The sequence below is a fragment of the Mycobacterium sp. E802 genome (genome assembly GCF_001666875.1).
In the GTDB taxonomy this organism is placed as follows: Bacteria; Actinomycetota; Actinomycetes; order Mycobacteriales; family Mycobacteriaceae; genus Mycobacterium.
The window spans coordinates 1-56,923 of sequence record NZ_LZJD01000105.1 but is presented as its reverse complement, the minus strand read 5'-3'; the positions used below and the strand labels follow the sequence as shown (position 1 = coordinate 56,923).

Annotated in this window: 44 protein-coding genes and 1 pseudogene; 28 read left to right on the top strand and 17 right to left on the bottom strand. The window is 64.1% G+C overall.

The genetic code is table 11. The annotated features are described in order from the left end of the window. From A5699_RS29615 to A5699_RS15700, 7 genes and pseudogenes are all read left to right on the top strand, one after another. Window positions 1-717, top strand: a pseudogene (locus A5699_RS29615) (hypothetical protein); the annotation flags it as partial. 585 nt (window positions 718-1,302) lie between these two features. Further along, window positions 1,303-1,713: an NINE protein gene (locus A5699_RS15725; protein ID WP_067770819.1), complete on the top strand. Its 411-nt coding sequence runs from the start codon at window positions 1,303-1,305 to the stop codon at window positions 1,711-1,713. Next, window positions 1,703-2,113 (top strand): DUF2752 domain-containing protein, encoded by a 411-nt coding sequence (locus A5699_RS15720; protein WP_067770817.1) that lies wholly within the window; start codon window positions 1,703-1,705, stop codon window positions 2,111-2,113. Before A5699_RS15725 ends, A5699_RS15720 begins: the two co-directional genes overlap by 11 nt. An 85-nt stretch (window positions 2,114-2,198) precedes the next feature. Further along, on the top strand, window positions 2,199-6,764 hold the full coding sequence (gene gltB, locus A5699_RS15715; protein WP_067770816.1) for a glutamate synthase large subunit: 4,566 nt from the start codon (window positions 2,199-2,201) through the stop codon (window positions 6,762-6,764). Further along, window positions 6,757-8,259: a glutamate synthase subunit beta gene (locus A5699_RS29200; RefSeq protein ID WP_067770814.1), complete on the top strand. Its 1,503-nt coding sequence runs from the start codon at window positions 6,757-6,759 to the stop codon at window positions 8,257-8,259. Before gltB ends, A5699_RS29200 begins: the two co-directional genes overlap by 8 nt. 27 nt (window positions 8,260-8,286) lie before the next feature. Further along, entirely contained in the window at window positions 8,287-9,705 is a 1,419-nt protein-coding gene (gene pyk / locus A5699_RS29195) for a pyruvate kinase (protein WP_067770813.1), read from the top strand. Between the two features lie 52 nt (window positions 9,706-9,757). Next, on the top strand, window positions 9,758-10,630 hold the full coding sequence (locus A5699_RS15700; RefSeq protein WP_067770812.1) for an acyl-CoA thioesterase II: 873 nt from the start codon (window positions 9,758-9,760) through the stop codon (window positions 10,628-10,630). A 6-nt stretch (window positions 10,631-10,636) separates the two neighbouring features. Here the strand turns inward: A5699_RS15700 and A5699_RS15695 are convergent, their stop codons facing one another. From A5699_RS15695 to A5699_RS15670, 6 genes are all read right to left on the bottom strand, one after another. After that, window positions 10,637-11,191, bottom strand: coding sequence for a DUF4190 domain-containing protein (locus A5699_RS15695; RefSeq protein WP_067770811.1), 555 nt, complete (start codon window positions 11,189-11,191; stop codon window positions 10,637-10,639). Window positions 11,192-11,201: 10 nt separating this feature from the next. Next, window positions 11,202-12,734 carry an ATP-binding cassette domain-containing protein gene (locus A5699_RS15690; RefSeq protein ID WP_067770833.1) on the bottom strand — a complete coding sequence of 511 codons (1,533 nt, stop codon included), beginning with the start codon at window positions 12,732-12,734 and terminating at the stop codon, window positions 11,202-11,204. Further along, window positions 12,721-14,274 carry a thiol reductant ABC exporter subunit CydD gene (cydD, locus tag A5699_RS15685; protein ID WP_067770809.1) on the bottom strand — a complete coding sequence of 518 codons (1,554 nt, stop codon included), beginning with the start codon at window positions 14,272-14,274 and terminating at the stop codon, window positions 12,721-12,723. Before cydD ends, A5699_RS15690 begins: the two co-directional genes overlap by 14 nt. Window positions 14,275-14,324: 50 nt before the next feature. After that, a complete protein-coding gene (gene cydB / locus A5699_RS15680; RefSeq protein ID WP_067770807.1) occupies window positions 14,325-15,365 on the bottom strand; it encodes a cytochrome d ubiquinol oxidase subunit II in 1,041 nt (346 codons plus the stop codon). 15 nt (window positions 15,366-15,380) lie between these two features. Then, window positions 15,381-16,892, bottom strand: a complete 1,512-nt coding sequence (locus tag A5699_RS15675) for a cytochrome ubiquinol oxidase subunit I (protein WP_067770806.1) — start codon at window positions 16,890-16,892, stop codon at window positions 15,381-15,383. A gap of 84 nt (window positions 16,893-16,976) precedes the next feature. Continuing rightward, the gene (locus A5699_RS15670) at window positions 16,977-17,567 is read right to left on the bottom strand and encodes an HdeD family acid-resistance protein (RefSeq protein ID WP_067770804.1); all 591 of its coding nucleotides are present in this window, start codon (window positions 17,565-17,567) and stop codon (window positions 16,977-16,979) included. A gap of 207 nt (window positions 17,568-17,774) precedes the next feature. On the opposite strand from A5699_RS15670, the gene A5699_RS15665 reads away from it, so the two are divergent. The 8 genes from A5699_RS15665 to A5699_RS15630 are packed head-to-tail and all read left to right on the top strand — an operon-like array spanning window position 17,775 to window position 25,369. Continuing rightward, the gene (locus tag A5699_RS15665) at window positions 17,775-18,659 is read left to right on the top strand and encodes an ABC transporter substrate-binding protein (protein WP_067770832.1); all 885 of its coding nucleotides are present in this window, start codon (window positions 17,775-17,777) and stop codon (window positions 18,657-18,659) included. Window positions 18,660-18,666: 7 nt separating this feature from the next. Further along, window positions 18,667-19,569, top strand: coding sequence for an amino acid ABC transporter permease (locus tag A5699_RS15660; RefSeq protein ID WP_067770830.1), 903 nt, complete (start codon window positions 18,667-18,669; stop codon window positions 19,567-19,569). Window positions 19,570-19,583: 14 nt separating this feature from the next. Beyond that, the gene (locus A5699_RS15655; RefSeq protein ID WP_067770827.1) at window positions 19,584-20,336 is read left to right on the top strand and encodes an amino acid ABC transporter ATP-binding protein; all 753 of its coding nucleotides are present in this window, start codon (window positions 19,584-19,586) and stop codon (window positions 20,334-20,336) included. A gap of 10 nt (window positions 20,337-20,346) precedes the next feature. Continuing rightward, the gene (locus A5699_RS15650) at window positions 20,347-21,204 is read left to right on the top strand and encodes a sulfurtransferase (RefSeq protein ID WP_067770802.1); all 858 of its coding nucleotides are present in this window, start codon (window positions 20,347-20,349) and stop codon (window positions 21,202-21,204) included. A 9-nt stretch (window positions 21,205-21,213) separates the two neighbouring features. Then, a complete protein-coding gene (macS, locus tag A5699_RS15645) occupies window positions 21,214-22,371 on the top strand; it encodes a MacS family sensor histidine kinase (RefSeq protein ID WP_067770801.1) in 1,158 nt (385 codons plus the stop codon). Beyond that, the gene (locus A5699_RS15640; RefSeq protein WP_067770800.1) at window positions 22,371-23,024 is read left to right on the top strand and encodes a response regulator transcription factor; all 654 of its coding nucleotides are present in this window, start codon (window positions 22,371-22,373) and stop codon (window positions 23,022-23,024) included. The genes macS and A5699_RS15640 overlap by 1 nt, the downstream gene beginning before the upstream one ends. A gap of 43 nt (window positions 23,025-23,067) precedes the next feature. Then, window positions 23,068-24,855 (top strand): DUF2339 domain-containing protein, encoded by a 1,788-nt coding sequence (locus A5699_RS15635; protein ID WP_067770799.1) that lies wholly within the window; start codon window positions 23,068-23,070, stop codon window positions 24,853-24,855. A gap of 28 nt (window positions 24,856-24,883) precedes the next feature. Further along, the gene (locus tag A5699_RS15630) at window positions 24,884-25,369 is read left to right on the top strand and encodes a Dps family protein (RefSeq protein WP_067770796.1); all 486 of its coding nucleotides are present in this window, start codon (window positions 24,884-24,886) and stop codon (window positions 25,367-25,369) included. Here A5699_RS15630 and A5699_RS15625 read toward each other — a convergent pair. Then, window positions 25,366-26,661: an adenylate/guanylate cyclase domain-containing protein gene (locus tag A5699_RS15625; protein WP_067770825.1), complete on the bottom strand. Its 1,296-nt coding sequence runs from the start codon at window positions 26,659-26,661 to the stop codon at window positions 25,366-25,368. The two genes, A5699_RS15630 and A5699_RS15625, sit on opposite strands and share 4 nt — an antisense overlap. Window positions 26,662-26,867: 206 nt before the next feature. Here A5699_RS15625 and A5699_RS15620 point away from each other — a divergent pair, with 206 nt between their 5' ends. From A5699_RS15620 to A5699_RS15600, 5 genes are all read left to right on the top strand, one after another. Beyond that, window positions 26,868-27,773, top strand: coding sequence for a hypothetical protein (locus A5699_RS15620; protein ID WP_231965731.1), 906 nt, complete (start codon window positions 26,868-26,870; stop codon window positions 27,771-27,773). A 605-nt stretch (window positions 27,774-28,378) separates the two neighbouring features. Further along, the gene (locus tag A5699_RS15615) at window positions 28,379-28,789 is read left to right on the top strand and encodes an MmpS family transport accessory protein (protein WP_082957732.1); all 411 of its coding nucleotides are present in this window, start codon (window positions 28,379-28,381) and stop codon (window positions 28,787-28,789) included. After that, a complete protein-coding gene (locus A5699_RS15610; protein WP_067770788.1) occupies window positions 28,786-31,686 on the top strand; it encodes an RND family transporter in 2,901 nt (966 codons plus the stop codon). Before A5699_RS15615 ends, A5699_RS15610 begins: the two co-directional genes overlap by 4 nt. 5 nt (window positions 31,687-31,691) lie before the next feature. After that, the gene (locus A5699_RS15605) at window positions 31,692-34,523 is read left to right on the top strand and encodes an RND family transporter (protein ID WP_067770786.1); all 2,832 of its coding nucleotides are present in this window, start codon (window positions 31,692-31,694) and stop codon (window positions 34,521-34,523) included. Between the two features lie 90 nt (window positions 34,524-34,613). After that, entirely contained in the window at window positions 34,614-34,952 is a 339-nt protein-coding gene (locus A5699_RS15600) for a hemophore-related protein (protein WP_067770785.1), read from the top strand. Window positions 34,953-35,043: 91 nt separating this feature from the next. Here A5699_RS15600 and A5699_RS15595 read toward each other — a convergent pair whose 3' ends face one another. Next, window positions 35,044-36,393: a hypothetical protein gene (locus A5699_RS15595; protein ID WP_157561286.1), complete on the bottom strand. Its 1,350-nt coding sequence runs from the start codon at window positions 36,391-36,393 to the stop codon at window positions 35,044-35,046. 299 nt (window positions 36,394-36,692) lie between these two features. On the opposite strand from A5699_RS15595, the gene A5699_RS15590 reads away from it, so the two are divergent. Both A5699_RS15590 and A5699_RS15585 read left to right on the top strand, forming a co-directional pair. Then, a complete protein-coding gene (locus A5699_RS15590) occupies window positions 36,693-37,478 on the top strand; it encodes a class I SAM-dependent methyltransferase (RefSeq protein WP_067770781.1) in 786 nt (261 codons plus the stop codon). A gap of 196 nt (window positions 37,479-37,674) precedes the next feature. Then, the gene (locus A5699_RS15585; protein ID WP_067770780.1) at window positions 37,675-38,646 is read left to right on the top strand and encodes a sulfotransferase family protein; all 972 of its coding nucleotides are present in this window, start codon (window positions 37,675-37,677) and stop codon (window positions 38,644-38,646) included. A 76-nt stretch (window positions 38,647-38,722) separates the two neighbouring features. Here A5699_RS15585 and A5699_RS15580 read toward each other — a convergent pair whose 3' ends face one another. The 3 genes from A5699_RS15580 to A5699_RS15570 all read right to left on the bottom strand — a co-directional run bounded on the left by A5699_RS15580 (window position 38,723) and on the right by A5699_RS15570 (window position 42,591). Next, the gene (locus A5699_RS15580) at window positions 38,723-39,508 is read right to left on the bottom strand and encodes a GAP family protein (RefSeq protein ID WP_067770821.1); all 786 of its coding nucleotides are present in this window, start codon (window positions 39,506-39,508) and stop codon (window positions 38,723-38,725) included. A 189-nt stretch (window positions 39,509-39,697) separates the two neighbouring features. Beyond that, complete coding sequence (locus A5699_RS15575; RefSeq protein ID WP_067770779.1) at window positions 39,698-40,543, bottom strand: CbiQ family ECF transporter T component; 846 nt, start codon at window positions 40,541-40,543, stop codon at window positions 39,698-39,700. Beyond that, window positions 40,540-42,591 (bottom strand): ATP-binding cassette domain-containing protein, encoded by a 2,052-nt coding sequence (locus tag A5699_RS15570; RefSeq protein ID WP_082957729.1) that lies wholly within the window; start codon window positions 42,589-42,591, stop codon window positions 40,540-40,542. The genes A5699_RS15575 and A5699_RS15570 overlap by 4 nt, the downstream gene beginning before the upstream one ends. 229 nt (window positions 42,592-42,820) lie before the next feature. On the opposite strand from A5699_RS15570, the gene A5699_RS15565 reads away from it, so the two are divergent. Further along, complete coding sequence (locus A5699_RS15565; protein ID WP_067770776.1) at window positions 42,821-43,876, top strand: class I SAM-dependent methyltransferase; 1,056 nt, start codon at window positions 42,821-42,823, stop codon at window positions 43,874-43,876. Continuing rightward, window positions 43,869-44,639 (top strand): cephalosporin hydroxylase family protein, encoded by a 771-nt coding sequence (locus A5699_RS15560; RefSeq protein WP_067770774.1) that lies wholly within the window; start codon window positions 43,869-43,871, stop codon window positions 44,637-44,639. Before A5699_RS15565 ends, A5699_RS15560 begins: the two co-directional genes overlap by 8 nt. Before the next feature lie 44 nt (window positions 44,640-44,683). On the opposite strand, the gene A5699_RS15555 is transcribed toward A5699_RS15560, so the two are convergent. The 5 genes from A5699_RS15555 to A5699_RS15535 all read right to left on the bottom strand — a co-directional run bounded on the left by A5699_RS15555 (window position 44,684) and on the right by A5699_RS15535 (window position 48,678). Further along, window positions 44,684-45,235, bottom strand: a complete 552-nt coding sequence (locus A5699_RS15555; RefSeq protein ID WP_067770773.1) for a dTDP-4-dehydrorhamnose 3,5-epimerase family protein — start codon at window positions 45,233-45,235, stop codon at window positions 44,684-44,686. After that, on the bottom strand, window positions 45,232-46,326 hold the full coding sequence (gene rfbG / locus A5699_RS15550; RefSeq protein WP_067770771.1) for a CDP-glucose 4,6-dehydratase: 1,095 nt from the start codon (window positions 46,324-46,326) through the stop codon (window positions 45,232-45,234). Before rfbG ends, A5699_RS15555 begins: the two co-directional genes overlap by 4 nt. Next, window positions 46,308-47,081, bottom strand: a complete 774-nt coding sequence (rfbF, locus tag A5699_RS15545; protein ID WP_067770768.1) for a glucose-1-phosphate cytidylyltransferase — start codon at window positions 47,079-47,081, stop codon at window positions 46,308-46,310. Before rfbF ends, rfbG begins: the two co-directional genes overlap by 19 nt. After that, window positions 47,078-47,767, bottom strand: coding sequence for a hypothetical protein (locus A5699_RS15540; RefSeq protein WP_157561284.1), 690 nt, complete (start codon window positions 47,765-47,767; stop codon window positions 47,078-47,080). The genes rfbF and A5699_RS15540 overlap by 4 nt, the downstream gene beginning before the upstream one ends. A gap of 191 nt (window positions 47,768-47,958) precedes the next feature. Then, window positions 47,959-48,678: a hypothetical protein gene (locus tag A5699_RS15535; protein WP_067770764.1), complete on the bottom strand. Its 720-nt coding sequence runs from the start codon at window positions 48,676-48,678 to the stop codon at window positions 47,959-47,961. Between the two features lie 500 nt (window positions 48,679-49,178). On the opposite strand from A5699_RS15535, the gene A5699_RS15530 reads away from it, so the two are divergent. Then, a complete protein-coding gene (locus tag A5699_RS15530; protein ID WP_067770762.1) occupies window positions 49,179-50,459 on the top strand; it encodes a glycosyltransferase in 1,281 nt (426 codons plus the stop codon). A gap of 40 nt (window positions 50,460-50,499) precedes the next feature. After that, window positions 50,500-51,786, top strand: coding sequence for a glycosyltransferase (locus A5699_RS15525; RefSeq protein WP_067770760.1), 1,287 nt, complete (start codon window positions 50,500-50,502; stop codon window positions 51,784-51,786). On the opposite strand, the gene A5699_RS15520 is transcribed toward A5699_RS15525, so the two are convergent. Then, window positions 51,759-53,162, bottom strand: coding sequence for a cytochrome P450 (locus tag A5699_RS15520; protein ID WP_067770755.1), 1,404 nt, complete (start codon window positions 53,160-53,162; stop codon window positions 51,759-51,761). The genes A5699_RS15525 and A5699_RS15520 overlap by 28 nt on opposite strands. Before the next feature lie 674 nt (window positions 53,163-53,836). On the opposite strand from A5699_RS15520, the gene A5699_RS15515 reads away from it, so the two are divergent. After that, complete coding sequence (locus A5699_RS15515; RefSeq protein WP_067770753.1) at window positions 53,837-54,067, top strand: MbtH family protein; 231 nt, start codon at window positions 53,837-53,839, stop codon at window positions 54,065-54,067. 17 nt (window positions 54,068-54,084) lie between these two features. Beyond that, window positions 54,085-56,923, top strand: a 2,839-nt coding sequence (locus A5699_RS15510) for an amino acid adenylation domain-containing protein (protein ID WP_157561283.1), incomplete at its 3' end; no start/stop codon positions are given.

The window sequence follows — 56,923 nt, the reverse complement described above, 5'->3', positions numbered from 1 at the left end:
GACGAGCCGGCCGCTGCTGGCGAGGACGCGGTCGACGAAGGTGCTGACGAGTCGGCTGAAGCCGAAGCCGGCGGCGAGTCAGACGAGGCAGAGGACGAAGCCGCAGAGGCCGTCGAAGAACAGAACGCCGATGAGGGCGGAGAGCCCGCTGACGAAGCGGGCGAGCCCGAAGCCGAGGCCGACGCGGAAGCTGAGACCACGTCCGCTGCCGATGCAGGTGCTGACGGGTCGGCTGAAACCGACACCGAGGACGAGTCAGACACGTCAGAGGCTGACCCCGCGGAGAACGTTGAAGTGCCCTCCGAGGATGAATCGGTCGAGGCAGAAGCCGATTCCGTCGAGGAGGTCGAAGCCGACAATGCCGGTTCGATCGACGAAGCTGCTGACGAGTCTGTTGCCGATGGTGACGCGAATGTCATCGAGCCTGCCGTAGCAACGGACAACGACGACGAAGCCGAGCAGCCGACCGCCCAGGACACCACCGACGGGGACTCTGCTGCCGCCGAGTCGGTCGCTGAGTCGGACGATGTTGTCGGCGCTGAGGCGGCGGAGGACGAGAATCCCTCCCAAGCCCAAGCCCAAGCCCAAGCCCAAGCCCAAGCCGAGTCGGAATCTGATGCTGCCACTGCCCCGTCGACGTCGACGCAAGGGCTCGATCAGCTTTCCGGTGCGGAGCGGAAAGGCCGTCTTCGTCGCTGGTTGCGTCGAAAACGCTGAGCGGATCCCAAAGCAGCGTTTCCCGCCCGCACGCGTGGCGTCAGCGAACACCTGCCGACTTGCCCGACTGCAAGCGACTTTTCAGCGACAATCGCCGCATAGGCACCAGAGGCATCGTTGGTCACACGTCCAATGAATACTTGCGCCTCTCAAGCCTCATCAAGCTCACGTGTCACGAAAACTGACTTGTCCAGCTGCCAGCGACGGTGTCGCTAGCATGCGGACAATGGACAGATGATGCCCATGAGGCAGGTGGTGTAGGAGTGTCAAAATCGCCGAGCGACAATGGGTTAGATGAGGCGCATTGCCACTGTTGTGGCGTTTGTCGCTGAGAAGTCGCTGATAGGCGGGCACATCGGCTACTGCCCCGAAATTTGTGACTGATGTGACCTGAGTGAGTCGGTACGGCGCCAGGCGTCCTTACGGCTCAGCCCCGAAAGCGCTCATCGCACCGAATCGCGCACAACGAATCGGGGCAACGCGGCGTCCCCACACCTGAGACCCGCCCGAAGCTGGACGCAAGACGCCGGCTTCGCAGCTTTATTCCGTCGTCGGTCAGAATCGGGTCTCTGGCATCCTGGCTGTATGACTGATCCGTCCGAGTCCACGAACTCGTCGGACACCCCGTCGTCGGCAGATTTTCCGCCACCGCCGGGATATCCGTCGCCGCCCGGTTTCCCGCCGCCCGGGTATCCGCCATATGCGCCCGCCTACGGGGATCCGAGCGCGCCGTACGGTCGTCACCCGATCACCGGCGAGCCGTTCTCCGACAAGTCCAAGGTAATTGCCGGCTTGCTGCAGTTGCTCGGTCTGTTCGGTCTGGTCGGCATCGGACGCATTTACATCGGCCAGACCGGGTTCGGTGTCGCCCAGTTGATCGTGGGGCTGGTCACCTGCGGCATCGGCGCGTTCATCTGGGGAATCATCGATGCCGTCCTGATTCTGACCGACAAGGTGCGCGATCCACTCGGGCGCCCGTTGCGCGATGGAACCTAGCCGTCCTAGCGGAACGGCCGGCCGGTACGGGCTGTGGGCCGGAGGTGCATTGGGCGTCGGTGCACTGACCTACATCGGTATCGCCGACCCGCATCGTCCCGGATTTCTGTTTCCCGGTTGCGTGTTCAAAGCGCTCACCGGCTGGGATTGTCCGGCTTGTGGTGGCCTGCGGATGACGCATGACGTATTGCACGGCGACCTTGGTGCGGCCGTCGTCGACAACGTGTTCGCATTGGTCGGGCTGCCCATGCTGGCGGTGTGGCTGTTGATGCGATGGCGGCGGGGGGAAACCCTCTTTCCGGTGCCGGCGGTCGTGACGATCGCGGTGGCGCTGTTGGCCTGGACCGTGGTGCGAAACCTGCCGGGCTTCCCGTTGGTGCCGACGTTGAGCACTCCGTAGTAGCCGACCTGCGCTGATACACTGAAAATTCGGGCCGGTGCAGTCCCGGGACCAGGATGTTCCGGACGTGCGGAGGTGCGATCCAATGCTGTTTTCGGCATTGCCAGGTGCGCAGGGGCTCTATAACCCCGCCAATGAGGCCGATTCTTGCGGTGTGGCCATGATCACCGATATTCAAGGTCGCCGTTCCCATGCCATCGTGACCGATGGACTGACCGCCCTCGCGCATCTCGATCACCGCGGCGCCGCCGGGGCCGAACCGAACAGTGGTGATGGCGCCGGCATCTTGATGCAGCTGCCTGTCGAACTGTTGCGGGAGGTGGTCGATTTTGCGTTGCCTGAGCCGGCCGTCGATGGCAGCAACACCTTCGCCGCGGGTATCTGCTTCCTGCCGCAGGATGAGGACGCACGCCGTGCCGCCTGTGCGCGAATTGAGCAGTTGGCCACCGAGGAAGGCCTGGAGGTGCTGGGCTGGCGCACGGTCCCTGTCGACGCGGACGGCGCCCAGGTTGGTCTGACTGCGCTGGGTTGTATGCCGCACATGGCGCAGCTGTTCGTCGCGTCGCCGGAAGTCGAGGGCGTCCGAAGGAGCGGCATCGAACTCGACCGCTTGGTCTACCCGCTGCGCAAGCGGGCCGAGCAGGCCACGGGGCCGGACGCGGTCTACTTCGCCTCGTTGTCCAGCCGGACCATCGTGTACAAGGGCATGCTCACGACAATGCAGCTGCCGCAGTACTTTCCGGATCTGCGCGACGAGCGTTGTATGAGTGCCATTGCGATCGTTCACAGTCGGTTTTCCACCAACACTTTCCCGTCCTGGCCGTTGGCGCACCCGTTCCGGTTCGTCGCCCACAACGGAGAGATCAACACGGTCCGTGGCAACCGCAACCGAATGCATGCCCGCGAAGCGTTGCTTGCCAGCGCTCAGATCCCCGGTGATCTGAGCCGGTTGTCACCGATCTGCAGCCCGGGGGCCTCTGACTCCGCGTCGTTCGACGAGGTGCTCGAGCTTCTGCACCTCGGCGGGCGCAGCCTGCCCCACGCTGTGCTGATGATGATCCCCGAGGCCTGGGAGAACGCCACCACCATGGACGCGGCCGAGCGCGCGTTCTGGAAATTCCACGCCTCGTTGATGGAACCGTGGGACGGACCCGCCTGTGTGACCTTCACGGACGGCACCGTGGTCGGTGCGGTATTGGACCGCAACGGTTTACGGCCGGGCCGGTGGTGGCGCACGGTTGATGACCGCATCATCCTGGCCAGTGAGAGCGGTGTACTCGACGTGCCATCCGGCGACATCGTCGCCAAGGGGCGGCTGCAGCCCGGCAAGATGTTCCTGGTCGATACCGCCGCCGGCCGCATCGTCGGAGATGACGAGATCAAGGAACAATTGGCCGCGGCCGAACCCTACGGCGAGTGGCTGCACGCCGGCCTGCTGGATCTCGGCACGCTGCCCGAGCGGACCCGGTTCCAGCCGAACCACGACTCGGTGGTGCGTCGCCAGATCGCCTTCGGTTACACCGAAGAGGAACTGCGAATCCTGCTGACACCGATGGCCGCCTCGGGCGCCGAGCCGCTCGGTTCGATGGGTACCGATACTCCGGCGGCGGTGCTGTCCAAACGTTCGCGGTTGCTCTACGACTACTTCGTCGAACTGTTCGCCCAGGTGACCAACCCGCCGCTGGACGCCATCCGCGAGGAGGTGGTGACCTCCATGGCCCGGGTGATGGGCCCCGAGGAAAACCTGCTGGAACCCACGGCTGCGTCGTGTCGCCAGATCGTGCTTCGCCGGCCGGTTCTCGACAACGACGAATTGGGCAAGATTGTCCACATCAATGACGACGGCGAGCATCCGGGGCTGCGGACCACCGTGCTGCGGGCCCTCTACGATGTCGAGCGCGGTGGGGAAGGGCTGGCCGAAGCGGTTGACGATCTACGGCTGCGTGCCACCGAGGCGATCGCCAAAGGTGCCCGAACACTGGTGATCTCGGACCGGGACTCCGACCACACCCGAGCTCCGATCCCGTCGCTGCTGGCCGTGTCGGCGGTGCACCACCATCTGGTTCGGACCAAGGAGCGCACGAAGGTCGCGCTGGTGGTCGAAAGCGGTGATGCCCGCGAGGTCCATCACATCGCGATGCTCATCGGCTTCGGTGCCGCCGCGGTCAACCCGTACCTGGCGTTCGAGTCCATCGAGGATCTGATCCGCGAGGGCGAACTCACCGGAATCGAAACCGCCACCGCGGTGCGCAATTACGTGAACGCCCTCGGCAAGGGGGTGGTCAAGGTGATGAGCAAGATGGGCATCTCCACGGTCGCCTCCTACACCGCTGCCCAGGCGTTCGAGGCCATCGGCCTGAGCCATGACGTGATCGACGAATATTTCGCGGGCACCACCAGCCAACTCGGTGGCGTCGGGCTGGACACGCTGGCCGAAGAGGTCAAGATGCGGCATCGGCGGGCCTACCCCGAGAACCCCACCGAGCGGGTACACCGCCGTTTGGAGGTCGGTGGCGAGTACGCGTTCCGGAGGGAAGGCGAACTGCACCTGTTCACCCCGGAAGTGGTGTTCCTGCTTCAGCATTCGACGCGCACCGGGCGACGCGACATCTTCGCCAAATACTCCGAGGAGGTCGACAGGCTGTCCCGGGAAGGTGGCGCGCTGCGTGGCCTCTTCGAGTTCAAGAAAGGCCTGCGGCCTCCGGTACCGCTGGAGGAGGTCGAACCCGTCGAGGCCATCGTGTCCCGCTTCAACACCGGGGCGATGAGCTATGGCTCCATCTCGGCGGAGGCACACGAGACCATGGCCATCGCCATGAACAACCTCGGCGGCCGGTCCAACAGCGGCGAAGGGGGAGAGGACGCCGACCGGCTCTACGATCCGCGTCGACGCAGCGCCGTCAAACAGGTGGCCTCAGGCCGCTTCGGCGTCACGAGCGACTACCTCGTCAACGCAACCGATATCCAGATCAAGATGGCGCAAGGAGCCAAACCTGGTGAGGGCGGTCAGCTTCCGGGCTACAAGGTGTATCCGAACATCGCCAAAACCCGGCACTCCACCCCCGGGGTGGGCCTGATCTCACCGCCCCCGCATCACGACATCTACTCGATCGAGGATCTCGCTCAGCTGATCCACGATCTGAAGAACGCCAACACTGATGCCCGCATCCACGTCAAGTTGGTCAGCAGCGTCGGGGTCGGCACGGTCGCGGCCGGGGTGTCCAAGGCGCACGCCGACGTGGTGCTGATCTCGGGATACGACGGCGGCACCGGTGCCGCGCCCTTGACCTCACTCAAGCATGCCGGGGCGCCGTGGGAGATCGGCTTGGCCGACACCCAGCAGACGTTGGTGCTCAACGGGTTACGTGACCGGATCACCGTGCAGTGCGACGGCGGCCTGCGCACCGCTCGCGACGTCATGGTGGCCGCGTTGCTCGGTGCCGAGGAGTTCGGTTTCGCCACCGCACCGTTGGTGGTGTCGGGCTGCATCATGATGCGGGTCTGCCACCTCGACACCTGCCCGGTCGGGGTGGCCACCCAGAACCCGGAGTTGCGTGCGCGGTTCAACGGCAAGCCTGAGTTCGTGGAGAATTTCTTCACGTTCATCGCCGAGGACATTCGTCGCCACCTCGCGGCGCTTGGGTTCCGCAGCATCGACGAGGCCGTCGGCCACGCGGAGGTGCTCGACACCGAACCCGGTGTGGCGCACTGGAAGAGCCGCGGTCTGGACCTCAGCCCACTCTTCGCCGTGATGGCCGACGCCCACGGCAACATCACCCAGCGTCGCCGAGTCCGCGACCAGGACCACGGGCTGGATCAGGCCCTGGACCGCACCCTGATCCAACTGGCCGAGGGTGCGCTCGAAGACGCCCATCCGGTTCGCCTGGAGCTGCCGATCCGCAACGTCAACCGCACGGTCGGCACCTTGCTGGGCTCCGAGGTGACCCGGCGCTACGGTGCAGGTGGGTTGCCCGACAACACCATTCACGTCGCACTCACCGGCTCGGCCGGGCAGTCCATCGGCGCCTTCCTGCCGCCCGGTATCACGCTCGATCTGGTCGGTGACGCCAACGACTATGTGGGCAAGGGGCTCTCCGGTGGCCGGGTGATCGTGCGTCCGCCCGATGACGTGCTGTTCCTGCCCGAGGACAACGTCGTCGCCGGTAACACCCTGCTCTACGGCGCCACCTCCGGCGAGGTGTTTCTGCGGGGCCGGGTCGGCGAGCGGTTCTGCGCCCGCAACTCGGGTGCGTTGGCCGTCGTCGAAGGCGTCGGCGATCACGCGTGTGAGTACATGACCGGTGGCCGGGTGGTGATCCTGGGCAAAACCGGTCGCAACCTGGCTGCCGGAATGTCCGGCGGCATCGCCTACGTGCTCGGGCTCGACCCGGCCCGGGTGAACACCGAGATGGTGCAACTGCAGCAAATCGAAGCCGAGGATCTCACCTGGCTCCACGATGTGGTGTCCCGCCACGCCCGTCACACCGGCAGCACACTGGCGTCGTCCATCCTGGCCGACTGGCCAAGGCGCAGTGCCCAATTCACCAAAGTAATGCCCACCGACTACCAGCGAGTGTTGCAGGCGACCCGGACGGCCAAGGCCGAGGGACGCGATGTGGACAGCGCGATCATGGAGGCCAGCCGTGGCTGATCCGACCGGATTTCTTCGTGTGCCCAAGATCGAGGCGGCCAAGCGGCCGGTCGAGGAACGGGTGGGGGACTGGCGCGAGGTGTACGAGCGTGAAGATCCCAACGAGCGGGCCGGCGAAGTCTCGCAACAGGCACGTCGCTGTATGGACTGCGGTATCCCGTTCTGCCATTCCGGCAAGGCGGGCTGCCCGTTGGGCAACCTGATCCCGGAGTGGAACGATCTCGTGCGACGCGGTCGCTGGGATGCCGCCAGCGATCGACTCCACGCCACCAACAACTTTCCCGAGTTCACCGGACGGCTGTGCCCGGCGCCATGTGAGGCGGCCTGCGTGCTGTCGATCGCCGAGGACCAGACCGGCGGCAGCGTCACGATCAAGCGCATCGAACAGACCATCGCCGACCACGCCTGGTTGAACGGCAGCGTCGAACCGCAGCCGGCGGCGATCTCCACCGGGAAGAGTGTGGCGGTGGTCGGCTCGGGTCCGGCGGGTTTGGCTGCGGCACAACAACTCACCCGGGCCGGCCACGAGGTCACCGTTTACGAACGCGACAACCGCATCGGCGGTCTGCTGCGGTACGGCATCCCCGAGTACAAGCTCGAGAAGTCGGTCCTCAATCAGCGGCTGGCCCAGATGCGGGCCGAGGGCACCCGGTTTGTCACCGAATGCGAGGTGGGGGTCGACCTCACCGTCGAGCAGCTGCGTCAGCGCCACCAGGCGGTGGTTCTCGCCGTCGGTGCCCTGCGCGGACGTGACAACCCGGTGCCCGGGCGGGAACTCGACGGTGTGCATCTGGCCATGGAGCACTTGGTGCCGGCCAACCGGGAGTGCGAGGGCGACGGGATGTCACCGATCTCGGCAGCGGGCAAGCATGTGGTCATCATCGGCGGCGGTGACACCGGTGCCGACTGCTTGGGAACGGCGCACCGTCAGGGCGCGGCCTCGGTGACCCAGCTGGACTACAACGCCGAGCCGCCGGAGACCCGCGATGACACCCTGTCGCCGTGGCCGACGTGGCCGCTGGTGCTGCGTACCTCGCCGGCGCACGCCGAGGGCGGGGCCCGCCGATTCGAGGTGGCCGTGCAACGGTTCATCGGCGACGACAGCGGTCATGTGCGCGCCATCGAGATCGCCGAGGTCCGGGTGACCCGCAATGCCCTGGGGCGCCGCGAGATCACCCCGGTGGGCGAATCGCTGCAGATTCCGTGCGACCTGGCTTTGCTGGCCATCGGGTTCGAAGGAGTCGAGCACATGGCGCTGCTCGACGGGCTGAACCTGACGCTGAGCCCCCGGGGCACCGTGTCGTGCGGTTCGGACTGGCAGACCGACGCGCCGGGAGTCTTCGTCTGCGGCGACGCGCACCGCGGTGCCTCGTTGGTGGTGTGGGCCATTGCGGAGGGCCGCAGCGCGGCCCACGCGGTGGACGCTTACCTCATGGGCGAGTCGGATCTGCCCACGCCGGTTCGGCCCAACGCACTGCCTCTGTCAGTCGTCTGAATCGATCAACGACTATGCTGACATGACGTGAGCAGACGCGGAAAGATCGTTTGTACGCTTGGCCCGGCGACCAGCACGGATGACACCGTGCGGGCCCTGGTCGAGGCAGGCATGGACGTGGCCAGGCTGAATTTCAGCCATGGCGACTACACCGACCACGAGGCCGCCTACAAGCGCGTCCGTGCGGCATCGGATGCCACCGGCCACGCCGTCGGCGTCCTCGCGGATCTGCAGGGTCCCAAGATTCGGCTGGGTCGCTTTGCCGAGGGGCCGACGTACTGGGCCACCGGTGAAACCGTGCGGATCACCGTCGACGAGTGCGAAGGCAACCACGATCGGGTGTCGACCACCTACAAGCGGCTGGCCGAGGATGCCCGGGTCGGGGACCGGGTGCTGGTCGACGACGGCAACGTCGGCCTGGTGGTCGAGCAGATCGACGGCAACGACGTGGTCTGCACGGTCACCGAGGGCGGTCCGGTCAGCAACAACAAGGGCATGTCACTGCCCGGAATGAACGTGACGGCACCGGCGCTGTCGGAGAAGGATGTCGAGGATCTGGAGTTCGCGCTCCGTCTCGGTGTGGACCTGGTCGCGTTGTCGTTCGTGCGGTCACCGGCCGACATCGAACTCGTGCACGAGGTGATGGACCGGGTGGGCCGTCGCGTCCCGGTGATCGCGAAGTTGGAGAAGCCCGAGGCAGTCGAGAATCTCGAGGCGATCGTGCTGGCCTTCGATGCGATCATGGTGGCCCGTGGCGATCTCGGGGTCGAGCTGCCGCTGGAGGAAGTGCCGCTGGTCCAAAAGCGTGCCATCCAAATGGCAAGGGAGAACGCCAAACCCGTCATCGTCGCCACCCAGATGCTGGAGTCGATGATCGACAGTTCGCGTCCCACCCGCGCGGAAGCCTCCGACGTCGCCAACGCCGTCCTCGACGGGGCGGATGCGGTGATGCTGTCGGGGGAGACCTCGGTCGGCAAGTATCCGCTGGAGGCCGTCAAGACTATGGCCCGCATCATCAAGGCGGTCGAGGACAACTCGGTGAGTGTGCCGCCGTTGACTCACACTCCCCGTACGAAGCGCGGCGTGATCTCCTACGCGGCCCGCGACATCGGTGAGCGTCTCGACGCCAAGGCACTGGTGGCGTTCACCCAGTCCGGGGACACGGTGCGCCGCCTGGCCCGGTTGCACACCCCGCTTCCGGTGCTGGCCTTCACCGCACTGCCCGAGGTGCGCAGCCAGCTGGCCCTGACCTGGGGCACCGAGACGTTCATCGTGCCCCAGATGAGGGGCACCGACGACATGATCCGGCAGGTCGACAAGTCGCTGCTGGACCTCGGCCGCTACAAGCGCGGTGAACTCGTGGTCATCGTCGCGGGCGCTCCGCCGGGCACAGTAGGCTCCACGAATCTGATCCACGTGCACCGCATCGGCGAGGATGACGTGTAGCGGTCCGGAGGGGTCTTTATCCGTCGACGGCCGACATCTCGAAAGGGCTCCTGTGACACCTTCGGATTTCGAGGAGCTGCTGGCTGTTCTCGACCTCAACCGCATCGACGACGATCTGTTCATCGGCTCGCATCCGAGCAAGAACCCGGTCCGCACCTTCGGTGGGCAGATGGTCGCCCAGGCGTTCGTCGCCGGTGGCCGCACGTTGGAGCACAAGCTCGCGCCGAGCGCGCTGAACGCCCATTTCATCGCCGGCGGTGACCCGGAGAAGGATCTGGAATTCCACATCGTCCGGCTGCGTGACGAGCGCCGGTTCGCCAACCGCCGGGTGGATGTGATGCAGGACGGCAACCTGCTGACCACCGTGATGATCTCCTACATGAACGCCGGCCGCGGGTTGGAACACAGCGTCCCGGCGCCCGAGGTTCCGCATCCGGACACGCTGCCCAAGATCGACGAGCTGCTGCGCGGCTACGAGAAGACCGTGCCGCTGTTCGTCGAGGCGCTGCGGCCGATCGAATGGCGCTACACCAACGATCCCGCCTGGATCATGCGGGACAAGGGCGGCAAGCTCGACCACAACCGGGTCTGGCTCAAGACCGAAGGCGTCATGCCCAGCGATCCGGTGCTGCACGGCGCGGCGCTGGTGTATTCGTCGGACACCACGATCCTCGACCCGATCATCACCACCCACGGGTTGTCGTGGGGACACGACCGGATCTTCGCGGTGACGATGAACCACTCGGTGTGGTTTCACCGGCCGATCAAATTCGACGAATGGGTGTTGTACTCGACGACCTCGCCCGTGGCCGCAGAGTCTCGCGGTCTGAGCACGGGGCATTTCTTCGACGTGTCGGGGCGCCTGTTGGCGACGGTGGTGCAGGAGGGAATCGTCAAGTATTTTCCGGGCCCCGCCACGTCATGAGCGGGCTCAGCGGGTCGGGGTCGGCGTGACGCCGAAGGTGTCCTCGACCCGCCGCTCGAACTCGTCTTCGCACATCTGCTGGGCCTGGGTGTCCTCACCGGCCTGCTGCAGGCACTCGATGTAGTCGCTACCTCCGACCTCGTCGAACCATCGTTGCCCGAAGTACACCCAGATACCGACGAACACCAGCGACAGCACGCAGGCGATGGCGCCGAGAACGATTCCGGAGACGGCCACCCCGCTGTTGGTGGCTTCTCCGCGCCGGCAGCGGCCGCGACCGAGGAATCCGAGGATCACCGCGGTGATACCGAACATCAGACCACCGATGACCGACCACACCAGCACCAGGGCGATCACCGCGACGATGAGTGCGGCGATCCCGAGCCCGTTGGCCGGCCTCCGAGTCCCCGGTGGCGTCGGATAGGCGCCGTAGGGGACCGGGGACGGATAACCCGCGGGGTAGGGCCCCCGGGGCGCTCCGTACGGGTACGCCGGCGTCGGGGCCGGCCCACTGGGCGGTGGCTCGTCAGACCCGGGCGGGGTGGCTCGCTCGTCGGTCATGCCTGCGAGGCTACCTGCCGGCGGCGGTGCGCGGTGGTGGACAGTGGACGACGGGGCAGTCGAGCGTGGCCGGTAGGTGGTGGGTGGCGACGACGACGGTCCGCTCGGGCGCGAACCATGCACCCGGCGTGAGGATTTCGATGAGAATCCGCCGGCCGTCAGCCGCATCCAGGTTCTCGGTGGGCTCGTCGAGCAGTATGACCGGGAAATCCGAGATCAAGACCCGGGCCAGCAGCAGCCGGCGTCGTTGCCCGGCCGATAGGGCGGCGTGGCCGCCCTCGAGCACGGTTGACAGGCCACCGGGCAGGCCGGCCAGCCAATCGGCGAGGCCCACCTTCCCGATCGCGGACAGCAACTCGGAGTCGGGTATGTCACCGCGGACGACGAGGAGATTGTCCCGGACCGTGGTTTCGAAGATGTGCGCGTCCTCGGCGAAAAACGCTGCCCGACCGGGCGTCTCGTTCAGCTTCTCGGCCATCGACATCAACAGCGTGGTCTTCCCCGAACCGCTGGGCCCGATCACGGCCAACCGTCTTCCGGCGGGGAGTTCGACCTCGGGCGCCACCGGCCGACGGCGTACCCGGTCGTCGGTCGCAGTCAGCTCCAGCAGGCGCCTGGCCGCGATGCGTGACTTGGTGAGCCCGACGGCGGCATCGGGAAGCGCGGTAGTCGCCTCGAATGCCGACAACGGCAACAACATCAGGACGGCCAGGGTGGTGGGCGCGGTGGTGGTGGCCAGCGTGATACCTGCCACGACGGCGCCCAGCACACTGGCACCGATGGCGATGCTGGGCATGGCCGCGGCCAGCGCTGCGGGGGCGGCCGCGTGGTCGACGGCCGTGCCCCAGTTCCTGTGGTGGCGTTCCCACGTGCCGATCACCTGGTCCAGCCGCCCACTCACCCGCAGTTCGGGCGCGTGCTCCAGGGCCAGCATCGCCGCGGCGTCGCGGTCACTTCGGTGTTGCACGGCAACGGTTTCGGCGGCTGTCGCCGCCCGTGCGGTGATCGCCGGGGCCACCACGCCCGCTACCAGCAGACACAGCGCCAGTACCGCGGCGGCGCTCGGCGAGATGATCGCGATGACGACGACGGCCGCGGTGCTGAGCACACCGGCGACCACGATCGGCAGTACGGAGCGCACCAGGACGTCGGCCAGTTCGTCGACGGAACTGCCGACCCGGGCCACCAGTTCGCCACTGGGCAGCCGCATCGCCTGGTCGTCGGGGCCGTCGGCCAGCCGGCGGTACAGTCCCGTGCGGGCGTTCACCGCTGCCCGCAGCGCGGTGTCGTGTGCGGCCAGGCGCTGACAGTAACCGAGCACGCCCCGCGAGATGCCCAGGGCCCGCACCGCGACCACGGCCACCGAAAGGTCGAGGATCGGCGGCATCTGCCAGGCCCGGGTGATCAACCATGCCGAGACGCCGGCCAACGCCAATGCGCTGCCCAGCGACAGCACTCCGAGCACACTGGCCACGATCAGTCGGCTCAAACGGGGCTGCAGCAGGTCCAATGTCAGGCGCAGCAACGGATCACGACGGAACACGTGCACCACCGATCGTGATCACCTGGTCGCCGATGTTCAGTACCGGGTCCCGGTGACCGACCACCACAACGGTGGCGCCGGCCCGGGCGCGGGCGACGACGGCCTGTAAGACCCGCTGCTCGAGGGCCGCGTCGAGATGTGCCGTGGGTTCGTCGAGCAGCAGCACCTGCGCCGGTGACCCGAGGGCACGAGCCAAGCCGAGGCGTTGTCGTTGCCCGAGGGACAGACCGACGCCGGCCCGGCCGATCCTGGTGTCGAGCCCTTCGGACAGATCGGCGACGACACTGTCGAAACCAGCGTCGCGGCAGGCTCCCTCGAGATCGGCGACGGGGCCGAGCAATTCCAGGTTTTCCCGGACGGTACCCGGGATCAGCACGGGCCGGTGCGGCAGCCAGGCGACGGTGCGCCACCACGCCGAGAGGTCCAGGTCACCGACGGCCACCCCGTCGACCCGCACGGAGTCCACCCCGCGCTCGGTCAAGCCGAGAATCATTTGTAGCGCAGTGGATTTGCCCGCCCCGTTGGGTCCGGTCAACACCGTCACACGACCAGGTTCGATGGCCGGACCCTGAGCGCTCAATTCGATCGTCGGTGCGGAAGGTGACAGCTGAACGCCGCCTTCGGCCGGGATGTGCGCATCGCACAGCCGGAACGCCTGTTCGGCGGCTGTCTTCCCGTCTTGTGCGGCGTGAAATGCCGCGCCCACGCGGCGCAGGGGCCAGAAGACCTCGGGAGCCAGCAGTAGGGCGGTCAGTCCCGCGGTCAGTGTGACCTCACCGTAAACCAGTCGCACGCCGACGCTGACCGCCACCAGGGCGACTCCCAGGGTGGCCAGCAGTTCCAGCACGAGTGAGGACAGGAATGCGATGCGCAGGGTGGCCATCGCCGAACGTCGATGTGCAGCAGCCAGTTCGGTGATGCGCCGAACCGACCCAGCGGCCCGGTCGAGCGCGCGAAGCGTCGGGATACCGGCCACGAGGTCGAGTAACCGGCCCTGCATCGTGGCCATGGCGGTGAGCGCGGCCGCCGAACGGTCAGCGGTGACGAGCCCGATCAACACCATGAACAGCGGGATCAACGGTAGCGCGATGATCACGATCAGCGCCGCCTGCAGGTCGTAGCAGGCCATTACGAGCACGGCCACCGGGGTGAGCACCGCGGCCTGCACCACGGCGGGCAGATAGCCGGTGAAGTAGGGGCGTAGGCCGTCCAGGCCGTGGGTGACGACGGCGGCCGCACTGTCCCGGCGGGATGCCAATTGCCTTGGGGCAGAGGAGGTTACCGATCGCAACACCTGACCGGACAACTCGCCGATCACCGCGGTCGTGCCGCGTTGTGAGAGTCGCCCTTGGAGCCAGTGCGCGACAGCACGCACGATCCAGAGCGCGGACAGCACCACCAGGGCGCCACCATGGTGGGTGGCCGAGCCCGGCTCGACGATGATCCCGGCGACGATGTGGGCCAGCACCACGGCCGCCGCGATGGTGCTGGCGCTGATGGTCACGCCGCAGGCCACGGCCGCCAGCAGGTAGCGCCGCAACGTGCCGGTGGACCCCGCGGCGCCGCGGATGCCCAGTGCTCGCCAGAGGTTCAGACCGACCGCCGTGACAATCCGATGGAGGCCGGAATCCGATCCGCTGAGATGCGCTTGCGGAACACCCAGTACGTCCAGCCTTGGTACACCAGGACCAACGGCAGCAGCGTCAACGATGCCCAGCTCATGATCTTGAGGGTGTACGGCGTCGACGATCCGTTGTAGATGGTCACGCCCCAATCCGGGTTCAGCGTCGACGGCAACAGATGCGGGTACATCGAACCGAACAACAGGACCACGACGGCAGCCACCACCACCACGGTGGCCACGAACGCCCAACCCTCGCGCGATCGCGACCACATGAGCGCCACCGCGATCAGCAGCGCGACGACGGCGGTTCCCAGCGCCGCCCAGGTCCATGGTTTGCCGTGGGCGAGCTGCGTCCACAACCCGAAGCCGCCGGCCAGCAGGATCACCGGCAGAGTCAGGATCCTCGCGAACCGGAAGGCGTCGTCACGTACGGTTCCAGAGGTCTTCAGCGCGATGAAAACCGAACCGTAGAACGCGAACAACGACGCGGTGGCCAGGCCGCCGAGCAAGGTATAGGCGTTCAGCACGTCGCCGATCGAGGTATGAACGCGATGGTCGGCGTCAATCGGCAAGCCCTGCACCAGGATTGCGAAAGCAACGCCCCAGAGGATGGCCGGCAGCCACGATCCGACGGCGATGCCGAAGTCGGCCCAGTAACGCCACTTGGTGTCATCGACCTTGCCGCGCCACTCGATCCCCACGATCCGCAGGATCATCCCGAACAGAATCGCCAGCAGAGGCAGGTACAGCGCCGAGAACAAGGTGGCATACCAGTTGGGGAAGGCCGCGAACATGGCCGCGCCGGCGGTGATCAGCCACACCTCGTTGGCGTCCCACACCGGTCCGATCGTGTTCAGCACGGCGCGTCTACGGTTTTCCGGATCACCGTCGCCGGCACTGGCCAGCGGGGCCATCAGCATGCCAACGCCGAAGTCGAAGCCCTCCAGCACCACGAAGCCGAGGAACAGTACGGCGATGAGCAGGAACCAAAGTTCTTGCAGTCCCATCTGCGATCAGTCCTCTCAGTATGCGAAAGACAAGGGGGCTGAATCCTCCTCGCCGGGCGGTTTGGGCGGCGCCGGCTCGGAGTCGTGTTCCAGCGGACCTTCGACCACGTAGCGGCGCATCAACCAGAACCAGATGACCGCGAGCACGCCGTAGAGCAGGGTGAAAACCGCGAGCGAGAAGAACACCGTGCCGGCGGCGTGATCGGAAACGCCTTGTTGCACGGTCAACCGCACCATCTGGTCACCGGTGGGATTGGGAACCACCACCCAGGGCTGGCGTCCCATTTCCGTGAACACCCAGCCGGCCGAGTTCGCCAAAAATGGCGTCGGCAACGTGACCAGGGCGAAGATGCCGAACCATTTCTGGTCGGGGAGCCGGCGCCCCCGGGTGAGCCAGAGGGCTACCAGCGCGAACGCCAGCGGCACCAGCATGAGACCGATCATGGCCCGGAACGACCAATAGGTGACGAACAGGTTCGGCCGGTAGTCGCCTGGGCCGAAGCGCGATTCGAAATCCCGCTGGAGGTCGTTGACGCCCGCGAGGGTCACGCCACTGAACTTGCCCTCGGCGAGGAAGGGGAGGACGTAGGGAACCTCGATGACGTGGGTCACGCTTGCACAGTTGTTGTGTGTGCCGACGGTCAGGATCGAGAAATTGGGATCGGTCTGGGTATCACACAGCGATTCGGCCGAGGCCATCTTCATCGGCTGCTGGACAAACATCAGTTTGCCCTGGACATCGCCGGTGAAGAACAGCACCACCACGGCCGCCAATGCCACCAGGCTGCCCAGGATCGTTGCCGGCCGGTACATCCCGGCGGAGTCGTTGGCGGTCTCGGCCGCCGTCGCATTCTCGGACCCGGTCCCGGACGCGGACTCGGCCCGGACCGCCTTGCGCCGGTCCCGCACCATCAGCCAGGCACTGACCGCAGCGACGAACGTGCCCGCGGTCAGCAGCGCTCCGCCGATGACATGCAGCACCGCCCAGATGGCGGTGTTGTTGGACAGTAGGGCGCCGAAATCGACCAGTTCGGCGCGTCCGGACTGGGGGTTGTAGCGGGCTCCGACCGGATGCTGCATGAACGAGTTGGCCGCGACGATGAAGTAGGCCGACGCGTTCACCGCGAGGGCCACCATCCAGATGCAGAACAGATGAACCGCACGGGGCAATCGCGTCCAGCCGAAGATCCACAAGCCGATGAACGTGGACTCGACGAAGAAGGCGACCAGGCCCTCGAACGCCAAAGGCGCCCCGAAGATGTCGCCGACGAATCGGGAGTATTCGCTCCAGTTCATCCCGAACTGGAATTCCTGCACGATGCCCGTCGCCACACCGATGGCGAAGTTGATCAGGAAGAGCTTGCCGAAGAACCGGGTCAGTCGATACCAGTGGTCGTTTCCGGTCACCATCCAGGCGGTCTGCATGACGGCGATCAGCGGCGACAGCCCGATCGTCAGCGGAACGAAGATGAAGTGGTAGACGGTGGTGATCCCGAACTGCCACCGTGACACGTCCAAAGCGTCCATCTGGCCCTACTTTCGAGGTCTCAGATCAATCTACGACGGAGTGTAGTAGAGATTTGGACACCGACCGCTCGCCCCGACGGTGTGTTACGTCACGGTGGGCGCCTGAGGTGAGACGGCCGCGTCGAGCTTCTTGGCGTCGCTGCGGATTCCGAAGGCCGAGATCACCTCCAGCACACCCACGACGACCAGGATGATGCCGGTGACCTGGGTGAGCGCGACCAGACCTTCCAGCGGGGCAACGAACATGATGATGCCCGCGATGACGCTGACCACACCGACGATGATCTCCCAGATGCGTCCCGGCAGGGAGCTGTCGCCGATGGCGGACATCGCCGTCGCGACGCCGCGGAAGATGAAGCCGACGCCGATCCAGATCGCCAGCAGCTGTACCGAGTTCTCCAGGTTGACGAAGCACAGCACGGCCAGCACGAGCGCTGCAGCGCCACCGATGAACAGCAAAACCCGGCCACCGACCGACGAGCGGAGGCTGAAGGCCAGGACGAGCTGCGAGATACCGGTGATCAGCAGGTAGGCGCCGAAAAATATGGCCGTGACGAAGATTGCCGCTCCCGGGCGGATGAAGACAAGAACACCCAGGATGATGGCGAGGATGCCGGTGACCAATGCCGTCTTCCACAGATGAGGCAACAGGCTTGGGGCAGCGGTGGTTTCCATGCCCGAAGTGTGGCACACTGTGCGGCCCTGAACACGGATTTCACGGTACGGCTGTGGCGCTGAAGCGTGGTCGTTAATGTTCCGTTACCGGCGCTGCACACCGGGCCGCGGACCGTTAACGTCTCCGATTCGGAAGCGACGGACCGCAGCCGCAGACAGAGAAGAGAGGCAACCGTGACAGTTGGATGTCGACCCCGGCGGAGCAGGATTTGGCGTTCTGCGTTGGTGCTCGCGGCGAGCGGGGCACTCGCGATGTCGGGTTGTGCCACCAACACCGATTCCAGCGGACCGGCCACCGAGACCACCGCCGCGAAAGTGGAAAAGGTCGATTCGATTGCCGGCTCGGTGCCCGAGCCGATCAAGTCGAGCGGCAAGCTCATCGTCGGTACCGACCCGTCGTACCCGCCGAACGAATACAAGGACCCCAGCGGCAAGATCATCGGTTTCGACGTCGATCTGATGAACGCCATCGCCGCAACACTGGGACTCACTCCGGAGTACCGGGCCTCGTTGTTCGACAAGATCATCCCGTCCGTCCAGGGCGGCAACTACAACGTCGGGATGTCCTCGTTCACCGATTCCAAGGAACGCGAACAGCAGGTCGACTTCGTCACCTACTTCAAGGCCGGTTCGGCGTGGGCCCAGAAGGTCGGCGCCGGCATCAACCCGGATGACGCGTGCGGCAAGAAGATCGCGGTGCAGACCGCTACGGTGCAGGACACCGAGGAGATGCCGGCCCGCAACCAGAAGTGCGCCGAAGCGGGTAAGCCCGCGATCAACGTCGTCAAGTTCGATGATCAGACCGCGGCCACCAACGCGGTCATGTTGGGCCAGGCGGACGCCATGTCCGCCGACTCGCCGGTGACCACCTTTGCGATCAAGCAGAGCGAGGGCAAGCTCGAGGCGGCGGGGGAGATCTTCGACTCCGCACCCTATGGCTGGGCAGTGCAAAAGAATTCGCCGCTGGCACAATCCCTCAAGCAGGCTCTTGAGCATCTCATCGACAGTGGCGCCTACAAACAGATCGCCGCGAACTGGGGTGCAGAAAACGGGATGATCGACAAACCGGTCGTCAACGGCGCAGTCAGCTGAGTTGTCGATGACCGACGGATCGCCGCCACCTGCCATCGACGCTGTGCCGCTGCGACATCCGTGGCGGTGGGTGGCGGCAGTGGTCATCCTGATCCTGCTCGCCCTCTTCGTCTACGGTGCGGCCACCAACGAGGCCTACGGGTGGGACACCTACGTCAAGTACCTGTTCGATGAACGCATCTCGCAAGCTGCCTGGAACACACTGCAATTGACCATCTATTCGATGGTCCTGGCGCTTGTCCTCGGCGTGCTCCTCGCCGTGGTGCGGCTGTCGCCCAATCCGGTGCTCAAGGCCGTGTCGTGGACGTATCTGTGGATCTTCCGTGGCACCCCGATCTATGTCCAATTGGTGCTCTGGGGCCTGGTCCCGGTGATCTACCAGAACATTCAACTCGGCGTGCCCTTCGGTCCGCCGTTGTTCGAGTTCAGCCTGTCCGATCCGAATGTGTTCTGGCTGGCGGTGCTCGGCCTGGGCCTCAACGAGGCGGCCTATATGGCCGAGATCATCCGGGGCGGCATCAATTCGGTGCCCGAGGGGCAGACGGAAGCCTCGGTCGCACTGGGCATGTCGTGGGGGAAAACCATGCGGCGCACGGTGCTTCCGCAGGCGATGCGGGTGATCATCCCACCGACGGGCAATGAGTTCATCAGCATGCTCAAGACCACGTCGCTCGTCACCGCGGTTCCCTACAGCTTCGAGTTGTACGGCCGCTCAAAGGATATCGGCGTGGCACTGTTTCAGCCGGTACCGTTGCTCCTGGTGGCCTCCACCTGGTACCTGGCGATCACCAGTGTCCTGATGGTCGGTCAGTACTACCTCGAGCGGTATTACGCCCGCGGAGCGTCGCGCAAGTTGACATCCAAACAGTTGGAAGCCCTGGCCAGGGCGCAGATGGGAGAGACGCCGTGAGCGCCGCCGAACCGATGGTGCGGGCCGAGCGCGTGTGCAAGAACTTCGGTGCCCTGCACGTCCTCAAAGGGGTCACCCTCGAGGTCGGCAGGGGCGAGGTGTTGTGCATGGTGGGCCCGTCGGGCTCGGGCAAGTCGACCTTCCTGCGCTGCATCAATCACCTTGAGCAGGTCAACGCCGGCCGGCTGTACGTGGATGGGGAGCTCGTCGGCTATCACGAACGCGGGGGCAAGCTCCACGAGATGGCGCCGCGCGAAGCGGCTCGACAACGCCGCGACATCGGCATGGTGTTCCAGCACTTCAACCTGTTCCCGCACCGCACGGCGCTCGAGAACATCATCGAGGCGCCCATCCAGGTCAAGAAGGTGAAAAAGGACGCTGCCCTGGCGCGGGCCAGAGATCTGCTGGACCAGGTGGGGTTGGCGGCCAAGGCCGACGCCTATCCCGCGCAGCTGTCGGGTGGTCAACAGCAACGGGTCGCCATCGCCAGAGCGCTGGCGATGAACCCCAAGCTGATGCTGTTCGACGAGCCGACGTCGGCCTTGGATCCCGAGCTCGTCGGTGAGGTGCTGGCAGTCATCAAGAAGCTCGCCGGTGAGGGGATGACCATGGTGGTGGTGACCCACGAGATGGGTTTCGCCCGTGAAGTGGCCGACAAACTGGTGTTCATGGACGGCGGCGTGGTGGTGGAGTCCGGCCCGCCGCGCGAGGTGATGAGCAACCCCAAACATGAACGCACAAAAGAGTTTCTGTCGAAGGTGATGTAGCGTCGGGAACGTGACCCGTGTGCGCGCCGACGTCTTCGTCACGGCGGACGAACTTCGTGATCGTCTCGAGTCAGGCGGTCCCGTCACGCTGCTCGACGTCCGCTGGACGCTCGCCGAGCCGGACGGACGACCGGCGTATCTCAACGGTCATCTGCCCGGCGCGGTCTACGTCTCCCTCGACGACGACCTCACCGATCATCGCGTCACCGGCCGCGGCCGGCATCCGCTGCCATCCGGGGCCGACCTGCAGGCCGCGGCCCGCCGCTGGGGAGTGCGCACCGGTGTGCCCACCGTGGTCTATGACGACTGGAACCGTGCCGGCTCGGCCCGGGCCTGGTGGGTGCTCACCGCAGCCGGGATCGACGGTGTCCGCATCCTCGACGGCGGCCTGCCGGCGTGGACGGCGGCAGGCGGCACCCTGCAGGCGGGCGAGGTGACCCCTGAGACCGGTGACGTCGAGGTCCGCGATGACGACCTGTACGACGGGGCGCTGGGCACCCTGACGGCCGAACAGGTCGCCGCCGGTGTCGACGTGCTGCTGGATGCGCGCGCACCGGAACGGTTCCGCGGCGATCTCGAACCCGTCGACCCGGTGGCCGGCCACATCCCCGGAGCGGTCAACCTGCCCAGTACCCAATTGCTGTCCGAGGACGGCACGCTTGTTCCCGAGGCCCGACTCCACGCCCTGTTGGCAGATCGGGGCGTGACGGGAAGCGCCGCTGTCGGCGCGTACTGCGGCTCAGGCGTCACCGCGGCACTGGCAGTGGCGGCCCTGGTTGCCGCCGGAGTCGACGCGGCGCTGTATCCCGGATCGTGGTCGGAGTGGGCGTCGAATCCGCAGCGGCCCGTGGCGCGAGGACCGAGTTAGCCTGAGCAAATGCCGAGAAGCCCGGACCCGGTCACGCCGCTGTGGCGTGCCGCGCAGATCTTTCGGCTGTTGAGTTGCCTGTACGCCCTCGGATTCCAGATCGCGATCAACGACGATCTGGCGCGCCCGATCCTGGCCGGGGTGCTGTGCGCGGTCTTGATCCTGTGGAGCATCGCCTGCGCGGTGGCTTACCTGCAGGGCTTCGGCCGACGTGCATCGTGGGTGATCGCCGAGGTCGTCGTGGTGCTGGCGCTCATGCTGTCCACCGAATTGGTGGCGGCCGACCATTGGATCGCCGACAACCAGTCCTGGCCGACCACGTTGTGGGCCACCAATGCGACGATTTCGGCGGCGCTGCAGTTCGGCCCGGTCGGGGGGATGTCGGCCGGACTGGCTGTGATGGCGGCGGCGGCCACGTTGAAGGGTTACATCAGCATCAATCTGGGCCGTAACGCGACCATCGTCATCGAATTGGCGGTGGGTCTGGCGGTCGGGATGGCGGCCCAGACCGCCCGCCGGGCACATGCCGAGTTACAGCGCGCGGCACGCTTGGCCGCCTCGTTGGAAGAACGCGAACGGTTGTCGCGGCGGGTACACGACGGAGCCATCCAGGTGCTCGCGCTCGTTGCCCGCAAGGGCCGCGAGATCGGCGGGGAGACAGCGCAATTGGCCGAGCTGGCCGCCGAGCAGGAACGTGCCCTGCGCCGGCTGGTCAGTGCGCCCGACCCAGACGCCGAATCCGGTTCGGCCACCGACATCGGGGCGCTCTTGCGGTCCCGCGCATCGGATCGGATTGCGGTCAGCCTGCCCGCAGAACCGGTGCTGCTCGCCCATGCCGTCGCCCAGGAGTTGTTCGCCGCCGCGGGCAACGCCCTGGACAACGCGGTCGCCCACGCCGGGCCGGACGCCCGGATCTTCGTGCTGCTGGAAGATCTTGGTGATTCGGTGACGGTGAGCATCCGCGACGACGGTGTCGGCATCGCCGATGGACGGTTGGACGAGGCGGTCCGCGAAGGACACGTCGGCATCGCGAAATCCATTGTCGGCCGGATGGAGTGGTTGGGTGGACAGGCGCAACTCAGTACCGCCCAGGGATGCGGTACGGAATGGGAACTGACGCTACCGCGGTCGGCCGCCGATCGTGCTGTCGTCGAGAAGGGACAGTGATGACCGAAGGTGCCCTGACCGTGATGGTGGTCGACGACCATCCGATCTGGCGCGACGCGGTGGCGCGCGATCTGGCCGACGACGGATTCGAGGTCGTCGCCACCGCCGAGGGCGTGGCCGCAGCGCGCCGGCGAGCCGAGGTGGTGCGGCCGGATGTCGTGGTGATGGACATGAGCCTGTCCGACGGCAGCGGCGCGACCGCCACCGCGGAGGTGCTCACCGTCTCACCGTCGTCACGGGTTCTGGTGTTGTCGGCCTCCGACGAGCGCGACGATGTCCTGGAGGCGGTCAAGGCCGGGGCCACCGGCTATCTGGTGAAGAGTGCGTCCAAAGCCGAGTTGACCGCGGCGGTACGTGCCACCGCCGAAGGGCGTGCCGTGTTCACCCCGGGACTGGCCGGGCTGGTCCTCGGCGAGTATCGACGCATCGCCCAACGGCCGGCCGACGGTCCGGCCACACCGAGCCTGACCGAACGTGAAACCGAGGTGCTGCGGTATGTGGCAAAAGGGTTGACGGCCAAGCAGATCGCCACCCGGCTTTCGCTGAGCCACCGCACGGTGGAGAACCATGTCCAGGCGACGTTCCGCAAGTTGCAGGTCGCCAATCGAGTCGAGCTGGCGCGCTACGCCATCGAACACGGACTCGACGAGTAGTCCTACTCATCACGGCGACGGATTTTGTTGCCAGGATGAGGGCATGAGCGAACCAAATCGCGTGGTGATCGCCCGCATGTCGTCGGATCTCGACGCGATCTCGGCATACCTGAACCGGGTCGCCACCGATCTGGGGGAGTTGGGTCGGATGCTCGATCGGGCTCCGGTGCCCACCCCGCCGCCCGCTCCGCCGCCCAAACCGGTTCGCGCTGCGACGGTGCGATCGCAGACACCCGCGCCGCCTCCCGAGCGTTCCGAGGGCTGGATCGGCAAGGCGCTCGCGGCGGCCGGCGTGACCGTGACGCTCACGGGTGTGGTGTTGCTGCTGGTGTTGGCCGCTCAGGCGGGCATCCTGCGCCCTGAGTTCCGGGTGGCCGCGGGCGCGGTGCTGGCTGCCGTGCTGGTGGGAGCCGGATGGGCGCTGCACCGCCGACCGGATGGCCGAACCGGGGCAATCGCCTTGGCTGCCACGGGGATTGCTGCTGCCTACATGGACGTCATCGCGGTGACATCGATCTACCATTGGGCGCCCGCGCCGATCGGGCTGGCCTTGGCCGCGGCGGTCGGTGGCGTGGGCCTGATGCTGGCGCGCCGGTGGAACGCCCAGAATCTCGGCATGTTGGTGCTGGTGCCGCTGATCGCGTTGGCTCCCGCCATCACCGACGGGGTGACGCTGTTGCTCATCGGATTCATGCTGGCCTTGTCGGCGGCCGCGCTGCCGGTCCAAGTGGGCCGGGATTGGCTGTGGTTGTACGCCGCGCGGACGGTCGCGGCCACCGGGCCACTGCTGATCGCCTTGGTGGCGACCACGATCGGCGGTCACCACGATCTGATGCTCGCGCTGGCGTGTGCGGTTGCGGCGGTGCTCGCGTTGGGCAGCGGGCTGCTGACGTTGCGCTGGACCACCAGACCGGCGGCCACGGCGGTGTGGACGGCCGGTGGAGTACTGCCACTGCTCTGTGTCTCGGCCGCTGTTGATCGGGTGATTTCGGCTCTCATGGTCGCGGCGCTGGCGGCGGCCTTGGTCGCCATTGTGGCGCTGGCCGACCGGTTGCCCGGCGTGAGCGCGACGGTTCGGCAGGTGTGGACGGTTCTGGCCGCGGTTGCCGCCCTGGTGGCGGTGCTGGTGGCCTTCGACGGCGAGGTGTCGGGCCCGGTGGTGCTGGCAATGGCAACGGTGATCGCGATCGGCGGACGCCATGGTGGTGTGACGCGGTGGATTGCTGTCGGAATGGCCGTTGTGGGCGGTGCCATCTTCCTGGATTCGGCCGGGCCCGAGATGCTGGTCGACGCCACCGAATTGCCGGGGGGACTGATGGTTTCGGTGTTGGCGAGCAGCCTGCTGGCGATCGCGGCCGCGGCCGCGATCGGATGGGCATTTTCGAGTGGCGAGCTGATCGACCGTGAGGTCATCCGACTGGTGTGGGCGGTGGCCGCGGTGGTGGCGGGGTATGCGGTGACGGTGTTCACCGTGACCGCCGGGGTGGCGATCAGCGGGGTTCAGGCCGGGTTCTTCGGTGGCCACATGGCGGCAACCATCTGTTGGATCGCGGCAGCGGCCGGACTACTCGGATACGCCGCACGTCAACCCAAAGCGCACCGATCGCTGTTGATCGGTGGCGGTATGACGCTGGTCGCGGCCGCGACCGCCAAACTATTCCTCTTCGACCTGGGCACGCTCGACGGGATGTTCCGGGTGGCGGTCTTCATCGTGGTCGGATTGGCACTGTTGGGCATGGGAGCGGGTTACGCCCGTCTGCTCAACCAGCAGGACCAGGGCATCGCACGATCTGATATGAGCGCGAACACGACCCCGTCTATTTTGGACTGATTCCAGAATATATCGGGTTGTCCATGGCATGAGTACACGTCGAACCGAAACCGATATCCAGGGCTACCAGGCCGCACCCGAGCTCAGCGCAGCCCTGCAGCAAGTGCTCGTCGACCTGATCGAATTGGGTCTCCAGGGTAAACAGGCCCACTGGAACGTCGTCGGCACCAACTTCCGCGATCTGCACCTGCAGCTCGATGAAGTCGTCGATTTCGCCCGGGAGGGTGCGGACACCATCGCCGAACGGATGCGCGCGCTGGACGCCGTTCCCGACGGACGCACAGACACCGTCGCAGCGACCACCACGCTTCCACAGTTCCCCGGCTACGAACGAAGCACCGATGAGGTCGTCGATCTCATCGCCACCCGGATCTATGCGACTGTCGGCACCCTGCGTCAGGTACACGATCCCGTCGATGCGCACGACCCCAGTACTGCCGACGTCCTGCACCAGCTGATCGACGGACTGGAGAAGCTGGCGTGGCTGATCAAGTCGGAGAATCGCAAGGTCTAACCGGTCGCCGGTGGCACGGTCGAGGCGGTACGTGGCGGGCCCGTGCCCTCCAGCCGGTCGCGTACCGCCTCGTCGTCGCGACGCCCGACCAGGTACCAGGTGTGCATGAGCCCCTTGCCCTTGATCTCCACGTCGCCGCGTTCCTCGAGCACGAACGCGTGGTTGATGCGGTCATACACGTTCTGGGGCACCTGGATTCGGCCGGCGATATCGGTGGTCTCCATGCGTGAGGCGACGTTGACCGCGTCACCCCACACGTCGTAGAAGAACTTCCGGGCACCGACCACTCCGGCGACCACGGGCCCGGCGGCCAGACCGATCCGCAGCGGCACCGCCCTTCCCCGTGGATCCTTGAGATCGGCCACGGCGTCGGCCAGATCGAGCGCCAGACATGCCAGCGCCTCGATGTGGTCGGCGCGCGGTCTGGGCACCCCGGCCACCACCATGTAGGAATCACCGCTCGTCTTGACCTTCTCCAGACCGTGGCGGTCCACCAGCGCATCGAGATCGGTGTACAGCCGGTCCAGGAAGCGCACCAGATCGGTCGGCGAGATGTCGCTGGCCCGCTCGGTATAGCCGGCAATGTCGGCGAACAGGATCGAGGCGTCGTCGTACTTGTCGGCGATGATGGTGCGCGACGGGTCCTTGAGTCGCTGGGCGATCGTGGTCGGCAGAATGTTGGCCAGCAATTGCTCGGACCGTTGGTATTCGGCTTCCATCGCGTGCTCGGCCCGGGCCACCTCACGCATCGCCACCCACACCGTGGCAAACACCATCACGGCAGCGGACACGGCGGACAGGACGAAGCCGGCGGTCATGGCCCATGGCGGTCCGAGGCCGCGGTCGCGCGGCGTCACCATCTCCAACGTGATCGTGGCCGCCACGGCCACGGCTGCCAGCGTCGCCGCCAACGCGATCCGCTCGATACCCAACACCAGCACCACCAGGGACGCGGCGACGACGAAGTAGAACTGCAGCCCCGAGCCGGTCCCGACCGCAAAACACATGACCGACACCGACGTGAAGGCCACCAGAAAGAAGGCGAGCGGCGCGATCAATTCGCCGAATCGGTACAGCAGTGGCACCAACAGGAACAACGCGGCGGTCGCGAGGTTGACGAAGCCGAACCGCCACATCGGCCCGCCGAGCACAAGTTGGAAGATTCCGAAACCCCCCGACACGGCCGCAGCGATCCAGGCCGCGATGTTCAACACCCGCAGTCGGCTCGACACGCTCTCGGCGTAGTGCCGAGTGCGGGCCGGTACGCGGTTGTTCAGCGCCATCTCGGGCATGCACACCGACCGGCGGACCTCGACCACCACGGATAAAAGCGTATCGCCGCAGGCAGCACGGTTGGCCGAATTTGCGCGGACGCTGCCGGGCGGGTCCGCCAGCAAACACCCGACGACCCGGATGCCACAACCCGTATGCCACAATAGGAACCTGTTCTAGTGAACGCGGCCGCCGAGCCGCTGATCTCTTCCGGGGGGATCCCGTCGTGGACCGGTCATGGATGCGTACCACCGCTGCCGGCTGTGCAATCGCGTGCGGAGCCATGGTGGCCGGGCCGGGAATGGCCGGCACCGCAGTGGCCTCCGCCGATCTGTTCGGCATCGACTTCGACGTGCTGCACATCTTCGACCACAAGCAGAAGAAGAAAAAATCCGATCGCGGGGCCCGGGTCGGTGCGCAACGCAACGGCCGTATCGGTGGGCCACCGGCATCGTCCGGGACGTCCGGGGCTTCCGAGGCTTCGGGAGCGTCGGCCAAGGTGGGTGCCTCCGAAGCCTCTGCGCCGGAGGCTCGGGCGGCCACCTCCGCGCAGGCTCCGACCGCCGTCGTGTCCGTGGGTGAGGTTCTGTCGGCGGGCGTGGCCGGGGGAGGTGTCCTCACCTCCCGTGGGGGCGGGGCCGCCGGGATTCCCCGCAACGGCAACATCGGCAGGGCACCCAACCTCGCTCCGGTGCCCACCGCGCCGAGCAGTCGGAAAATAGTCATTCGTGCGGCCCCGCCGAAGGCGCCGGCGCCGTTGTCACCCGCCGTTCCCGCGGCGCCGGCCGCCCCGGCGCCGGTGGTCGCTCCACCCGCGCCGGTCATCACCGCACCCGCACCCGTCGCGCCCCCGGCGGCTACACCGCCGGCCCCGATGGCGCCCATGGTGCCCGCGCCCAGATCGGAACCCCCTGCCGCCCAGTTCGTTACGGCTCCGGCGATCCCGGAGTCCTTCCGTCCGGGATACGCGGATTATCTGCGCACCGCCAGTACTTCCGATCTTCTCTTCGCCGTGCTGCCCGGATTGGGCGGCATGGTGTTGTTGACCGCGGTGGGCGGCGTGGCCGGCTTCCGCCAGGCGCGGGCCGCACACCGACTGCCCTCGCCGCAGATCGCCCGGTTCCTGCCGTAGCCGGTGTCCGACGTGGCACCGGATATCGAGGTGCAGTGACGTCAGGCCGGGCTCCTTGCGGACGGCAAACACCGCGCAACGCGCCGAGCGACGTGCCGACGACGGTGCGGCCCGCATTTGTGAAGGTCAGTTAGATTCATTGTGCATCGCGGCACGGTGTCGACCGGTGTGCAGCAATGGCCCGATTCGTGGTCCATTCACCGAATTCACCAACCATCTGCCGATGTTTGGTCGGCGTCTGCCCGGTCTCACCACCGTGGCTCGCGGGCCCCTCCCCAGTACTCGGCATGTGCGGTGGCGGGTATGCCAGCACGCACCGCATCCGGGTGAATACCAAGGCGTCAAGGCGATTCGGACCAAGTCCGTCGTTTGCGCCTTTATTGACGCATCGGCGTGTTTTACTCTTCGGGATCGGGTCGTGCTCACCATTGCGCACCTCGCGTCCGCGCGGGTGTGCACGTGGTCGAGCTTGGAATGTCACCGCGTCCCAGACTGGGCATTTCGCCGAGTTCGCATCCGATCTGTAGATGCATATTTGTGCGCCCGTCGTGGTGCCGGGCACGGAGACAGGCGGAGGACTCGCGATTTTCAGGATTCTGAAGCGGCTGTGGATTCCGCTGGTGCTCGTGGTGGTCGCTGTCGCAGGTGGATTCACGGTGTCGCGGTTGCACGATGTCTTCGGCAGTCAGAGCCGTCCTACATACACCAGCACCGAGCGAGAGGAGAAGCGCCCGCACGATCCCAAGCATCTGGCGTACGAGGTGTTCGGCCCACCCGGGACCGTCGCGACCATCAGCTACTTCGATGCCGATGCCGAGCCGCAACTCATCCGGGACGCGCTGCTGCCCTGGTCGGTGGAGTTCCCGATTTCGGATGCGACGGCGATGGGAAACGTCACCGCACAGGGCAACACGGAGTCCATCGGGTGCCGCATCCTCGTCGGCGACGAGGTGAAGGATGAGAAAGTCCGGTCCGGCGTGAGCGCATTCACCTTCTGTCAGCTGAAGGCCGCATGAGCACCGACAGTGAACCGGTGACGGAGCCGTTGCCGATCGCCAGGCGCCGGCCGGTCATCGCGCATCTGGTCCGCGTGCTGTCCGTACCGATCATCCTTGGCTGGCTGGCGATCACGGTGCTCTTGAGTGTCGCGGTTCCGTCGCTCGAGCAGGTGGAGAAAGAACACGCCGTGGCGATGGATCCCACCGCTGCACCGTCGTTCGAGGCGATGCAGCGCATGGGCCAGCTCTTCGGCGAAGCCGGTTCCGGTGCGGTCGCAATGATCGTCCTGGAGGGCGAACAACCCCTTGGTGACGACGCCCACGGCTATTACGACGACATGGTTCGTCAGTTGAAAGCCGACACCACCCATGTGGAGCACGTCCAGGATTTCTGGGGCGACCCGATGACGCAGGGCGCCGCGCAGAGCCTCGACGGCAAGGCCACCTATGTGCAGGTGACCCTGACCAGCAACCAGGAGATGTCTGCGGTCAAATCCGTTGAGGCCGTGCGGGAGATCGTCGACCGGATCCCGGCCCCGGCCGGGGTCGAGGCCTATGTCACCGGACCGGCGGCATTCGCTGCGGATCTGGGGCCGGCCGGCAACCGGACGGTGGCGCTGGTGACCTCGTTGAGTCTCACGGTGATCTTCGTGATGTTGCTGCTCGTCTACCGATCGATCGTCTCCGTCATTTTGATGCTCGTGGTCGTGGGCATCGAGCTGACGGTGGCACGCGGGGTCGTCGCCCTGCTGGGTAGTCTCGGGGTCATCGGGATCACCACGTTCGTCGTCAATCTGTTGGTGGCACTCGCGATCGCGGCGGGAACGGATTACGGCATCTTCTTCACCGGGCGCTATCAGGAGGCACGCCAGGCGGGTGAGGACAAAGAGGCGGCGTTCTACACGACGTTCCGAAGCGTCGCGAAGGTGGTCGTAGGTTCCGGTTTGACGATTGCCGGCGCGATTCTCTGTCTGCATTTCACCCGCCTACCCGTCTACCAAACTCTCGGCGTTCCCACCGCGATCGGCATGGTGGCTGCTGTTCTGGTGGCAGTCACGTTGGTGCCCGCGGTCATTGCCGTGGGCAGCCGCTTCGGATTGTTCGAGCCCAAGCGCAAGATCACCGTCCGCCGGTGGCGGAAGGTGGGAACGGCTGTCGTTCGGTGGCCGGGCCCGATTCTCGTTGCGACGTGCGCGGTTTCGCTCATCGGTCTGTTGGCACTTCCCGCCTACAAGCCCAGCTACAACGATCAGAAGTACATACCCCAGGACATCCCGGCCAATGTCGGCTACGCGGCGGCCACACGGCATTTTCCGCAGTCACTGATGATGGCGCCCGACATCCTGTTGATCGAGGCCGACCACGACATGCGAAATCCGGTCGATTTCTTGGTCTTGAACAAACTGGCGAAGGGCGTGTTGTCGGTGCCGGGTGTGTCGACCGTGCAGGCGCCGACCCGTCCCGGCGGTGAGCCCCTCAAGCACTCGACGATCCCGTTCATGCTCAGCATGAGCAACGCATCGCAGACGCACCTGATGCCGTTCCAGAAGAATCGGATGGACGACCTGCTGGTCCAGGCCGACGATATGCAGAAGACGATCACGATCGTCAAGCGCATGCAGGCGCTGACCGAAGAGATGGTCAACACGACCCATCGAATGGTCGCCGACACTCACGAGCTGCAACAGACAACGAACCAATTGCGCGACCACGTCGCGAATTTCGACGACTTCTTCCGACCCATCCGCAACTACTTCTACTGGGAGCCGCACTGTTACACGATTCCCATCTGTTCGTCGATCCGATCGGTGTTCGACACGCTCGATGGCATTGACCAGATCACCGTCAAGATGGTCGATCTCGTCGCCAATCTCGATCGCCTCGACGAGATTCTGCCCCAGTTGGCGGCTCAGTTCCCCGTGATGATCTCGACCATGGAATCCACCCGCACCATGATGCTGACGATGCACAGCACCATGTCCGGAATCATGGAGCAGATGGAGGCGACGTCCGACAACGCCACCGCGATGGGCAAGGCATTTGACGCCGCGCAGAACGACGACTCCTTCTACCTTCCCCCAGAAGTCTTCGAGAACAAAGACTTTCAACGTGTGATGGACATCTTCCTGTCTCCGGACGGGAAGGCGGCCCGCATGCTCATATCCCAACGCGGCGACCCGGCGACCACCGAAGGCATGTCGCTGGTCGACCCGATCGAAACGGCAGCGCAGGAAGCGCTCAAGGGCACACCGCTACAGAACGCCACCATCTATCTCACGGGCACTGCAGCGTCGGTGAAAGATCTGGTGGAAGCCTCCACCTACGATCTGCTGATCGCGGCTGTCGCAGCGCTGTGTCTGATCTTCGGCATCATGCTGATCGTCACGCGAAGCCTGATCGCGGCACTGGTGATCGTGGGGACGGTGGCGCTGTCGCTGGGCGCGGCATTCGGGCTGTCGGTGCTCATCTGGCAGCACATTCTCGGCATGCCCTTGAACTGGGTTGTTTTGGCCATGTCGGTGATCGTGCTGTTGGCCGTGGGGTCGGATTACAACCTGCTGCTGGTCTCGCGGATGAAAGAGGAGATCGGCGCCGGCATCAACACCGGCATCATCCGGGCCATGGGCGGTAGCGGCAAGGTGGTCACCGCCGCCGGCCTGGTGTTCGCGTTCACCATGTTGGCGATGGTGGTCAGTGACCTGGTCACCATCGGTCAGTTGGGCGCCACCATCGGCGTCGGATTGCTGTTCGACACGCTGGTGGTACGCGCATTCATGACCCCGGCGATCGCCGCGCTGCTCGGACGATGGTTCTGGTGGCCGCAACGGGTGCACCCACGCCCCCTCAGCGCGGCACGCCGCACACCCGGCCGTGGCCAACTTGTCCGGTCCATCCTGCAGAGGCAAGAGCGCTGAGCGGCATGGCAGCGTTGATCTATCGGCTCGCCGTACCGATCATCCTCGGATGGCTGGCGCTCATCGCCGTTGTCACCTTCGCTGTGCCGTCGTTGGAGCAAGTGGGCCGGGAAAGCTCCGTACCGCTGGTGCCCAGAGACGCGCCGTCGTTTCAGGCGATGCAGCGCATGGGGGAGGTGTTCGGGGAATCCGATTCCGACAGCGTCGCGATGATCGTCCTGGAGGGCGAGCAGCCCCTGGGTGAAGACGCGCACCGCTATTACGACGAGCTGATTCGTCAGCTGAGGGCAGACACCGCCCATGTGCAGCATGTGCAGGACTATTGGGGCGACTCGCTCACCGCCTCGGGCGTGGAAAGCGCCGACGGCCTCAGTGCCTATGTTCAGCTGAACCTGGCGGGCAACCAGGGCCAAGCGTTGGCAAACGAGTCGGTGGAAGCGGTCCGGGACGTCGTGGCGAAGACGCCGCCACCGGCCGGAATCAGAACCTATGTCACCGGACCCTCTCCGCTGGTGACGGATATGAACCACGCCGGTGATTCCTCGATCATGAAGATCACCCTGGTGACGCTTGCGGTCATCTTCACGATGTTGCTCTTCGTGTATCGCTCGATCACCACGGTCGTCCTGCTGTTGGCGATGGTCGGGATCCAAGTCCAGGCGGCCCGGGGCGTCGTCGCCTTCCTCGGTGACCATCAGATCCTTGGACTTTCGACATTTGCGGTCAATCTGCTGGTGTCGCTCGGTATCGCGGTCGGAACGGATTACGGGATATTTTTCATCGGTCGCTATCACGAAGCCCGGCAAGCCGGCGAGGACCGAGAAACCGCGTTTTACACCACCTATCGCAGTGTCGCCAAGGTGGTGGTGGCATCAGGACTGACGATTGCCGGGGCCATCTACTGCCTGAGCTTCACCCGCTTGCCCTACTTCGAGACAATGGGCGTACCTTCGGCTGTCGGCATGGCCGTCGCCGTCGCGGTGGCTGTCACGCTGGTTCCGTCCGTCATCGCCGTGGGCGGTCGCTTCGGGTTGTTCGAGCCCAGGCGCAAGCTCATGGTCAGACGCTGGCGCGGCGTGGGCACCGCGGTGGTCCGTTGGCCTGTGCCCATTCTGGCTGCCGCGTGCACCGTGGCGTTCGTCGGCCTGCTGGCCCTGCCCGGATACCAGACCAGCTACGACGACCGACTGTATGTGCCCCAAGGCATCCCGGCCAATGTCGGATATGCCGCAGCAGAACGACACTTTCCCGAGTCGCGGATGACGCCGGACATCCTGATGCTCGAAGCCGATCACGACATGCGCAACCCGACCGACTTTCTGGTACTACACAAGCTGGCCAAACACATCTTCGGGGTGCCGGGCATCGCCACGGTGCAGACCATCACCCGGCCCGAAGGCAGCCCGATCGAACGCACGTCGATCCCGTTTCAAATCAGCCTGCAAAGTGCCGGCCTTCTTCAGGTGATGCCGTTCGCCAAAGATCGCATGAATGACATGGTGAAGCAGGCGGACGACATGCAGAAGATGATCACCCAGATGGAGGGCACCTACAACCTGATGCGGTTGATCGGCTCGATCACCCACAACACAGTCGAATTGACCGGTGAGACAGCAGAACTCACTGACCAGCTGATGGCGACCGTGGCAAGTTTCGACGACTTTTACCGGCCGCTGCGCAACTACCTGTACTGGGAAGGCCACTGCTACAACATTCCGGTCTGCTTCGCGATTCGATCCGTGTTCGACGCGCTCGATGGCACCGACAAACTCAGCCTTCAGCTACACAAACTTCTCGACAACCTCGTGCGAGTCGATGGGTTACAAGCACAGCTCGTCACACAGTTGCCACCGATGATCGCGATCATGAAGTCGATGCGAAACATGATGCTGACGATGCACAGCACCATGTCCGGGATGATCGCCATCGTCGACGACACGACGTCGAACGCCACCTCGATGGGGAAGATCTACGACGCTGCACAGAATGACGACTCGTTCTACCTTCCGCCAGAGGTGTTCGAGAACAAAGACTTTCAACGTGCGATGAGTTTGTTCTTCTCGCCCGATGGCAAGGCCGTGCGGTTGATCCTCACCCACCGGGGCGATCCTGGGACCCCCGAGGGCATCTCCCGAGTCGATGCCGTGCGGACGGCCGCAGAGGAGGCGATCAAGGTGACTCCGTTGGAGAACGCCTCGATCCACCTGGCCGGTACCGCCGCGACGTACAAGGATTTGCGGGACGGGTCGAGATACGACCTGTTCATCGCCGGGGTCGCAGCGCTCTGTCTGATTTTCGGGATCATGTTGATCGTCACGCGAAGCTTCGTGGCCGCCCTGGTGATCGTCGGGACGGTGGCACTGTCGCTGGGGGCCGCATTCGGGCTTTCGGTGCTCGTGTGGCAGCACATCCTCGGCATCCAGCTGCATTGGTTGGTGTTGGCGATGTCGGTGATCGTGCTGTTGGCCGTGGGGTCTGATTACAACCTGTTGCTGGTGTCGCGGATGAAAGAGGAGATCGGCGCCGGCATCAACACCGGCATCATCCGGGCCATGGGCGGCACCGGGAAGGTGGTGACCACTGCCGGCCTGGTGTTCGCGTTCACCATGTTGTCGATGGTGGTCAGCGATCTGCGCATCATCGGGCAGGTGGGATCCACCATCGGACTGGGGTTGCTGTTCGACACGCTGGTGGTACGCGCATTCATGACCCCGGCGATCGCGGCGCTGTTGGGGCGGTGGTTCTGGTGGCCACTGAGAGTCCGGCAGCGACCGGCAAGTGCGGTACTGGGCCCGGTGCACCCGCCCGTCAGCCCAATGATTGCGCAGGAGGTCTGATTTCACAGGTGTACCGGAAAGAACCCGAGTAAGGCCCGCCAGACTCACCTCGAGCCGGTCGGGAAGCAGTGGTAGAGAGGAGATTTGCACATGTTCGGTCTGTCATCGACCCGACTGTCCGCCGGAATCGGGGGACTGGCACTGTCATTGGCCGCGGGATCGGGCGTCGCCTCGGCGGCGCCGAACCTGGACGCCGCAATCAACACGACGTGTAGCTATCCCCAGCTGGTATCGGCACTCAATGCCCAGGATCCGCAAGTCGCCAACGCATTCAGCAAGTCGCCCATCTTGCAGCGCGGTTTGCGCGAATTTCTTGCCGCGCCACCGGAAGGCCGGGTGCAGACCGCACAGGACGTGGCGAATGCTCCAATGTTTCAGCCATATCTCGGCACCATCGAACAGGCATTCAACACCTGCCACAACTTCTGACATCGCGCTGCACGCGAGCCTGCTGCCCGCATCCGCACTACCGTCGCAGCGGCCCAGTCGCGCGCCTTGGACGTCGGTCAGACTTCGGACGTCACTCGATGACGCCCGCCAGTTTGAAATCGTCGAGTGTGGCCTGCGCCAATTCACGCAAGGCTGACTTCGTGTTCACTGCGCCTGGCTGATAAGAGCCGACACTGATGAAGATCTTGCCGTTGATACGTCCAGACAAGATGAACATCCGGCCACCGATGCGGTCCAGCAGTTTTCGCGATTCACGTTGGCCAGTTGCTCGTGCATTCTCCACCTCCGCGACGGTGCCGTCGGGGCAGCCGATGATCGAATCGAGATCGCCGAGATATGAACAGAACACTGATTGATCAGGATCGGCCGGCACCCTGGCGGCCATCCGCTTGAGTGACCGCTTCGGTGCGAACGACGGTAGCCACAACAGCTGCCGGGACTCGTCCGGCGTGTCCTTCATAGCTCTGAGCGTCCGTTTGATGGCAGAGCGCACGTCGCGGAGGTCTGTGGTGAGCGGTAGTGGGTCGATGCTCACACGCGCATATGACAACGCCATCGCGCGTGTGTCTTCCTCGGTGCGGTCGCTGATCGGGATCTGCAGAGTGACGGCACCGTCGGCGGCTCGTCTGCGGCCGGCGCGCTCCCCGAGTTTGGCTGCGAAGGCCGCGGCCAGCGTGTGACTTGCTCCGCCAAGCTCTTCGGCCCGGGCATCCCAGTCAGCGAGGTCGACATAGACCGTGATAGCAGGTACGAGCACAACATCGTCGCGACCGGTCTCGCTGACCGCGCGCGATTGTGCCGCAGGGGCGGCAGGGGGGCGCGTGCCGGCGGCCTTGGACTGATTTCGGGCCAACTTGGCGGCCACGGCCAGCGCACGAGCCACCTCAGGCACGTCTGAAGCTGTCTGCCGCGCATCCTGAACGACTCCACGCATCCGGGTCCGTGACTGCGGCGCCGGGTATCCGAGGTCGCGTGTCTTTCCCAGGGCTGCTTCGATGATCACCAGTGCCAGCCCCAAGCCGTCGATCAAGTTGTGTGACAGGACGAGGCTCACCGCGGTCGACCCATCGTCGAGAGGAACAGCGCCGAGATGCCAGCCCGGTCCCGCCACCGCGTCGATCGGCAGCTGCGAGCGTTCATCGACCCACTCGCTGAATTCGGCGCGGGGACGGATGCGCTCAGTGAACTCGATATCCGAAGGTCCCCGATCGACGACCCAACGGTGACGGGCGATCGGTAGAGCCGGCCGCTCGATGCGACGCCCCAACAGGCCAAGACCGAGATTGCGATGGAAACGACGCAGCTCGTCAAAGTCGATGGCGTGTTGGTAAAGCCATGTCACCTGTATGACCACGTTCATGCCGGCGGCCTGATGCTCGGCCAAGAGTGCTTCGTCTGCCAACGCGAGCCGATTGTCCAGTAGCGCAGTAGCTTTGGCGGCGCGTCTCTTGATCAAACCACAACCCCCTTGGTCTTCATCCGTTCGCTCCAGAGGCTCCTACCTTTGCGCGTCGGCGCGACGCTCAGAGTCATGAGAGCTCAACCTGCACCTGTTGGGCGAGTTGTATTCACTGAATGGTGGACAGCCTAACCAGCCTTGCGCGTATGCGGTGGGGAAAGGCTGCATCGGTATGAATTCACGGCAAGCCCCCGACTCGATGCACTGCAACCGCTTTGAGTTTGCGAGTGTGATCCCACGTGGCGCTCTCATGATCCATCATGTTCTACGTGGCGAGTGGAACCGATGATATTGCGACCATGCCCCGAGGGGGACCGGCCGCCTCGTGGCTGGATCGGCGCTTGCAGACCAAGCGCCTCGAATATTTGGACCGCGACGACGTGGACGATCTCAAGCGCACGGTAATGGATTCACTCGACCGCGCCGGACGTCGGAGGTGGATCGGAGTTCACGAGAAGTGTGCCCGGTTCGCGCTTCGGGAAGTGGCCGATGTGCACGCTCCCAAGATCCTCGAACTCGGCGCAGGCCTTGGCGGCCTTTCGCGCAAGTTACTCCAGAAGCATCCCACGGCGGAGGTAACGGTCACTGACATCGACCCCACGTTTGTGGCCGTCGCCGCCGCCGGCGATCTCGGCCGTCATCCGCGGGCCCAGATACGTGAAATGGACGCCACTGCAATCGATGTCCCAGAAGGCCATTACGACCTCGCGGTGTTTGCATTGTCAATGCACCACTTGCCGCCTGAGCTCGCCGCACGGGTGTTCGAAACCGGAACCAGGGCAGCCAGAAAGCTGTTGGTCGTCGACCTTCCCAGACCTCCGGCTCCGCTTCACATTGCACTGCTTTCGGTGGCGCTGCCGTTCGTACGGTTCTCGCCGTTACAACACGACGGTGTCATCAGTTCACTGCGTGCATACAGTCCGTCGGCGTTGCGTGCTCTTGCCCACCATGCCGATCCGGACATCGAGATACAGTTTCGGACCCGGCGAGGGTTGGGGCCGACGGTCGCCGTTGCCAGTCGCGTTCGGCAAGGTGCGGAAAACTAGAGCTCCACTTTGACAATCACGCCGATGCCGTCACATCTGCGAGGCTCGCGTGATTCAATGTCGCCGCGGTCACTTGACCTCGAAAATTCTCTTGGCCGGAACTTCGCGCCGGCACGACTGGTCTACCGCTGGAGGTGCTCATGGGTGAACACGACGGTCCTATGTTGAATGCAACCGCGACGGCGAAGTTCTGCGCATGACACCGGCGGACGGGCATGCGATGCGTTCAGCCCGCCCAGTTGTTGTGTTCGTGTTGGGCGTGAACCGTTCTGGTACTTCTGCGCTCACCCGGGTTCTCTCGTTGTGCGGAGGAGGGCTGCCGCCCAAGTTGGTGGGGTCGGATTCCAACAATCCCCGCGGCTATTGGGAACCGTTCGACTCTCACCGGATCAATTTCGGCCTCCTACGTCGCCACAGGTCGGCATGGTTCGATCCGACACTGCGGTTGCAAGAACATGGAACGATCGGCGTCGACGAGAAGAACGCCTGCGTCGACGAGATCACGGCGTTTCTGGGCCCGTTGACGGGCGCACCGTTCCTGGTGCTCAAGGACCTGAATATCACCTCGCTGACTGACCTTTGGTTCGAGGGCGCTCAGCTGGCCGGATTCGATGTGGCGGCTGTCATCGCAGTGCGCCACCCGGAGGAAGTCGTTGCCTCGCTGGCGGCGCTGAATCGTAGTTCACCCGAACTGGCCGGAGCACTGTGGCTCAAAGGCAGTCTGCTGGCTGAGGCGGGAACACGTAACGTACCGCGGGTGTTTGTGGAGTACGCCAATTTTTTGGCGGACTGGCAGCGAGAGACAAAGCGGATTTCGACAGCCCTGGAGATTGACCTTGGATGTCGAGATGACGCTGCGATCGAGGAGTTTCTGAGTACCGATCTCCATCGTCAGCGACAATGCGGCCCGGTGGCAGAGCCCTTTGGCACAGATTGGATTGCCACGGTGTACGACGCGTTGAGCGCGGCATCGCGCGACGAGCAGTGGGATCCGTCGGCTCTGGACCGCGTCTTCGAGGCGTACCGGGGGACCGAACGCGGCTTCCGGATGGCGTTCGAGAATTTCCAGCGCTTTGAAAAGGTCAACCGGTTCTTCCGGCCGTCCGTAGCAAAGGCCGTCTACGAGATCCGTGCGCTCTCTCACCGCCGCCGTGGAACCTGGGCCTGAGACCCGTTGCGACAGTGAGCAGTACTGAGCCCCAACGACTCTGAGATTGCGAAGCCGGATCTGAACTCAGGTGTACTCACGTGAGTCCGTTGATCACCTGCACCACTCCGGCCACCGAGAAAATCGCTATCAACATGTGCCGACGGTGAGCCAGTGCCCAGTCATGTAATGGTCGCAGTACTGCAAGGGTCCGAGCAGGAGCGATGAGATAGCTGACCAGGGTGATCTCTACAACGGCGAACATGCCGACCACGAACAGAATGACAGCGAGGATTTGCACACCGACCGGGTATCCGGAGGTCGCAATGGGGGTGAGAACGAAGAGAACCAGCATTGGTGGCGGGAGTCCGGCGAGGCCAAACGCGAATGCGACCCACAAGGCGCCGCCGTCCCAGGCGGCGTGGAGGCGGCTGACCAGACGGCGAAATGGCGACCCGTCAGCCGTCGCCGTATCGGGCGAACTGCCGAACGGTGACGTCATGTGGACGGGCGTCGCCGTCTCCTGAGTCCCGTTTGTGGTGCGGCCTGCCGGTACGGGTAGGCCGGATCTGTCCCGTACTGCGCGCACCGATACCACCACGGCGACCGACAACATGACGACGCCCATACCGAATTGGACCAGTTGGGCCGTCGGGTTTTTGCCCGAGGTCGTCAGGTCCTCCGAGAAAGACCGAAAAGCAGGCGCTATGTGCAGCACCATCAACGGAACCAGCAGACCGGCGAGGCTGACGATGATGCTGCCGAGCCAGTAGGCGGCGAGGTTCTGCACTGGTCTAGGGCGCGAGATCATCAGAACGATCACGGCGAGGAGCACCGGATTGACGGCGAACATGATCGCCATCCCCAACAGCACACCCCACACGGCCCCGAACACTACCTTCGTCGACACCGGACTGTTGGCGTTTTTGACGCCTCGGCAGGGTGCTGCTCACGAGCCGAGCCATCGGCACTGCCGTACTTCTCATTGCCTTGCCAGATGCCAAGTCATAGCGCACGTTTCGATGAGTATTGGCGTCAGCTGTCACATCGACGGCCGTCGGCGCAGAGCCGGTTACCAAAGGTGGAAGATCGTCTCGACAGTCACAGCAGCACCGCCGGCTGCGGCAACAATCGCCAGGGTCACCCAGTCGGCCGGCTTCGGCCGGGCCGGGGCCGCAGCCAACTGGCCGGTGCCGCCCCGGGCAGTGATCGCGTCACCCATCTCGTCGGCCCGCCGCATGGTCATGGCTATGGCCGCCGCTATCAGATCGATTACGTCCCCGGCCTGCTGCCGACCGCGAGCCCTTCGACTCGACTGCACCGGCTTCGGCCGTAGCCGGTAGGCGGCGTAGAGAACCTGGAATTCGTCGATCAGCATCGGGAAAGATCGCAAGCCCAACGCGAATGCGACCACCCACTCCTGGATCGGCAGGCCCAACCATGCGAATGGACGGGCCAAAGTGGTCATCGCGGGAACGATTTCAGCGACATTCGTGGTCCACGACACCATCGCCGCCAAGCCGAACAGCAAGAACACCACGCTGATGGCCCGCAGGAAATGCAACGCGCCACCGAGCCCGATGTCGGTGTCTCCCAGGGAGATAACCGGACTACCTCCAGCCAGCGTCGAGAAAACGAAGGCCAACGCAAAGACGATCCAGACCCGGCCCGGCCGCGGCGGCAAAACACCGCGCGGTATATGGGCGATCCAGGCCGCTGCGAGCACCAGCGCCCAGCCGACACCGATCGTCAGCCAGCCCGGATAGAACCACAGCAGCACCGAGAATCCGAAGACAACCAGGAGTTTGGTGCCGGCCCACAACTCGTGGATGGCCGATGTTCCTGGAACCGGGACGAGCAATCGCACCTGCCGGGAACCACGTCCCCGGTTCGCAGTCGAATCCGAAGTGGTTGTCACCCCGAGCTCCTCGCCCTCGTCGAGACTTCAGCCACCGTGCCTTCGCGCAAAGATAAGGTCCTGGGACAGACGCCCTCCAACCCTGCGGAGTCATGCGAGACCACGACAACTGTCAGCCCTCGGTCACGTCGCAGTCGAGCCAGCAGCTGCAGCAGACCACGTTGACTGGCGGCGTCCAGGCTTGCCAGCGGTTCGTCGAGAATCAACGCTCGCGGAGAACGAGCGAGTAGGCCGGCGAGCACCACTCGGCGCAGCTGGCCCCCACTGAGTTGGTCAGCTCTTCGCTCGGCCACCGAGGCATCTAGACCGACTGCTGCCAGTGCTTCAGCCACACGGACTTCGTCTTGGTCTGAAAAGCCACCAGACGACGCCACTTCCGGTCCAACGCGGCTGCGTATCATTTGCAGACGAGCCGCCTGGAACGACAACGCCACCGCCCCGACATGCTCATGGCTGGGCGCGCCGTCGATCAAGCAGACGCCGGACGTGGGAATCGTCAACCCGGCCATGATCCACGCCAATGTCGACTTACCCGAGGCGTTGCCGCCTTGGATCAGAACGCCATCACCCTGTTCCACCGCAAAGCTGATGTCCCGCAAAGCGGTTTTCGCCCAAGGCGTGCCCATGCCGTACTCGTGCCCGACGCACACGAGTTCGACGACCGGCGTTCCCGAGTTGGGTTGCACCACAGCGGTCGGAGTCGTGGTTGGCGATATGTCGACCGAATCGGCCAGCTCCAGAACATCGCCCAGGGCAATCGTTCGATCCGCCGATGTGGCAGCATCGGCGTCGTGCGTGATGTGCACAAGAGTGGTCTTGTGCCGTTCGGTCAGACCGGACATCACACGCAAAATGGCTTCGCGGCCCTCGCGGTCGATCATCGCGGTTACCTCGTCAGCCACCAGTAGGGCCGGTTCCCGAGCCAGTGCCGCGGCGAGCGCGAGGCGCTGCAGTTCTCCGCCCGACAGGCTTGCCGTCTCGAGGCCGGCGTGGTTCTCCAGGCCGACCTCCGTCAGCAGTCGGTTGACGTCGACATCGGCGTCTGGTGGCAGTCCCCACACCACGTCGTCGACAACCCTGGTGCCCAACACCTGGCTCTTGGCGTGCTGTAACACAATCGCGGTGCCGGCCCGTTGACCCAGGCCCACCGCACCGGAGCGGTGAACAGTTCCCGAGGTCGGTTCTCTGCCGGCGAGGATAAGCGTCAACGTGGATTTGCCGGAGCCGTTGGCACCTGTGACGGCGACATGTTCTCCGGGCCGAAGCTCCAGGCTGATTTCGCGCAGGGCGTCTTCGTCAGCATCTGGGTAACGAAACCGCACGTTGTCCAATCGCACCGGTACCGGAGCGATCAGGCCTTGCTCGGGCCGAATCGGGTGATCCTGGAGGATGTCCAACTTCGACACGCTCGGCGTGATGTCGCGCAGGCGCTCCAAGAGCTTGGACAACACCGACCAGGCGACGAAACATGCGAAGACGTAGGCGAGAACGAGATAGCCGAGGAGCAGTACCGGCCAATACCGCAGTCCCTCGGCCAGACCGTGCTGCAACGCGGCACCCACCCCGTCGAGGCCTATCCAGCCGAGGGCTGCAGCCAGGCCATTCACCGTCGCGGTGATCACCCGGAACATCAAGTGTCGCAGTTCCACCGAAACCGCGAAGATCGCAACCCAGCCGGTGGAGACGAGGATGCCGATCGGCAACGACATCAGAAGCAGAGTCGGTGTGCCCCCGCCTCTTCGTCTGACGGATCCGGTCAACCCGCCGACCGAGGCGCAGTTCAAAATCGCAAACACACCTCCGAGCCCGGCGACCAGGAAGGTGATGATCCCACCGACAAACGTCGCAGCGAGGACCGCCCGGAGACGGTAGCGATAAGCCAGGAGCCCGGGAAGCGCGACGCCCAGTATTCCCAACGACTGTGTGAAAGGGACGACGACGGCGATGATCACGACCACCGCCGAGAGCGCGCCGATGACCGCGGCGTGGGCCAACTCGTTCGGTCGAAGTGGTCCGCCCTGACGGCGTGGAAGACAGAATGCCGTCATTTCGACGACTCGGTCAGTCCAAGAGCCCTAGTATTCACGGAACCCTTCCTGCGCTGCGTTCGCACGAGGTATGCGTGGGTAGGCCCCACACCCGCAAGCCGGAGGCTAACACGCGGGTCGATCGAGCAGTCGGAAAGAGAACGAAAATCGATACAAGTTCCCGATACTTCCCGTGCACACGCGCCTGTCTCGATCTGCCGTGGGCGGACACATTTCGGATGCACGGGTAATGAGCACGCCTACAACGCTTTACGCGCAGTCGGACTTTCCGATCTTCCAGAACCGGCTGTACGGCTCGGAGAAGGAGGCGCGTGCCTGTCCCAGTGGAGATATCCGCCTGGTGCAAGACGAGATCACCGGCCTGGTCTACAACGCGGCCTTCCGTCCGGACTTGATGAACTATGACGCGGAGTACCAGAACGAGCAGGCGCACAGTCCGTCGTTCAGGAGGCATCTCGAGCACGTTGCCACCATCGTCGAGCGCACCCTCGGTGCCCACGGTCTGGTCGAGGTCGGTTGCGGCAAGGCGTATTTCCTTGAACTCCTCCAGCGTCGCGGCTGCTCGATCACCGGTTGCGACCCCACATATGAAGGTGAGAATCCAGCCGTTCAGCGCTGTAACTTCGGCGACGGCATGGTCCCGCCGGCCAGCGGCGTCATCCTTCGTCATGTGCTGGAACACGTCCACGATCCGGTCGGTTTCCTCGACAGCCTGGGTCAGGCCAATCGCGGAGGACTGATTTACATCGAAGTGCCGTGCTTCGAATGGATCATGCGCAACAGAACCTGGTTCGACATCTTCTACGAACACGTCAACTATTTCAGCCTGGGCGATTTTTCGCGGATGTTCGGCCGAGTGATAGAAGGCGGACATCTGTTCGGTGGCCAATATGTGTATGTGGTCGCCGACCTGAGCACACTGCAGACGCCGGCGATGAGCCACGCGGATCGTGTGGATTTCCCAGATGACTTTCTGAAAACCGCACCCGACACGCGAACCACTTCGCCGTTTCCGCGCGCCGTATGGGGCGCATCGTCGAAGGGCGTGATCTATTCGTTGCTGCGGGAGCGCTGCGGTGATCCGGTGTCCGTCCTGATAGACATCAGCCCATCCAAACGCGGCGGGTTCATTCCGGCGACCGGTGTGCAAGTGATGTCTCCCGGAGACGGAATGGAAGCACTCGAGCCGGGATCAGACATCTGCGTCATGAATCCCAACTATCTGGGTGAGATTCGCAAGATCACAGGAGACCGATTCAATGTGGTCGAGGTGGGCAATGAGTGAGTTCGACGACGAGGTGGTAGCTCGGATCGAGGCGATGTCACGCGACGACGTCCTCAACGACCACGCCGCTGAATTCATGCAGACATCGTTGCTGTCGCAGTATTCCTACAATTTCGCCTGGATGTCCCGGCCGATAATTCAGTATCCGCAAGACATCGTCGCCATGCAGGAGGTGATCTGGCGGGTTCGTCCGGATCTCATCATCGAAACCGGCATCGCCCACGGGGGGTCGCTCATCTTCAGCGCGTCGATGTTGGCGCTACTGGACATGGCCGACGCTATCGAATCCGGTACCACGCTCGATCCGACGAAACCTCGCCGCAAGGTCCTGGGAATTGATATCGATGTGCGGGCTCACAACCGCGCGGCGATCACGGCTCACCCCATGGCGTCGCGCATCCAGATGATCCAAGGTTCCAGCGTTGCGCCCGAGGTTATTTCACAGGTACAGAAAATCGCCGCCGGCTACCGGCAGGTACTTGTGTGTCTGGACAGCAACCACACGCACACACACGTGCTCGCCGAGTTGGAGGCCTACGCGCCCCTGACGTCGGTAGGCAGTTACTGCGTGGTTTTCGACACCATCATCGACGATGTGTCAGCTGAAACCTTTCCTCACCGACCGTGGTCTCCCGGCAACAATCCCAGAACGGCAGTAAGGCAATACCTCAGAAGCCACCCCGAATTCGAGATCGACAAAAGTATCCAACACAAGCTGCTCATCACGGTGGCACCGGACGGGTACTTGAAACGGGTCAGCTGAGACGTTGGTCGCTTGCACAGCGACGACGCGTACTGCAGACCCGCCTACAGTGCGACTCCACTGAACTCCTGGCTTATCAGAGGATGGGCCAGATCGCGCGGTGAGACCGCATGAATCGCCAGCGGCCAGGCGATGGCGAGCCGTGTGTCGTCGGGTCGAAGCCCGCCTTCGGAGCCAGGACAATACGCCGCCGTAGTCAGATACAGCACTTCGCTCTCAGGCTCCAAGGCCTGAAAGCCGTGGGCAAAACCCTCTGGCACGACCATCATTCGGGCGTCGTCGTGACTGAGTTCTTCCGCGTGCCATTCCAAGAATGTCGGGGAACCTGACCGCAGGTCCACTGCCACATCCCAGATCCGCCCACCCACGCAGCGAACCATCTTCATTTCCGCATGCGGTGGCCGCTGGAAATGCAAGCCGCGTACGGTGCCCACCTTGCTCGTCATCGAGTGGTTGATCTGTACGATCTGTCGGCCGCCGAGCAGCGGTTGAAGCTCCTGGGCGCAGAACAGACGCGTGAATGTGCCGCGGAAATCGCGGCGGGGCAAGGACTCCACAACCGTCAAACCGGGCAGTCGGGTTTCGACAACATTCATGGCATCGCCCAGCTCAGGCCCCGATCGGCCGCGTCCTCGGCATATTCGGCCAACTGACGGACACTCATCACCTCGCCGTCCTCGATCAATTGCCGATACCAACTGGCCGTGTGGCGAATGGTTTCTTCGATGTTCCACACGGGGCGCCAGTCGAGATGCGTCTTTGCTTTCGCGATGTCGAGTTGCAGCAACATCGCCTCGTGTGGATGGGTCGTGGATGCCGCGTGCCAACGGAGTTGAGGCCAGCTGCGCAGGAGGTGCTCGAGGACCTGCTCGACCGTGACATTTCCTTCTGTGTCGGGCCCGAAGTTCCACGCACCGGCACTGGTGGTGTCGCCATGGAGAAGTCGCTGACCCAACAACAAATACCCGCTCAGACAATCCAACACATGCTGCCAAGGCCGGACGGCGTGTGGTGATCGAACCGTGAGCGGGTTACCTACGACCGCCGAACGCACCAGATCGGGAATCAGGCGGTCTTCGGACCAGTCGCCTCCGCCAATGACGTTGCCTCCTCTCGCGGTCGCCAACAGCGGGGCGCCGATCTCGTTCAGCAATGCAGTTCGGTAGCTCGATGCAACCAACTCGGCGCCGGCCTTCGACGCGCTGTACGGGTCGTGACCTCCCAACCGGTCATCTTCGCGGTGCGGCCGAGGCGAATCCCCGTTCTCATAACATTTGTCCGTTGTCACAACGACGACCGCTCGCACAGCCGGCGTGTGACGGGCAGCCTCGAGCACGTGCACCGTGCCCAGGACATTGGTGGCCCATGTGGCCACCGGCTCGCGGTAGGACCGAAGAACCAGCGGTTGGGCAGCCAAATGGAAAACAATTTCAGGCTCGTCCGCGTCGAAGACCCGTCGCACAGCTTCGTCATCCCGTACGTCGATGCGACGATCCTGGATCGGCAGATCCAGCAGGCGCCAGTGGTTAGGCTCGGACTCCGGTTCCAATGCAAGTCCGGTCACGTGAGCACCGAGGGTTTGCAGCCACAGCGACAACCAACTGCCTTTGAAGCCTGTGTGGCCGGTGACCAACACGCGCCGCCCGCGATACACGTCTCCAAAGGCGTTCAACGCCAGTATTTCCATGGTGCCTCACCGCTGCTCCACAGCGTTTCGAGAAGATCTCGGTCTCGGAGCGTGTCCATGGGCTGCCAGAAACCCGAATGCACGAACGCCATCATCTCTCCGGCCGCAGCAAGACGTGCCAAAGGTTCACGCTCCCAAGCTGTCTCATCGCCGTCAATGTAATTCAACACCGCAGGTGACAACACAAAAAATCCGCCGTTGATCAGACCGCCGTCGCCACGAGGTTTCTCGAGAAATCTGGTGACCTGGTCATTCGAGCATTCGATGGCACCATAGCGACCGGGCGGAAGGACTGCCGTGACGGTCGCGTGGCGGCCGTGTCGACGATGGAATTCGATGCTGGCGGCTATGTTCACACTGCTGAGTCCATCGCCGTAGGTAAAGCAAAAGGCCTCGTCATCCTGAATGTACGACGACACACGCTTGAGGCGGCCACCCGTCATTGTGTCGTCCCCGGTGTCAACAAGAGTCACCCGCCACGGCTCCGCGTGGTGCCGATGCACTTCCATCTTGTTGATGGACATGTCGAACGTCACGTCCGACATGTGCAGGAAGTAATTTGCGAAATACTCCTTGATGGCATAGCTCTTGTACCCGCAACAAACAATGAAGTCGTGTATACCGTGGTGCGAATAGAGCTTCATTATGTGCCACAATATTGGGCGACCACCGATTTCGACCATCGGCTTGGGGCGGACGACAGTTTCTTCGCGCAGGCGTGTCCCCATACCGCCTGCCAACAACACTGCTTTCATCTGGCCTGCCTCAGCCTGAGCCGAAAACGATCCGGTCGATCAGGCTTGACATCTCCGAGGCCTGCGGTGTAACGGGAATTTTCGCTCACTATGACGGTCATATGTCCAAACGTCTCGGCGGGTATGTTGTTGGAATACTTGTCCATCAGATGGCGAATCAAAATAAACGATCCGAGCCTCTCGGAGAGAAAACCCACGGCACGGACCTGGTACTTATCGTATGTGCGCACCCGGGAGCCGTGTCGTTCCAGGAACGCTCTACCGACCGCTTCCAGTTTGGACAGCACGTCAGCCAGCCATGGTTTCGGATAGACACCCAGCTCCACTCCTCCTGGTATGAAATGCTTTGCCGTCATGAACTGAGATGCGGAATGGGAATCGAGAACGTTCAGCTCAACCGCAATCGAGGTGTAATCGAGAAAATCCTGGCCGCGGTAGATCGACGCGTAATGCCGATACACCGTGTGCTTGAAATACAGCGGCTGTGCCACCAGAAACCCGGTCTCGGGCTCCCAACCGAGCTGCGGGGCCACATCGCCCTCCGCCACTGCGTCAAGGTTCAATTCCCTCAGCGAGGGAAATATCTGCGCTTCGACGCCCGCAGGGTAGGGCAAGATGCGCTTCCGGAAAGAGCAAATTTCGATGAGATCGGCATGCTGGGAATGCTTGCGGATTGCGATCGGCAATACGTATGAGCCGGCGGCTCCGTATGCGATGGGTCTCGCCGCGTGCCAATACCGATCGAGTTGTCTGACGTGACAGTCCGAGTCCGGCTGAAACTCTCCGAGCGCGATACAGCGGTCATACCAACTGTCCGGCAGTTGGGGCTTCGCGTGGGTGATGCAGTACCTATGAATCATCGGCGTCAGCGGAGTCCTCAGTCCACGGCGCTGAGTGCCGGGCTACTCGGCGTGCGGCGCACGGCAACGAGATGTCCCGCCCGAAACTTGGCCACGCTGGTTGCGATTCGATAATGTCCGCGGAGGGCATCCATCAATGCCGCGAAGATGTCCGAAGGCGTAAAGCCGTTGTAGATGGTCCAGATATCACAATAGGTGTCCTCTAAAATATAGGTGCCGTGTTCGGTCAGAGCACTGTCGAAAAGTAATCCGAATGATTCCCTCATGCGTGTGGTCGTTTGACTCGCAACGTCTATCACGATGTCGAAGCGCCCGAACGCTGTCGCCAGTTCACTCAGCAGAGCGGTCCGTTGCCCGCTACCGAAGCTGACATGCACACCGCGAGAATCGGCGATCTTGATCAACCGCGAATCTGGGTCGATACCGACGATGAGCGACTCTGGGTGAAGGCATTCCTGCCACTGCTGCACCGAGTCGCCATGGTAACTGCCGATTTCCAGCATCCGGATCGGCCTTGTTCGGTCGAAGAGCGAGTCATAGTTCGATACGTACTGCGGCAAGCTGTGGACTCGCGGCGTGCGGTTGGTCAAATCAGAGTTCTCTGCGCAGAGCTCGATCTCCACCGCCGACCACGTGATGTCCGACCCGGCGTCTCGCCGCAACGCCTTCTGCATTCTGCGTTGTTTCCGATCGCGGCCCTGCCTGGCGAGAGGCGAGAACTTCAGGACGATTCTCATTGTGGGCGCCCCGTCGTTCGCGATGGCGAGCTGCCGGCATACGCGACCATGGCGGACATCGGCCGGTAGCGACCGAGCTGAATGCATTCATCGGCCAAGCTCGGAGAACCACCGGTCCGCACATCCCGACGCCCACGTGGACCGGCCGGGATCGGTCCGGTCTGTGCGCCTGCTTGCCACAGGTGACTCCCGAACTGATGACAGCGGGAAGCGGCGGTTCGACCGGGAATCCGCACGCCACATCCACCAGAAGGCCCCCACATTGCCCGGAACACTACCGCGACTGTCGAGCGGAGTTTCGGTTGTTGGTGAATTGGCCGACGCACGACGAGGATTCGTGCGCCGATGCGCTGTGGCGATGTCAAGCCGGTGATTGTGTATCGAAACTTCGGATTCCCGTTCGATAGTGCGAGTCGAGGGTTAGGCTGCGGGCGGTTGAGCCGTGGCGGCTCCCACTTTCATTCCGCACGACGCAGGGAAGTGAAGGGCTGAGATCCGCGATGAAGTTCGTGCTGTCATTTTATGGAACGCGTGGTGACGTCGAGCCTGGTATCGCAGTCGGCCGCGAGTTGTTGCGTCGCGGCCACGATGTCCGCATGGCGGTCCCTCCGGATCTTGTCGATTTTGCCGAAACGTCAGGGCTTCCGGCGGTTCCCTGCGGCCCAGAGGTGCGTGTGTGGCAAGACGTCAACCGCGACTTCTGGTCACGTTTCTTGAGGAACTTCTGGAAGAACTTCTGGAAGTTCGGCGAGCTGAAGACGTTGTTGCGCGAGGATTGGCGGTTGCTGACCGAGTGTTGGGAAGACGTCGGCTCGACCCAAAAGGTCCTGGCGCAGGATGCCGATCTGTTGTTCACCGGCGTACTCGGTGAAGAGTCGGCCGGTAACGTCGCAGAGTTCTACGACTTGCCGTTGGCGACGCTGCACGTGTTTCCGATCCGGGCCAACGGCCAGCTCTTCCCAGGCCTGCCGGCGCGATTCGGCCGTTCCCTGATGCGGGCGTCCGAGTGGCTCGGTTGGCCGATGTTGAAGGGGTTCGACGATCGCCAGCGACGTGAACTGGGCCTCACTAAGGCCACTGGCCCTTCGCCATGGCGGATCGCCGATCGTGGCAGCTTGGAAATCCAGGCATATGACGAGATTTGCATGCCGGGTCTATCCGATGAGTGGGCTCGATGGTCACAGCAGCGGCCGTTCGTCGGGGCGTTGACATTGGACTTGCCCACGGATTCCGACGATGAAGTTGCCTCATGGATCGCCGCCGGAACGCCGCCGATCTGCTTCGGCTTCGGCAGCATGCCGGTCGATTCTGCCTCCGACACACTCACCATGATCAGCAGGGTTTGTGACCAGTTGGGGGAGCGGGCGCTGGTGTGCGCGGGTTCGAGCGACTTCAGCCACGTTCCGTGCTTGCACAACGTCAAAGTGGTCGACACGATGAACTACGGCGCCGCGTTCCCGACGTGCCGGGCAGTCGTGCACCACGGCGGCGCGGGCACGACCGCCGCGAGCTTGCGGGCGGGAGTACCCACGTTGATCCTGTCGACCGATCTCGACCAGACCTTATGGGGCTCGCGGATCAAGCGGCTGAAAGTAGGTACCGCCAGGCGCTTTTCAGCTACTACTGAAAAGACGTTGGAAGCGGATTTGCGCACGGTCCTCGATCCTCGATATGCCGTTCGAGCCAGTGAGGTCGCTACCCAGATGACCAAACCCGCCGAGAGCGTGGTCCTCACCGCCGATCTGCTGGAGCGGTTCGCACGACTCAAACGGGTCAGCTGATGGCGCTGCGGCCAGGGAAAGCACCAGCACAGGGTCCGCGATGAAATTTGCATTCGCAAGCTACGGAACACGCGGTGATATCGAGCCGTGCGTCGCTGTCGGCCGTGAGCTGATCCGCCGCGGACACGATGTGCATATGGCCGTACCGCCCGATCTCATCACGTTCGTCGAAGCCGCCGGGCCCACGGCCGTCGCCTACGGGCCGGACCTACAGGATGTCCTAGACGCACACCGCAGTTTCTGGACCCACCTCTTCCGCAATTTCTGGAAGGTCCGCGAGCTCATCGAATTGCGCCGCGAAGTGGTCGAACCTTTCCTGGAGTCCTGGAAGGACATCGTCGCCACCCTCACCTCTGTCGCCGAGGATGCCGACCTGCTGTTCACGGGCGTGAATTTCGAGGACGCCGCAGGCAACGTCGCGGAGTACTACGGCATCCCCTTGGCCACCCTGCACCTGTTTCCGTTGCGGGCCAACGGGCAGTTCGTGCCGTTTCTCCCTGCGCCGCTGGGCCGTTCGGCGATGAAGGCCTCCGAGTGGGTGGCGTGGCGCCTCGCCCAAAGAGTCGAGGGCGTACAACGCGGCGAACTGGCCCTGCCCAGGGCTACGGCGCCCTCGCCGTGGCGCCTTACCCGACGCGGATCCCTCGAGATCCAAGGCTATGACGGAGTGTGCTTTGCCGGACTGGCCGACGAATGGGCGCGGTGGTCAGGGCAGCGTCCCTTCGTCGGCGCACTGACAATGGATCTGCCCGCCGACACCGACGACGAGGTCGCCTCGTGGATCGCGGCCGGAACGTCACCGATCTTCTTCGGCTTCGGCAGTCTGCCGGTCCATTCCGCCGACGAACTTCTCCAGATGATCACCTCCACGTCCGCCCAGCTAGGTGAGCGAGCCCTCATATGTTCCGGCGGAACCGATTTCAGTGGGCTCCCTGGTTCTGACGACATCAAGGTGGTGAAGTCGATGAACTACTCGGCGATCTTCCCCACTTGTCGGGCCGTCGTACACCATGGCGGCACCGGCACCACAGCCGCCGGATTGCGCGCGGGGGTACCGACCCTGATCCTGTCGACCGATCTCGATCAGACGCTGTGGGGGAGGCGCGTCAAAGCGCTGAAAGTCGGTTCGTCCCGCCGCCTCTCGGCCACCACCGGCAAGACACTGGTGGCCGACTTGCGGACCGTTCTGGAACCGGACTATGCGGCTGCCGCCCGCGAAGTCGCCACGCAGATGACCAAACCTGCAGACAGCGTCACCGCGGCTGCCGACCTCGTCGAGGAGCTCGCCGGCCGTGGCCGCTACTTCGGTGAGTCGCGCAACGCGTGACTACTGGCGGGGCAGTGTGCCGTCGGTGATGCCGTCGCGGGCCCGGGGTCTCTGATCGACCGAATATGGATCATGCCCCCGCGATGCGGTACGAAGGTGACGTGCTTCAACTTTTGCTTCTCGTCGGCATGCGTGGTGGTGCTCAACTCGACCCTGCGAAGGATTTCACGTAGCACGATCCGCATCTCGACACTGGCGAAAGTGGCGCCGAGGCACCGACGGTTGCCCCCACCGAAAGGTAGATATGCGGTGGGGCTGATGTTTGCGCCGAGCATCCGATCCGGGTCGAATCGCTCAGGAGCGGGATATAGCTCAGCATTTTGGTGCACCAGCCCGATGCCCGGGTTGACGATGACTCCGGCGGGAAGCCGGTAACCGCCGATCTCGACAGGTTCCTTCAGCAGTCGGCCCGAACTGAAAATCACCGGGCGGACTCGAAGAGTCTCTTTCACCACGGCGTCGAGGTACTCATCACCGGCCGTATCGCCCGCCGCGCTGGCATCAGCCGCCCACACCGCCTTTGCCAGTACCGCCGGGTGGCGGATCAGTCGCTCGAGCGCCCAGGCTATTGATGCTGCGGTGGTCTCGTGGCCTGCTGCGATCAACGTCATGAGCTGGTCGCGCAGTTCATTGTCCGCCAGAGACCGTCCGTCCTCATCAGCAGCGCACACCATCATGGCCAGCGCATCCGCGCGTTGGGGCAGATTCGGGTCGGCGCGCCGGTCTGCGATCTCCGCGAAGAGTAGTGCATCGGCTTCGGCGAATCGTCTCCCCAGTGCTTTCCACGGGCCATGACGCCGCAGGTTCGGCTTCGCAATCGCCGGCGTCTCCCACGGCTTCAAATACAGCAGGCGCGGTATGACCTTACGGAAGGCGGCCAGCCTGGCTGGGTCGGTTGCACCGATCACCGAGCGCAGAATCACCTCCAGCGTGATCTCTGTAGTCTTCGACGCGACCGAAAAGCCTTTGTCCACCGGCCATCCGGCGATGTTCGCCGCCGCGATCTCCGCCATGCGGTCAGCCTGCTGTGCGACAGCGTCACGATGAAACGCAGGCATCATCAGACGGCGCTGGTCGCGGTGTTCGTCTTCGTCGGTCACGAACAGTGACTTGTCGCCGAGTACCCCGCTGAAGAACCACCGTGCTTCGCCGGCATGAAAAACTCGTGGATCGCCGGCGAACACCGTCTTGATATCCGCCGGATTTGCAAGATAGATGGTCGTTCCGACCAATGGTTCGCGGAGGGTGAACATGTCGCCATAGCGCCGCTGACATCTGGACAGAAAGCGAAGACCGAAGCCCGCCATCAGGACCGACTGCACCATCATGGGCAGTCGCGGTCCGGGGGGCAGTTCGGTTTGCGCAGTCTTGCTCACTTTTCGTGATCCCTAGCAGTAGACGGTATGAAGCTTGGCACCGATCACCCAGGAGCGCTGTAACGGCGCGAGATCGCCTGTTCTGGACTGAAAATCGCTCAGGTTTGGCCCACGGTCACAGATCTGGACTCCACGGTATTTCCCAACGGTACGAGCCTCGGCCTCGACGCGGGGCGATTTCGGCGTAGTGCCCGGCCGTCGGACCGACGCGGCGGGCCGTTCCGGCTTCGGTTGGCCCGCAAACCCTGGCAGATGGCTGGAAGTACCCGCCGTCCGCCCATCTTCCGGACCGCGTGCTGATCTACTGCTCAGCTGGCCACGATCACTTGAATCTTTTTTCCGGCCGACCTCGGTGAGACCGCCTCATCGCCCCCAAAAGGGTCGCCTTACCGAACTGGGCCACCTCCAGCAAACGTTGAGTGGCGGTGGTCCCGGCGTACGTCATCCCACTGTCGGCTGCACATAGGGGCCACCAGCAGAGGCTTTACTTGGACCAGCGGCTAATTCGCAACGTTAAACGGAGGGCATCGGCAACCGGCGGAGGCCCGTCACGCGCACGCCGCGACGTGGTTAGCAAATATTGACGATTTTCCTAAAACCGCCTTCCGGTGCGCGCTCCTGGTCTAGCTTTAGAACGTGTTCCACTTATCTCGCCTAGACGGTCTGGAGAACTGGTGAGCATCAATCCATTCGACGACGACAACGGCAGCTTTTTCGTCCTGGTCAACGAGGAGGAGCAACACAGTCTGTGGCCCGCGTTCGCCGACGTTCCAGCCGGTTGGCGGGTGGTCTACGGTGAAGCGGATCGCGCCGCGTGCCTGGAATACGTTGAGCAGCACTGGACCGATATCCGGCCGAAAAGTTTGCGTGAGAGGTTGGCCCAGGGTCGAGCAGGCAATCAGTAGTCGGCGGGCCACGACTGATGGAAAGTCATGAGCTGCTCCCGCTCACACGAGGGCAGTTGGATATCTGGCTGTCCGAGGAGACGGGTAGCTGTGGTGCCAAGTGGCACAACGGCATGCTCGGGCGGATCGACGGTCGGATAGAACTCGATTTATTCGAACAAGCCATCCGGCAGGTGGTGCAGGAAGCGGAACCGCTCAGGGTTGTCTTCACGGAGGTCGACGGCCAGGTTTTCCAACGGGTGATCGACGATGCGTACATCGAGCTCGCACATTATGACCTTGGTGCTAAGCATGATTCAGTAGCCGAGGTCTACCGCCACGTATCGACGATCCAACGCGCGCCAATGCCGCTGAATGGTCCGTTGTTCAAATCTGCGTTGATGCAGACACGTGAAGATGAATTCTATTGGTTCGTATGCTGCCATCACATCGCGATAGACGGCATCGGCATGGCTGCCGTGTGCCACCGGATTGCCGCCGTATATACCGCGCTTGCCACTGGTGTACCGCCGGCGGCACCGATCTTCGGATCGTTGAAGGATCTCGTCGAAGCCGAATCGGAATACGAAGCGTCCGAGGATTACCTCGTCGACCGGGACTACTGGGCGCGGAATGTTCCGCCGGAGAACGATCCGCACCGAGGGTTGGCGCCCTGCAGCGCAACAGGACTCGAGTATGAGCCCTCGGCGCCGGTGCAGCTGGATCCGGCCGTTGTCGCCAGGACCCGCGAGCTGTCGCACCGGTTGGGAGTGCGCCGAGCTTCAGTGATCACCGCAGCGTGTGCATTACTGGTGCACAGCGAGATCGGTGGCGCCGAAGTCGTGCTCGATTTCCCGGTCAGTCGCCGGGTGAATCCGAAGACGATGATGGTGCCCGGCATGGTCTCCGGGGTCGTTCCGTTGGTTCTCACCACATCGCCTGAGGCAACGGTGGCGGACTTTTGTGAGTATGTCGACCGGCGGATCCGAGAAGCCGTGCAACATCAGCGTTTCCCGCTGCGCGGTATAGAGCAGGGCGTTCGTGTCCAGGGAACCGGACAGGCATCGACCCGCGCGGCCATCAACTTCATCCCGACGACTCGCCTGGCGGATTTTGCCGACGCACCCGGAACCGGAACCGTGACGCACACGGGGCTGACGGATCAATTCGGCCTGGTCTTCCTGAAGAAGGATGCGGACCTCTTTCTCAGCACTTCAGGTGTCGGGCAAGTGTTCAGTGGTTGTGACGCCCGTGACTTGGCAGACCGTTTCGAGCGCGTGCTGACCGCGATGACCGCCGACCCGCGACGGTTGCTTGCCTCGCTCGAAATCCACGGTGAGGTGGCGCTCGCAGGGATCGACGGCTGGGGCAATCGTGCGGCGTCAAGCCGGTGTGTGTCGTCGTCCGCCACGATTACCGAGTTGTTCGAAACACAGGTGAGTCGTGAGCCTGGCGCGGTGGCGGTCAGCTTCGGTGACACGGCCATGAACTACCGCGGGTTGGACGCGGCATCTAACCGATTGGCGCATCTGCTTGTCGAGCACGGTGCCGGGCCGGGGCAGCGCGTGGCACTGCTGTTCTCCCGTTCGGTCGAGGCGATCGTGGCGATCATGGGTGTACTCAAGACCGGTGCGGCGTATGTGCCGATCGATCCGTCGGTGCCCGAAGCCCGGTTGGACTTCGTGCTTGAGGATTCCTGCCCGATCGTTGCGGTGACCACCGCAGATCTGTCGTCCCGGTTGCAGGGGCGCGGCCTGACCGTGATCGATGTCGCCGAGCGGGCGGTGTATGCCCAGCCCGCTGCGGCGTTGTCGGTGGGGCCGGGGCCGGGGGATGTTGCGTATTTGATCTATACCTCGGGTACCACGGGTGTGCCCAAAGGTGTTGCGGTGGCGCATCAGAGTGTGACTTGTCTGCTTGAGGCGCTCGATGGTGAGTTGGAGTTGTCTGCGGGGCAGGTGTGGACTCAGACGCATTCGTTGGCGTTTGATTTCTCGGTCTGGGAGGTTTTCGGGGCGCTGTTGCATGGTGGGCGGCTGGTGGTGGTGCCGGATTCGGTGGTCCGTTCCCCAGAGGAGTTCCATGCCCTGTTGATCGGTGAGCAGGTCAATGTTGTGAGTCAGACGCCGTCGGCGTTCTATGCGCTGCAGACCGTCGATGCCGCCCAACCGCAGCATCGCCAGCTGGGTCTTGATGTGGTGGTGTTCGGTGGAGAGGCACTAGATCCTTCCCGGCTGGGGCAGTGGATGGCCGATCATCCGGTGTTGCCGCGGTTGATCAACATGTATGGGATCACCGAGACCACGGTGCATGCCTCGTTTCGTGAGATCAGCGTTGCCGATGTCGGCCACGCGCTCAGTCCGATCGGCCGACCGTTGACGCATCTGGGGTTTTTCGTTCTCGATCGCTGGTTGCGCCCGGTACCGCCGGGGGTGGTCGGTGAGTTGTATGTGGCCGGTGCGGGATTGAGCATCGGCTATCTCGGTCGGGCGGGGTTGAGTGCGACCCGGTTTGTGGCGTGTCCGTTCGGCGGTGCGGGGGTGCGGATGTATCGCACCGGAGATCTGGTGTCTTGGAGCGCTGCCGGTGAGTTGGCGTATCTGGGTCGTGCCGATGAGCAGGTCAAGATCCGCGGCTACCGCATCGAACTCGGCGAGGTCCAAGCCGCACTGGCCGCACTGCCGGGGGTGGCGCAGGCGGTGGTCATCGCCCGCGAGGATCGTCCCGGTGACAAGCGTCTGGTCGGCTACATCACCGGCAGCGCTCAACCCGCTGCCGTGCGCGCCGCGCTGGCTGACACGCTGCCCACCTACATGGTCCCGGCCGCCATCGTCACCATCGACACCCTGCCACTGACCATCAACGGCAAACTCGACA

Bases quoted from the DNA above. Each gene is read 5' to 3' on its own strand.
- A5699_RS15625 (WP_067770825.1), bottom strand. From the start codon at position 26,661: ATGCCCGAGATGGCGCTGAACAACCGCGTACCGGCCCGCACTCGGCAC.
- cydB (WP_067770807.1), bottom strand. From the start codon at position 15,365: ATGGGACTGCAAGAACTTTGGTTCCTGCTCATCGCCGTACTGTTCCTC.
- A5699_RS15695 (WP_067770811.1), bottom strand. From the start codon at position 11,191: ATGACCGACGAGCGAGCCACCCCGCCCGGGTCTGACGAGCCACCGCCC.
- A5699_RS15670 (WP_067770804.1), bottom strand. From the start codon at position 17,567: ATGGAAACCACCGCTGCCCCAAGCCTGTTGCCTCATCTGTGGAAGACG.
- A5699_RS15640 (WP_067770800.1), top strand. From the start codon at position 22,371: ATGACCGAAGGTGCCCTGACCGTGATGGTGGTCGACGACCATCCGATC.
- A5699_RS15555 (WP_067770773.1), bottom strand. From the start codon at position 45,235: ATGAATGTTGTCGAAACCCGACTGCCCGGTTTGACGGTTGTGGAGTCC.
- A5699_RS15565 (WP_067770776.1), top strand. From the start codon at position 42,821: ATGAGCACGCCTACAACGCTTTACGCGCAGTCGGACTTTCCGATCTTC.
- A5699_RS15605 (WP_067770786.1), top strand. From the start codon at position 31,692: ATGGCAGCGTTGATCTATCGGCTCGCCGTACCGATCATCCTCGGATGG.
- A5699_RS15525 (WP_067770760.1), top strand. From the start codon at position 50,500: ATGAAATTTGCATTCGCAAGCTACGGAACACGCGGTGATATCGAGCCG.
- A5699_RS15535 (WP_067770764.1), bottom strand. From the start codon at position 48,678: ATGAGAATCGTCCTGAAGTTCTCGCCTCTCGCCAGGCAGGGCCGCGAT.
- A5699_RS15655 (WP_067770827.1), top strand. From the start codon at position 19,584: ATGGTGCGGGCCGAGCGCGTGTGCAAGAACTTCGGTGCCCTGCACGTC.
- A5699_RS15560 (WP_067770774.1), top strand. From the start codon at position 43,869: ATGAGTGAGTTCGACGACGAGGTGGTAGCTCGGATCGAGGCGATGTCA.
- A5699_RS15600 (WP_067770785.1), top strand. From the start codon at position 34,614: ATGTTCGGTCTGTCATCGACCCGACTGTCCGCCGGAATCGGGGGACTG.
- gltB (WP_067770816.1), top strand. From the start codon at position 2,199: ATGCTGTTTTCGGCATTGCCAGGTGCGCAGGGGCTCTATAACCCCGCC.
- A5699_RS15530 (WP_067770762.1), top strand. From the start codon at position 49,179: ATGAAGTTCGTGCTGTCATTTTATGGAACGCGTGGTGACGTCGAGCCT.
- A5699_RS15590 (WP_067770781.1), top strand. From the start codon at position 36,693: ATGTTCTACGTGGCGAGTGGAACCGATGATATTGCGACCATGCCCCGA.
- A5699_RS15720 (WP_067770817.1), top strand. From the start codon at position 1,703: ATGGAACCTAGCCGTCCTAGCGGAACGGCCGGCCGGTACGGGCTGTGG.
- A5699_RS15630 (WP_067770796.1), top strand. From the start codon at position 24,884: ATGAGTACACGTCGAACCGAAACCGATATCCAGGGCTACCAGGCCGCA.
- rfbG (WP_067770771.1), bottom strand. From the start codon at position 46,326: ATGGAAATACTGGCGTTGAACGCCTTTGGAGACGTGTATCGCGGGCGG.
- A5699_RS15585 (WP_067770780.1), top strand. From the start codon at position 37,675: ATGACACCGGCGGACGGGCATGCGATGCGTTCAGCCCGCCCAGTTGTT.
- A5699_RS15675 (WP_067770806.1), bottom strand. From the start codon at position 16,892: ATGGACGCTTTGGACGTGTCACGGTGGCAGTTCGGGATCACCACCGTC.
- rfbF (WP_067770768.1), bottom strand. From the start codon at position 47,081: ATGAAAGCAGTGTTGTTGGCAGGCGGTATGGGGACACGCCTGCGCGAA.
- A5699_RS15570 (WP_082957729.1), bottom strand. From the start codon at position 42,591: ATGACGGCATTCTGTCTTCCACGCCGTCAGGGCGGACCACTTCGACCG.
- A5699_RS15660 (WP_067770830.1), top strand. From the start codon at position 18,667: ATGACCGACGGATCGCCGCCACCTGCCATCGACGCTGTGCCGCTGCGA.
- A5699_RS15610 (WP_067770788.1), top strand. From the start codon at position 28,786: ATGAGCACCGACAGTGAACCGGTGACGGAGCCGTTGCCGATCGCCAGG.
- A5699_RS15725 (WP_067770819.1), top strand. From the start codon at position 1,303: ATGACTGATCCGTCCGAGTCCACGAACTCGTCGGACACCCCGTCGTCG.
- A5699_RS15635 (WP_067770799.1), top strand. From the start codon at position 23,068: ATGAGCGAACCAAATCGCGTGGTGATCGCCCGCATGTCGTCGGATCTC.
- macS (WP_067770801.1), top strand. From the start codon at position 21,214: ATGCCGAGAAGCCCGGACCCGGTCACGCCGCTGTGGCGTGCCGCGCAG.